49 protein-coding genes are annotated in these 46,950 nt (G+C 72.3%); 26 read left to right on the forward strand and 23 right to left on the reverse strand.

Going from position 1 to position 46,950, the window contains the following annotated elements:
- Positions 1-263: hypothetical protein (locus ABT238_RS33775; RefSeq protein WP_350803338.1), on the forward strand; the 263-nt coding region annotated here is incomplete at its 5' end.
- A 66-nt stretch (positions 264-329) separates the two neighbouring features.
- Here the strand turns inward: ABT238_RS33775 and ABT238_RS33780 are convergent.
- Positions 330-578, reverse strand: coding sequence for a DUF397 domain-containing protein (locus tag ABT238_RS33780; RefSeq protein WP_350803341.1), 249 nt, complete (start codon positions 576-578; stop codon positions 330-332).
- Positions 575-1,441, reverse strand: coding sequence for a helix-turn-helix domain-containing protein (locus tag ABT238_RS33785; protein ID WP_350803347.1), 867 nt, complete (start codon positions 1,439-1,441; stop codon positions 575-577). The genes ABT238_RS33780 and ABT238_RS33785 overlap by 4 nt, the downstream gene beginning before the upstream one ends.
- 244 nt (positions 1,442-1,685) lie before the next feature.
- Here ABT238_RS33785 and ABT238_RS33790 point away from each other — a divergent pair, with 244 nt between their 5' ends.
- The 6 genes from ABT238_RS33790 to ABT238_RS33815 all read left to right on the forward strand — a co-directional run bounded on the left by ABT238_RS33790 (position 1,686) and on the right by ABT238_RS33815 (position 4,823).
- Complete coding sequence (locus tag ABT238_RS33790; RefSeq protein WP_350803351.1) at positions 1,686-2,180, forward strand: ATP-binding protein; 495 nt, start codon at positions 1,686-1,688, stop codon at positions 2,178-2,180.
- Between the two features lie 277 nt (positions 2,181-2,457).
- A complete protein-coding gene (locus ABT238_RS33795; protein ID WP_350803355.1) occupies positions 2,458-2,745 on the forward strand; it encodes a hypothetical protein in 288 nt (95 codons plus the stop codon).
- Positions 2,742-3,140, forward strand: coding sequence for a hypothetical protein (locus ABT238_RS33800; protein ID WP_350803359.1), 399 nt, complete (start codon positions 2,742-2,744; stop codon positions 3,138-3,140). Before ABT238_RS33795 ends, ABT238_RS33800 begins: the two co-directional genes overlap by 4 nt.
- Positions 3,137-4,102: a hypothetical protein gene (locus ABT238_RS33805; RefSeq protein WP_350803363.1), complete on the forward strand. Its 966-nt coding sequence runs from the start codon at positions 3,137-3,139 to the stop codon at positions 4,100-4,102. Before ABT238_RS33800 ends, ABT238_RS33805 begins: the two co-directional genes overlap by 4 nt.
- Positions 4,099-4,377 (forward strand): hypothetical protein, encoded by a 279-nt coding sequence (locus ABT238_RS33810; protein ID WP_350803368.1) that lies wholly within the window; start codon positions 4,099-4,101, stop codon positions 4,375-4,377. Before ABT238_RS33805 ends, ABT238_RS33810 begins: the two co-directional genes overlap by 4 nt.
- 17 nt (positions 4,378-4,394) lie before the next feature.
- A complete protein-coding gene (locus ABT238_RS33815) occupies positions 4,395-4,823 on the forward strand; it encodes a hypothetical protein (protein ID WP_350803374.1) in 429 nt (142 codons plus the stop codon).
- Between the two features lie 63 nt (positions 4,824-4,886).
- Here ABT238_RS33815 and ABT238_RS33820 read toward each other — a convergent pair whose 3' ends face one another.
- From ABT238_RS33820 to ABT238_RS33840, 5 genes are all read right to left on the reverse strand, one after another.
- Complete coding sequence (locus tag ABT238_RS33820) at positions 4,887-5,150, reverse strand: hypothetical protein (RefSeq protein WP_350803379.1); 264 nt, start codon at positions 5,148-5,150, stop codon at positions 4,887-4,889.
- Entirely contained in the window at positions 5,143-5,343 is a 201-nt protein-coding gene (locus ABT238_RS33825; RefSeq protein WP_350803384.1) for a hypothetical protein, read from the reverse strand. The genes ABT238_RS33820 and ABT238_RS33825 overlap by 8 nt, the downstream gene beginning before the upstream one ends.
- Before the next feature lie 305 nt (positions 5,344-5,648).
- On the reverse strand, positions 5,649-5,969 hold the full coding sequence (locus ABT238_RS33830) for a hypothetical protein (RefSeq protein WP_350803387.1): 321 nt from the start codon (positions 5,967-5,969) through the stop codon (positions 5,649-5,651).
- Between the two features lie 2 nt (positions 5,970-5,971).
- Positions 5,972-7,033, reverse strand: coding sequence for an exonuclease domain-containing protein (locus ABT238_RS33835; protein ID WP_350803394.1), 1,062 nt, complete (start codon positions 7,031-7,033; stop codon positions 5,972-5,974).
- Positions 7,034-7,181: 148 nt separating this feature from the next.
- Positions 7,182-7,772 (reverse strand): hypothetical protein, encoded by a 591-nt coding sequence (locus ABT238_RS33840; protein ID WP_350803398.1) that lies wholly within the window; start codon positions 7,770-7,772, stop codon positions 7,182-7,184.
- A 716-nt stretch (positions 7,773-8,488) separates the two neighbouring features.
- Between ABT238_RS33840 and ABT238_RS33845 the strand changes: the two genes are divergently transcribed.
- From ABT238_RS33845 to ABT238_RS33895, 11 genes are all read left to right on the forward strand, one after another.
- Positions 8,489-8,980 (forward strand): hypothetical protein, encoded by a 492-nt coding sequence (locus ABT238_RS33845; RefSeq protein WP_350803403.1) that lies wholly within the window; start codon positions 8,489-8,491, stop codon positions 8,978-8,980.
- Positions 8,981-9,061: 81 nt separating this feature from the next.
- Positions 9,062-9,214 carry a hypothetical protein gene (locus ABT238_RS33850; protein WP_350803410.1) on the forward strand — a complete coding sequence of 51 codons (153 nt, stop codon included), beginning with the start codon at positions 9,062-9,064 and terminating at the stop codon, positions 9,212-9,214.
- Between the two features lie 212 nt (positions 9,215-9,426).
- Positions 9,427-10,731, forward strand: coding sequence for a DUF6884 domain-containing protein (locus ABT238_RS33855; RefSeq protein ID WP_350803417.1), 1,305 nt, complete (start codon positions 9,427-9,429; stop codon positions 10,729-10,731).
- A 216-nt stretch (positions 10,732-10,947) separates the two neighbouring features.
- A complete protein-coding gene (locus tag ABT238_RS33860) occupies positions 10,948-11,604 on the forward strand; it encodes a hypothetical protein (protein WP_350803422.1) in 657 nt (218 codons plus the stop codon).
- 133 nt (positions 11,605-11,737) lie between these two features.
- Positions 11,738-12,211 (forward strand): hypothetical protein, encoded by a 474-nt coding sequence (locus tag ABT238_RS33865; RefSeq protein WP_350803425.1) that lies wholly within the window; start codon positions 11,738-11,740, stop codon positions 12,209-12,211.
- Positions 12,212-12,480: 269 nt separating this feature from the next.
- Positions 12,481-13,080, forward strand: a complete 600-nt coding sequence (locus tag ABT238_RS33870; protein WP_350803428.1) for a DNA-binding protein — start codon at positions 12,481-12,483, stop codon at positions 13,078-13,080.
- Positions 13,077-13,880, forward strand: coding sequence for a hypothetical protein (locus ABT238_RS33875; protein ID WP_350803433.1), 804 nt, complete (start codon positions 13,077-13,079; stop codon positions 13,878-13,880). The genes ABT238_RS33870 and ABT238_RS33875 overlap by 4 nt, the downstream gene beginning before the upstream one ends.
- Positions 13,881-14,023: 143 nt before the next feature.
- The gene (locus ABT238_RS33880) at positions 14,024-14,260 is read left to right on the forward strand and encodes a hypothetical protein (RefSeq protein ID WP_350803437.1); all 237 of its coding nucleotides are present in this window, start codon (positions 14,024-14,026) and stop codon (positions 14,258-14,260) included.
- A gap of 459 nt (positions 14,261-14,719) precedes the next feature.
- On the forward strand, positions 14,720-16,504 hold the full coding sequence (locus tag ABT238_RS33885; RefSeq protein ID WP_350803442.1) for a helix-turn-helix domain-containing protein: 1,785 nt from the start codon (positions 14,720-14,722) through the stop codon (positions 16,502-16,504).
- Positions 16,505-16,991: 487 nt separating this feature from the next.
- Entirely contained in the window at positions 16,992-18,521 is a 1,530-nt protein-coding gene (locus ABT238_RS33890) for a hypothetical protein (RefSeq protein ID WP_350803449.1), read from the forward strand.
- Positions 18,522-18,687: 166 nt separating this feature from the next.
- Positions 18,688-19,662 (forward strand): hypothetical protein, encoded by a 975-nt coding sequence (locus ABT238_RS33895; protein ID WP_350803455.1) that lies wholly within the window; start codon positions 18,688-18,690, stop codon positions 19,660-19,662.
- 74 nt (positions 19,663-19,736) lie between these two features.
- On the opposite strand, the gene ABT238_RS33900 is transcribed toward ABT238_RS33895, so the two are convergent.
- The 5 genes from ABT238_RS33900 to ABT238_RS33920 all read right to left on the reverse strand — a co-directional run bounded on the left by ABT238_RS33900 (position 19,737) and on the right by ABT238_RS33920 (position 22,631).
- Positions 19,737-20,105: a hypothetical protein gene (locus tag ABT238_RS33900; protein WP_350803458.1), complete on the reverse strand. Its 369-nt coding sequence runs from the start codon at positions 20,103-20,105 to the stop codon at positions 19,737-19,739.
- 25 nt (positions 20,106-20,130) lie between these two features.
- Entirely contained in the window at positions 20,131-20,676 is a 546-nt protein-coding gene (locus ABT238_RS33905) for a hypothetical protein (RefSeq protein ID WP_350803462.1), read from the reverse strand.
- A 198-nt stretch (positions 20,677-20,874) separates the two neighbouring features.
- On the reverse strand, positions 20,875-21,447 hold the full coding sequence (locus ABT238_RS33910; RefSeq protein WP_350803466.1) for a hypothetical protein: 573 nt from the start codon (positions 21,445-21,447) through the stop codon (positions 20,875-20,877).
- A 69-nt stretch (positions 21,448-21,516) separates the two neighbouring features.
- A complete protein-coding gene (locus tag ABT238_RS33915; protein WP_350803470.1) occupies positions 21,517-22,050 on the reverse strand; it encodes a hypothetical protein in 534 nt (177 codons plus the stop codon).
- A gap of 98 nt (positions 22,051-22,148) precedes the next feature.
- Complete coding sequence (locus tag ABT238_RS33920; RefSeq protein ID WP_350803472.1) at positions 22,149-22,631, reverse strand: hypothetical protein; 483 nt, start codon at positions 22,629-22,631, stop codon at positions 22,149-22,151.
- A 229-nt stretch (positions 22,632-22,860) separates the two neighbouring features.
- Between ABT238_RS33920 and ABT238_RS33925 the strand changes: the two genes are divergently transcribed.
- From ABT238_RS33925 to ABT238_RS33935, 3 genes are read left to right on the forward strand one after another with little or no spacing between them, the layout of a single operon-like run.
- The gene (locus ABT238_RS33925; protein ID WP_350803478.1) at positions 22,861-23,364 is read left to right on the forward strand and encodes a hypothetical protein; all 504 of its coding nucleotides are present in this window, start codon (positions 22,861-22,863) and stop codon (positions 23,362-23,364) included.
- A 4-nt stretch (positions 23,365-23,368) separates the two neighbouring features.
- Positions 23,369-28,267: a MobF family relaxase gene (gene mobF / locus ABT238_RS33930; protein WP_350803485.1), complete on the forward strand. Its 4,899-nt coding sequence runs from the start codon at positions 23,369-23,371 to the stop codon at positions 28,265-28,267.
- Positions 28,268-28,293: 26 nt separating this feature from the next.
- A complete protein-coding gene (locus ABT238_RS33935) occupies positions 28,294-29,550 on the forward strand; it encodes a hypothetical protein (protein ID WP_350803491.1) in 1,257 nt (418 codons plus the stop codon).
- Between the two features lie 60 nt (positions 29,551-29,610).
- Here the strand turns inward: ABT238_RS33935 and ABT238_RS33940 are convergent, their stop codons facing one another.
- The 9 genes from ABT238_RS33940 to ABT238_RS33980 all read right to left on the reverse strand — a co-directional run bounded on the left by ABT238_RS33940 (position 29,611) and on the right by ABT238_RS33980 (position 39,317).
- Positions 29,611-29,817, reverse strand: a complete 207-nt coding sequence (locus tag ABT238_RS33940; protein WP_350803494.1) for a hypothetical protein — start codon at positions 29,815-29,817, stop codon at positions 29,611-29,613.
- Between the two features lie 41 nt (positions 29,818-29,858).
- Complete coding sequence (locus ABT238_RS33945; protein WP_350803498.1) at positions 29,859-30,692, reverse strand: hypothetical protein; 834 nt, start codon at positions 30,690-30,692, stop codon at positions 29,859-29,861.
- 27 nt (positions 30,693-30,719) lie between these two features.
- The gene (locus tag ABT238_RS33950) at positions 30,720-32,477 is read right to left on the reverse strand and encodes a type IV secretory system conjugative DNA transfer family protein (protein WP_350803507.1); all 1,758 of its coding nucleotides are present in this window, start codon (positions 32,475-32,477) and stop codon (positions 30,720-30,722) included.
- Entirely contained in the window at positions 32,477-34,162 is a 1,686-nt protein-coding gene (locus ABT238_RS33955) for a putative type IV secretion/conjugal transfer ATPase (protein ID WP_350803512.1), read from the reverse strand. Before ABT238_RS33955 ends, ABT238_RS33950 begins: the two co-directional genes overlap by 1 nt.
- An 80-nt stretch (positions 34,163-34,242) precedes the next feature.
- Positions 34,243-35,763, reverse strand: coding sequence for an SCO6880 family protein (locus ABT238_RS33960; RefSeq protein WP_350803519.1), 1,521 nt, complete (start codon positions 35,761-35,763; stop codon positions 34,243-34,245).
- Entirely contained in the window at positions 35,763-37,334 is a 1,572-nt protein-coding gene (locus ABT238_RS33965) for a hypothetical protein (protein WP_350803524.1), read from the reverse strand. The genes ABT238_RS33960 and ABT238_RS33965 overlap by 1 nt, the downstream gene beginning before the upstream one ends.
- A complete protein-coding gene (locus ABT238_RS33970; RefSeq protein WP_350803528.1) occupies positions 37,321-38,079 on the reverse strand; it encodes a DUF8175 domain-containg protein in 759 nt (252 codons plus the stop codon). The genes ABT238_RS33965 and ABT238_RS33970 overlap by 14 nt, the downstream gene beginning before the upstream one ends.
- 36 nt (positions 38,080-38,115) lie before the next feature.
- Complete coding sequence (locus ABT238_RS33975) at positions 38,116-38,499, reverse strand: DUF6112 family protein (RefSeq protein WP_350803533.1); 384 nt, start codon at positions 38,497-38,499, stop codon at positions 38,116-38,118.
- Positions 38,500-38,510: 11 nt separating this feature from the next.
- Complete coding sequence (locus ABT238_RS33980; RefSeq protein WP_350803541.1) at positions 38,511-39,317, reverse strand: MinD/ParA family ATP-binding protein; 807 nt, start codon at positions 39,315-39,317, stop codon at positions 38,511-38,513.
- 898 nt (positions 39,318-40,215) lie between these two features.
- Here ABT238_RS33980 and ABT238_RS33985 point away from each other — a divergent pair.
- The 3 genes from ABT238_RS33985 (at position 40,216) to ABT238_RS33995 (ending at position 42,497) form a co-directional block, all read left to right on the forward strand.
- Positions 40,216-40,701, forward strand: coding sequence for a helix-turn-helix domain-containing protein (locus tag ABT238_RS33985; protein ID WP_350803545.1), 486 nt, complete (start codon positions 40,216-40,218; stop codon positions 40,699-40,701).
- Complete coding sequence (locus ABT238_RS33990) at positions 40,698-41,345, forward strand: hypothetical protein (RefSeq protein ID WP_350803549.1); 648 nt, start codon at positions 40,698-40,700, stop codon at positions 41,343-41,345. Before ABT238_RS33985 ends, ABT238_RS33990 begins: the two co-directional genes overlap by 4 nt.
- A 75-nt stretch (positions 41,346-41,420) precedes the next feature.
- Positions 41,421-42,497 carry a C40 family peptidase gene (locus ABT238_RS33995; protein ID WP_350803554.1) on the forward strand — a complete coding sequence of 359 codons (1,077 nt, stop codon included), beginning with the start codon at positions 41,421-41,423 and terminating at the stop codon, positions 42,495-42,497.
- 72 nt (positions 42,498-42,569) lie between these two features.
- Here the strand turns inward: ABT238_RS33995 and ABT238_RS34000 are convergent, their stop codons facing one another.
- Positions 42,570-42,839, reverse strand: coding sequence for a hypothetical protein (locus tag ABT238_RS34000; RefSeq protein ID WP_350803558.1), 270 nt, complete (start codon positions 42,837-42,839; stop codon positions 42,570-42,572).
- A gap of 399 nt (positions 42,840-43,238) precedes the next feature.
- Here ABT238_RS34000 and ABT238_RS34005 point away from each other — a divergent pair, with 399 nt between their 5' ends.
- Complete coding sequence (locus tag ABT238_RS34005; protein ID WP_350803562.1) at positions 43,239-44,048, forward strand: hypothetical protein; 810 nt, start codon at positions 43,239-43,241, stop codon at positions 44,046-44,048.
- Positions 44,049-44,653: 605 nt separating this feature from the next.
- The gene (locus ABT238_RS34010) at positions 44,654-46,258 is read left to right on the forward strand and encodes a hypothetical protein (RefSeq protein WP_350803568.1); all 1,605 of its coding nucleotides are present in this window, start codon (positions 44,654-44,656) and stop codon (positions 46,256-46,258) included.
- Between the two features lie 171 nt (positions 46,259-46,429).
- On the opposite strand, the gene ABT238_RS34015 is transcribed toward ABT238_RS34010, so the two are convergent.
- The coding region (locus ABT238_RS34015; RefSeq protein ID WP_350803571.1) for a hypothetical protein at positions 46,430-46,950 on the reverse strand (521 nt) is incomplete at its 5' end.

A 46,950-nucleotide genomic window follows, 5' to 3' on the forward strand; every position in this document is an offset into this window, starting at 1 on the left:
CCGAGGTGACCGAGCTCCGCCGGCAGGCCGAGCAGCAGGCCGGCAGGGCCGACGCCGCCGAGGCCGAGGTGACCGAGCTCCGCCGGCAGGCCGAGGCGGGAGTAGCTTCCGTGCTTCGCGCGCGGCTCGCTCAGGTCGAGGCCAAGACCAGCGCCGAGGAGGAAGAAGTGGTGGCCGACCCTGCAGCGGAGGAAGTCACAGCTACCGCGACCAAGGCCAAGCGGACCCAGCCGAAGCGCACCCCGCGGGCCCGTCGCCGGTAAGTAACCGGCTGCAGCAAGGCGGAAGGGCCGACCTGAATCCAGGTCGGCCCTTCCTTTGTGTGGCTTTCAGGCGTTCGAGGCCGGCGGGTCGAATTGCCCCTTCCTGGCGCCGGAGAGGAACGCCGCCCACTCCCGATTGTCGAAGTAGTAGAAGCTGCTTCGTTCCTTGGAGTGCCGAAGGAACACGCCGCCGACGTCGGAGGGAAGGTGCGCGACTTCCACGCAGGCCCCTTGATCGCCGCTGTCTTCCGAGATGAACCATTCGAGGCTTTCGGGGTCCACGTTGGGGACGTTGTAGCCGTTTTCGTTGCTCATGATCCGTACTCCTTGGCGGCCTCACGCAGGCGATCCATGGTTTCCTGTGGGTCCATGGCGCCTGCCGTCAGGTGGTGGTAATCGTTGCGGAAGTTTCTCACCTGGTGGTCGCGCTCCAGGAATGTATTTCCAGCTGGGGACTCGACATAGACGATTGGCGATTCGTTCGGGGCGAATTCGAGAATTGTGAACGATCCTCGGAGTCCCGGATTCATCCCCTTGGTTCGCGGGAGAATCTGCACCGTCACGTTCGGGCGTTCAGCCATTATCTGCAAGTGCTTGATCTGGTTGGCCATCACTGCCGAGTCGCCGATGGGTCGCATCAGCACTGATTCGTCCATGATTGCCCACAGTTCCAGCGGATCATCATCGGCGAGGAGGCGACTCTGCCGCCGTCCGCGTACCTCAAGCAGCCTGCGGGCGGTCGAAGCGGGCACGGGGCGGCCGCCGGCGAGGATGGCGGCCGCGTAATCCTCATGCTGCAAGAGGCCGTTGACCCACCCGAGTTCCCATGCGCGAACAGTGCGGGCGTCGCTCTCCAGCCCGACGTACACGCCCAAGCCGGCGGGCATGATCGACTCGTATTCGGCCTGTTCCCACCAGCCGGTTTCGGCGGCCCGCCGCGCGAGGTCAAGCAGGCCGGCGCGGGTGTGTTCGTCGGTGACCCCGTACAGGTCGAGCAGTGTGCGGAGCTCCATCGGTTTGATGAGGCCCTTGCCCTGTTCAATCCTGCTGACCTTCGAGGTTGAGCAGGAGAGCGCGGCCGCGGCGTCCTTCTGTTGGAGTTTGGCGCCCTCCCGCAGCTCTGTCAGGGCGGTGCCCAGTGTGCGACGACGCACGGTCGGTCCACCTGTCTCGGTCACACGGCCCTCCCTGCCCCTGCGCGTGTTTGCGTTCTGCAAGTCTGCCCTACGGGCGCGGCGAGCTGGGGGCACGGTACCTCTCCAACGTCTGTGAGCACGGGCGGAGCGGGTGAAAGGTTGGTCAGTTCCAGTCTTGCACTTGCGCCATGGGATTGCATGGAGCAATCTAAGTACGCTCCCGCTACCGCGTGTAGTGCTCTGGTGGCGGGGGGTCCGCTCTGCCCGTGCAGCGAGAGGGGGGTACGTGCGTACGCACTACCCGGCCGAAGGCGTCCTAGCTGACCAGCCGAAACCAGTTCCGGCCCTGCCGCGGCCGCGCTCCGCGCTCGCTGCCCGGCCCACGCTGTCCGTGCTGTGCGCGATGGCTGCCGAGCCCCGGACGGTACGAGAGATACGAGCCCTGGCCCGCACTCTCGGCGAGTTCCGCGAGATGCCGGACCCGGTGCTGGACGACCTGTTGTTGGTCGTCTCCGAGTTCGTCAGCAACGCAGTGCAGCACAGCGGAAGTTCCACCGTGACAGTGAAGCTGGTGTTCGGGGTCGGGAGTCTGTCCGTCGCCGTCCGCGACACCGGCCGGTGGGTGCCGCCGAGGCCGGTTGACGAAGCTGCCGAGAGCGGGCGTGGAACGCGACTCTGCCGTGGTCTGCCGTGCGTGCTGGCGGCAGGCCGGCACCACCCCGCCCGTGGCGGGACCGTGGCGTGGGCCCAGCTCAGCACCAGTTCGCCGACGGCCGCCTAGACCGCCGGCCCGGTGTGGTCGTCCCCCGCGACCCCGGGCCGGCTCAGCGGCACGCATCCCCCCGCGTGCCGCGGCCGCCCCCGACCGCCCGTGTCCACAACACGCGGTCGGGGGCGGTTCCACGACCACAAGCACCACCAGGAGCACCACCACCGCGAGGAGCCCCCCTGTGCTGGACGAGTTAGAGCGCCTTGACTCGGCACCGCAACCGCCGTCCGTGGTTGACGGCCCGTACGAGTGCACGACCTATGCGCGGTTCGCCCCCCGATCCGAGTTCGTGGAGATCGCACGGGCAGCTCCACCGCGGACCAACGTCCTGGCCCTCTGGTGGCTGCAGCTCCGGGCCGAGCAGTTGGTGGCCCAGTTCCCGCGGTTCGCGGCGCCGGTCCTGGCCTGGCTGGACGACGAGAGCGAGCAGGAGCACGTCCGGCGCCGGCTTGCGGTCGGCGAGCCCTACACCCTGGCCGTACACGGCGGAGATGCCGAGTACCTGCTGACCGTGAAACTCCAGCGGTCCTCAGTTCGGCCGGACCTCCCGATGACGCCGGACCGGGCGGAGCCGTGACGGCCGCCGCGGCGTTGCTGCCGATCCTCCCGGCGGTGCCCGGCGGGATCGTGCTCCGGGTAACCCGGACGAAGCCCGACGGGACCGAGTACGAGCGGGTGGAGTCCCCGCCCGTGGCCACCCCGGACCAGGCCATGCGGTCGATGCGCCGGACCGCGCGGGCGTACACGGTGCTGATGACCCCGCTCAGCAGGACGGCCGCCCACCTCTGGGCCGCGGACGTCGAGGAGCTACGGGTGGCCCTTCACGGGATCGCCAACGGCATTCCGTGCCAAAGGAGTTGGACGCTGCGGAACCGCGACGTCCTCACGTTGACGGCGGTACCCGCCGCCGAGCTTCCCCAGCCGGCACACGGGGCCGGACCGGTCCCCTTGCGCAGAGAAGAGGCACGATGACCCCCCACCCCCTGCCCGCCGTGCGCGGCGGCGCCGTCACCGCCAGTGGCGCGGGACAGCCGCCGCGGTCGCTCGCCGAGTTCATCCGCCCGGGGGACCACGTGCTGCACGTCGGCCCCGGGACGGCCGCCCTGCAGCTCGCCGAGTGGACCGGCCACCCGGTCACCAGCGTTCACGCGACCCTGGCCGACGTCGAGGAGGTGCGGGCCGCCCTCGGCCCCGCCGGCCGCACCGCGGGCACCGTAGACGCTGTGGTGGGCGAGCTGTTCGACGGCCGCCCCGACCGCGGCCCGTACGACGTCCTGTTGGTGACCGCCGCCGTCCCGGGCCTCTCCCCGCGGTGGCTGGACCAGCTCGCCCCCGGCGGGGTGATCGTGGCGCCCCTCACCCTCGGGGGACTGCACCCGTGGGTGGTGTGCGGGCACGACAAGTACGACGGCCTGTTGTACGGGTCCGTGCTGGCGGCGGACCTTCCCGACGCCGGGCCGCGGCCCGCCCCGGGCGTGCTGTTCGCCACCAAGGCCGGCCCGGCGGCCGAGCCGCTGCCGTGCCCGAGGTGGGCACCGCAGTGGGCCGGGGTGACGCCGCCCAGGATCACCCCGCAGGGGTACGTGGACCTGTGGGCGTGGCTCGCCGCACGGGACGACCGGATCACCGCGGCCCGCGCGGAGGGCACCGATTGGGGGCCGGGGTGCGCGCTTGTCGTCGGCAACAGCGCCGTGCACGTCCGCCCTGACGGACTGTGGCTCAGCGACACCAACCCGGCCACGCTCGCGCTCGCCCAGGTCGTCGGCGAGGACGTCCAGGCATGGGGATTCCAGCGCCGCCCCCCGGCCACCGGACTGACATGCCGTCTCAGCCGCCAGCCGGACGCCGCCCCGGACGATTTGGTGGCGGCCGCCGGGTGGTCCACCAGCCGGCCGGTGACCGTGACGCGCCGGAAGAAGGAGACGCCCCAGTGATCCCCCGCCGGCTCGCCGGCCCGTGGGCGTGGTGGCTGTTCACCGCATGGTGGCCGATCCGGCGGAGTCCGGCCGGGCGGTTGGTGCTGGACCCGCTCCGGCTCGCCTACTGGCGGTGGCAGCAGCGGCGCGACCCCGACGCGTTCGCCGCCCGGGTCGAGGCGCGGGCCACCCGCCGGCTGGACGGACTCCAGCGACTGCAGCAGCTCACCGCCGAAGCCCCACACACCGACCTGTGCCGCAACTGCAGCGACCCGCGGAACAACACCAACTAGCAGAAAGAGAAGGCAAGATGAGCAACAACCTCCCCGCCCAGGCCAGCACCGGCGGAACCGTCGTCGCCGACGTGGCCGGCCCGCACCCCGTTGCCAAGGCCCTGCAGCACGACGTCATCCGGGCCGCCGGCGCTGTCCGGTCGATGCCTGACCGCGGGTCGATGGTCGAGGCGGACGTGTCGGTGGTGGCGTACACCGCCGTGGTGGCCGCCGGCAACACCCCCGCGGACGCCCTGCAGACCGCCGCGGAGTGGGCCCGCCAGGCCCCTACAGCCGAGATCCACAGCATGCAGATTGCCCGGGTGCCGGGCCCGCGGGTGGACCTGACGGAGTTCCGGGTGACCCTGGCCGTCAGCTTCCCCGACGCCGAGACCGGCGAGCACCGCGGCGACACCCACCAGCCCGGGGCGTTCCCCCATGTCCTGTACCGCAAGCCCACGAGCTGACCAGCACGCGCACCGACAACGGCCGGCCCCGGAACTCCGGGGCCGGCCGTCGAGCTGTGCGGGTCACGCCTCCAGGTAGGCGACCACCACGACCGTGCCCAGCACGGTGGCGTAGTAGATCACCCGCGAGCCGTCGCCGCCGCGGAACTCCCGCAGCACCGGCGCGGCCGCCATCGGCGGGGCGGCGCCCAGCGGGTCGGCGGCGATGATCGTTAGCGCGGCATCGAGCCGTACGGCTTCCTTGCGCTCCAGGGCCCGCACCTGTTGGGCCGCCTCGGCGGAGAAGGTGACGACGGCGCGACGGCCGCCGGCAGCGTGCTTAGGCAACGCGGGCGCCCCCGTCGTCCGTCAGCCCGGCCTCGGCCTGCAGCGTCTCCCACGGCACGCAGCCGTCCAGGTCGATGCCCTCGGCGGCCAGCCGCTCCAGGACGTAGGCCAGCGCGGGCGCGGTGGTGAACTCCGCGGCGGCCGCGCGGCGAAGGCCGGCCGCTTCTTCCGGGTCGAATGCGATGCGCGCCATGGTGGGCCCCTTCCGGCGGTGGCTGCACCAGCAGGCTAGCGCAGGGCCGCCCGCGGTCGGGAGGAGTCGAGGGTGCGCGGGCGCCGAAGACCACCGGCGCGGCCCGCGGGCGGCCGGCCGCCGTGACGGAACGGCAGTGACATGGCTGGTGGGGGTGGGGGGCGAAGGTGGCACCTTAGCGATGTGTCCGCGGCCGGCCCTCCCGGGCGGCGCGCATTCGGTGGTGCAGCTCACCGATTCCCCAGGATGCTGCCGCCGACGGAGGGGGGAAGCGGCGCCCGCCGCCGGGGCGGGCGCCGCACCGTTCACCGCGAGCCACCGGGCGGGAGCGCGCGGCGGCGGCCGCCGAGGCCCTGGCGGGCGGGCCGGGCCGCCCGGTCCGCCCGCTCCGAGCGGACCCAGACCGACCCGGGCGGGTCGTCGGCCGGCGAGCCGGCCGTGGTCGAGCCGGCCGCCGACCGGGGCAACGACAGGTCGAAGACGACCCGCCCGCCACCGCCGCGGTGGCCCAGTTCGGTGGTGTCGCCCAGCACCAGGTCCGGGCACCTCTCCAGGTAGGGCAGCAGCACGGCCAGGACGTCGCGCACCCTGGCGGCGTCGTCGCCCATCACTCGTACCTGCACCATGATCAGATCACCTCTCCGTCGGTTCCGTCGTCGTTGGCCATGAGTCGCAGCTGGTGGAGCACCGCATGGCAGTCCGCGGCCGCGCGGTGCGTGCGCTGCCCCCGCGGACCGGTGAGCTTCTGCCAGGTGTAGGAGCGGTGCCAGCTGTCCCAGGCGCCCCACCACTCGGCGTGGCGGGTCATGGCGCACTCCACCAGGGCGTCCGGCAGGTGCAGGCCCAGCCAGCCGTCCACCCCCTGCCGGCTCAGCGCCAGCCCGCCGTCCGCGCGGTGCAGCCGGCCCAGCTCGCGCCGGATCACCGACACGTCGAAGGCGGCGTTCCAGATGAGCACCTGCCTGTCCTGCAGCACCGCGGCCAGCCGGAGGAGCAGCTGCCCGAAGGTCAGCGCCCCCGCCACCATGCTGTCCGTGATGCCGTGAATGCCCGTCGAGTCGGGCGGGATCGGGATTTGCGGGTGCACGAGTTCTTCCAGCAGCACCACGCCGTCCAGCCGGACCACCGCCACTTCCACCAGGTAGCCGTCCAGGCCGGTGGTTTCGGTGTCCAGGACGACCGGCAGCAGCCCGGCCGGCCCGTCGAGCGGCAGCCGCGGCACGTCCACCAGGTCCAGCAGCTGCCGAGCCCAGCGAGAGGCCAGCCGCTTGTCCTCGGCGACCCGGGCGGCGTGCGCCCGTCGAGCGGCGGCCGCCTCGGCGTCCAGGCGCAGGCGCCGGGGCAGCTCGCAGCCGTCGCACACCGGCGTGTCGTCCCAGTCCTCCCGCCAGCGGACGCGGGCCGTCGAGCACTCCGCGCAGGGCACCGTCCCGGCCAGCAGCCGGCCCCGGGCCAGGGCCTCCCGCTGCCGGTCGGTCAGCGACCGGATCGGCCGGGCGCCGGCCGGGTCGTACAGGGGGCACACGGTGTGGAACACGTTCACGTGCAGCCAGCCGGCCGGTTTCAGGCCCGCCTCGGACAGCCCCGTGGCGCGGAGCTGACTGCGGGTCAGCAGGTGGTCCGGCGCGAGCTCTGACCGGTACGTGTGCCGGCCGTCGGGGGCGGCGTGCAGAATCGGGTCAGTGGCCATGCAAGAACCCCTTTCCATGGGAATTACGACCACGCTATACAAATACACGAGCAACGACGGGTCAGCAACACGAACGGGAAGTTTCCCGACGTTTACCAGGTGGCCCAAAAATGTGTCCGGGCAAGCCGGAACAATCAAAGGATATCCTTTAATTTTCGGCATCTTCGGGCGCCGCCGGCACCGGGCCGTACCGGCGCAGGCCCTCCCGCACGATCCGCCCCGGGGAGTAGACCGCCGCCCCCAGCCGCTGCCGGTCCCCTTCCTGCTGCTCGGACAGGTCATCGGCGAACCGGCCCACCAGCTTGCGCCGTTCCAGCTCCGCGAGGGCGTCCTGACTCACTCGCCACGAGGCCCTACGAAGGCACTGCACCAGGGGAGTTGGCAGAAGGTAGTGGCGCTGCACCAGGTGCCCGTCCATCCCTTGCGGCCCCGGCCAGGCACCCGACAGCGACAGCCGGGCCGCCTCGGCATCAGTCAGCGGAGCCCACGGGCCGGCTAGGTCCGCCTCGGCCAGGCGCAGGGCCACGGCCTCGGCGACGACGGCGCCCATCGAGGGCCACCGCTCGGCCCGCTCGGCCACCCCGGCAATTCGAGCGGCCCTCTTGTCAGCGCCTTTACGGATCAGATCCGCGACGAATTCTGCTTCTTCCCTCCGGTGCTGCTGAGACATTTTCGCCAGCAGTGCCGCGGCCGAAAAAGAAATCCAGACCGTGAATCGGGAAGTCTCGTTAGGAATCAAAGGATATCCTTTGTTTGGGCCGGCTCGCCGTGGCGTTCGCCGGTGGTCGGTGGTTCGGCACCGTCGGCGGCCGCGCGGGCCCGCTCGCCGTGCACCCGCCCAGCGTGGCACGGCCGGGTGGTCGAGGACCAGCGGGCCGTCAACTCCGCACCGGGTGAACGCTCTTGGTGCCTACCGGCAGCCGGGTGCGGCGGGCGCGGGTCACCGATTTTGCCCCCGGCGGGCCACCCTGCGGAGGGGGAGGCCCCGGTGATCTTGGGGTGTGCCGGTCGGTGGGTGGTGCGGGTCGGTGCACGGGGGTTCCCTCGTCGGACGCCCTCCGCACCCTGCCACAGGCCGGCGGGGAACCCGGGCAGACCTGGCCAGGACTTTCGTTCGGCACGCTCCGCGCACCGCACGAAACTCCCGTCCAGGCCGGGCGCCCCGGGGGCGCCCGGTCCCGGGCACCCCACCACCCTGCGGCCCCACCGTGAGGCCGCCCAACGAGGGAACCCCCGAAGCCCCACCCCTTGAGTCAAGGACGACGGCCGGCCGAGCGGCCCGACGGCCCGCCCCGTCGGGGTGGAGAAAGGAACGGGAAACAGGCTCTGACCTGCAGAATTGCCACCGGAGAGGCTTGCGGATGAGCCTCTATTGCCGTAAACTAAAAGCCTGCAAGGGAGAGAGGGAACGGCACCCTCCCCCCGCGCAACTCCCACCAACCGAAGGAGCCCCCGATGTACCCCCGATACGCCCCGATCGCCAAGACCATCCGCACCGCCGAGGTGCGCGAGTTCCGCGCCGGCGACCAGCCCGGCCACTTCACCGAGGAGTCGGTTCCCCTCACGCTGGTGCCCATGACCACCGCCGAGTTGGAGGGGTGGGAGTGGGTCACGGACGTTCTGCCGCCCACCGGCCAGGCCCCCCAGGGGACCAAGGTCTACTTTCAGCAGTCCGGCGAGCTGTTGGGCATCCTGCTGACCGTCGGCAGCGGGTGGCACGCCGAACTGTGGGACACGGTGCTGGTCGGCGACTACACCGCCGTGCACTTCCCGGGGCCGCGCGGCACCGCCCGCACCGAGGGCATGGCCCTGCAGCAGGTGTTCCAGGCCCGGGACTCCGCGCTGCGGCAGGCCCAGATCCTCGCGGAGAAGCACCGCCAGGAGATCGCCCGCAAGGAGGCCGAGGAGGCCGCGCGGTGGGAGGGGCTGTACGCGCGAGCGGCGTAACCCGCCGCCGGCCCGGGGGCGGACGCCGCCCCCGGGCCCTGGCCCCCCGCCATCCGCACCCAGCCACCGAAGGGCAACCCCGTGTCCCACGAGTACACCCCCGAGCAGATCGCCTACCTGAACGCCACCGAGCCGGACGAGCCGGACGAGGCCGACCAGGGCGACGACCACGAGTGCTACGGCATCCACCCCGACCCCGAGGGGTACCGCACCTGCGACGGCCGGCCGATCTGACCGGCCGCCGGGCGAGCGCCGAGGCCGGGCCGTGACGACCAGTCACGACCCGGCCTCGGCCGTGCAAGACCCCATTTCACCTGCAGATTTACCGAAATCGAGGGCCCCGCGAGCTTGCGCGATGAGCGTCTATTGCCGTAAACTAAAAGCCTGCAAGGGTGAAGGGAACGGCACTCGACACCCGGCGATCCCACCAAGCGAAGGAGCCCACCGTGACGGAGACCAGGACTTGCGAGACCGCCCCGGGCGTCGTCCGGCCGCTGTGGGATGAGGGGTGGGGCACCGCGCGGGCCGCCCGCCGGGCCCGCCGCCTCGGCGCCTACCTGACGGCCGCTCCGCTGCAGCTGGACGGCCGCGGCGGGGCCGAGACCCGGGTGGAGTTCGCCGCCGCCGGCGGGAAGGGCGCCGCCCGCACCGACGCCGCCCGCGAGTTCGCCAGCGCGTTCGGCGTCGAGGTCCGCACCCTTCTGCGGTGGCACCGCACCTACGCGGGCGAGGACCGGGCCGTGCGGCAGGCCCGGGTGGTCACCGTGCACGGCCCGGCCGAGGCGGTGGCCCGGTTCGTCGCCGCCCTCCCGCGGGTGACCGACTACGCCGAGCAGCTGGCGACGGCCGCCGCCCGCACCTACGGCGCGTGGTCGCGCACCGTGGCCGCCGAGGAGCACATGGAGTGGATGGACGCCAGCGACCGCCGGGCCCGTGCCGCCGCCTTCCGCGCTGCCGCCTTCCGCGTGGTGGTCGAGGTGCTGGCCGCCGAGAGCGACACCGCCCGCACCTACCCCGAGGCCCGCCCCGAGCTCGCCCCGTGGGACCAGGTGGCGGCCATCGCCGGCGGTATCGCCCAGTACGGATGGGTGCAGATCGGCGAGGCGTACGACCCGGCCGAGGCCGAGCAGCTGATGAAGTCCGCGCACGCCGCCGACGCTGCGGCCGCCGAGGAGGCCCGCGAGCTCGCCGCCGCCCAGGCCCGCCGGACGGCGCGGGCCCTGGCCGCCCTCGGTGCCAGCGACGCCGAACAGCTGCCGCTCCCGTTCGAGGCCCCGGCCGTCGAGGCCGAGGAGGAGGCCGAGCTGCAGCCGGCCGCCGCCCGGGTCGTGGTCATCCCCTGCAGTGGGGCGAAGCTCGCCACCGCCGCCGAGGCCGGCCGGATCTACACCGGCAGTCTGCACCGGCTCGCCCGCCGTACCGCGGACGCGCTCACCGCGGCCGGCGGCGTGGTGGTGGTGCTGTCGGCCCGCCACGGGTTCCTCCGGCTGGACGAGGTGGTGCAGCCCTATGACCACACGTGGCGCGACAGCGGCGCCGTCACCGTCCCCGAACTGCAGCGGCAGGCAGCCGAGTTGGGTCTGACGGGCGCCGCCGAGGTGGTCCTGTTGACCCCGGGCGAGTACACCAAGCGCGCCGCCCAGGTGTGGCCGAACGCAGCAACTCCACTTGCCCACTTGGGAATTGGCCACCAGCGCGGACGTCTGGCCGCACTGCGCGAGGACCCGGCCCAGTACGCCACCGCGGCCTAACGCCACCCGCGGGGGCCCGTTCGGACCGCAATCCGAACGGGCCCCCGGTGAGGAGTGCCCGGACGCTCACACGCCGCCCCACCTGCGAAATCTCGCAGCGAAACGGGCGATTCGACTAGCGCGTGAGCGTCAAATGCCGTATTCTAAAAGTCCGCAAGGGAGAGGGAACGGCACCCCTTCCGAGCGTCCCACCAACGGATCGAAGGAGTATCCCCCGTGAAGAAGACCGAGTTCCCCGCGCGGACCCCGCTGCAGCAGGTGGCCATGGAGGAGGCGGTGGGCAACCGCCTCGGCGAGCTGCCCGCCGGCCTCGGCGGCCGCACGCTGGACAGTCTGCTGGAGAAGGGGTACGTGTACGTCGGCGACAACCGCGGCCGCCTGTACCGAACCGCCGTCGCCCGCGGGTACACCGGGTTCCCGCACTACTTCCTGACCCGGCGCGCGTACCGCGCCCTCGGCGTGGAGCTGACGTACGTGGTGTGCGGCGAGTGCGGCACCGGCCGGTACGCCGCCACCGCCGACGGGACCGGCTACCGGTGCACCAACGACGAGTGCGACCACGAGATGACCGACGCCGATTTCGTGGTGGACGAGCCCGGCGAGTACATCGAGCTTCGGCACTGGCGGTTGGTCGTCCTGCAGCGCGAGGCCGCCGACGACCACGACGAGGACCCCGCCGACGACGAGGCCGACCGGTCCGGCGACGAGCACCAGGACGAGGAGGCCGGCCAGCCCGCGGCGGCCGTCGAGGACGAGCCGGGTGTGGAGGCCCCCCGCCTCTCGTACGTTCCCTGCCAGGACGGCGCCCCGCGGTCGAAGCCGGCGGAGGCCGCCGCCCGCCGCCTCCCCTTCCCCCGGCAGCGGCGTTCCTGACACCACCCCCGGGGCCGACGCTCACCAGGACGTCGGCCCCGGGCCCCACGACCCCGGCCAGCACGCGGGAACGGCACCCGCAGCCCGGCCGGCGCACCACCCCCACCAACAGCACCCGATGAAGGGGAAGCCCATGCCCATGTTCGAGACCGTCCCCGGCGAGCGCGCCGCCCTGGCCCTGGCCACCTACAACGACCGGGCGCCGGACGACGTGCTGGCGCTCAGCGTCGGCGAGCGCATCCAGCACGGAACCGCCGCGCTGCAGGCCGCCACCGGCCCCCGCCGGTTCGTCGCCGCCCAGCAGGCCCGCCGCGACTTCTGCGCGCTGGTGGCCGACCTGTTCCACCTCACCGGCGACCGGATCACCAGCACCCAACTGTGGTTCGCCGCACGGGAGATCATGACCACCACCCCGCCCGGCGAGAAGTTCGTTCGGTACAGCCTCGCCATGCTGCAGGCCATGAGGCTGGACCAGTGCGCCGCGCTGCTGGCCGCGCTGGTCGAGGCCGCCCAGGCCCACGGGATCGAGCCGGACGAGCTGTTCGTGGCCGCCCGCGCGCTGTTCACCGCCGAGGTGGAGCTGAGCGAGCACCACGCCGCGGCGTAACCCGCCCGCCCGCCGGCCCAGGCCGCTGCCGCCGCGCGCGGCAGCGGCCGCCGCGCGTCCAGTGCACGGGAAGGGCCGGTGGGACACCCCGCGAGGGGTGACGGCATCCACCGGCCCGGTTGCTCCCACCAACGGCCCGAAGGCCAGGAAGCACCGCCAGTCTAGCCCGGCCGCGGCGGCCGCCGGCGCCGCCGCCCACCCCGTACGCTCACCACCAGCACCAGGCCGACGCCGAGCGCGCCAGCCGCCGACCGAGGAGATTGCCCCCGATGATCCAGCATGGCCGCGACGCCATCGACGTGTCCGGCGTTGCCCAGCTCGCCGGGGTGTCCGTGCCGACGTGGAACCGGAACAAGGAGAGGCGGGCGGCGTTCGCCAAGGCCGTCAAGCCGCTGCCCGGCAGCCAGCGCCCCGTCCTGTACGACGTCGCGCAGGCCCGCGCGTTCCTCGCGGGCGAGCCGGTCCCCGAGCTGCCGGTGGACCCGCCCGAGCACCCCGACGACCTGTTGACGGACGCCGAGGTGGCCGCGGTGGCCGGGGTCAGCGCGAGCACCGTGCGGGACGAGGCCGCGGACGGACGGATGGACAAGGGGACCGAGGTGGCCGGCCGGCGGTTCTGGACCCGGGCCGCCGCCGAGGCCCGCCGCGACCGGAAGGCGGCCCACCGCGGCCGCATCCCCGGCAGCAAGAACAAGCAGCCCAGGCGGCGGCCAGCCGAGGAGCGGGCCGCCGAGGTGGCCGCCGAGCTCGCCGCCGCCGTCCGGGGCGAGCGCGACGAGGTGACCGCCGCCGAGGTGGCCGCCCGGTACGGGATCAGCCCCCGCACCGCGCAGGACGCCATCACACGAGCCCAGGAGCTCGCCCGGTGACCGCCAGCCCCGGCGACGTCGAGCACCAGGCCGCCGAGGACGAGGAGCACCAGGCCGTCCGCGGCCACGGGTCGGCGATCGTCGGCGCCCTTGAAGAGGCATGGGAGGCGATCCGCGAGAAGCACCCGCAGATCCGGCCGGTAGTGATGATCACCGGCACGAAGCGGCAGCACGGCGGGGACCGCCTCGGCCACTTTGGTGCCGGCCGGTGGGTGGCGCCGAGCGAGCCGACCGGCCGGGCCGCCGAGCTGTTCGTGGCCGGCGAGCTGATCCGGTCCGGCGGCCGCGCGGTGCTGGCGGTGCTGCTGCACGAGGGCGCCCACGCGCTCGCCCACGCCCGGGGAATCCGGGACATGTCGAACGACCGCTACCACAGCGGCGTTTTCCGCGAGCTCGCCGAGGAGTTGGGGCTGCAGGCCCCGGAGGCTGGTCTGAGCCGCCGTCACGGGTGGGCTTTCATGGTGCTGCCCGACGCCACCGCCGAGCGGTACCGGGCGACGATCGCCGCGCTGGACGCGGCCGCCCTCCCCTACCTCACCGGCCGCACCGGGGCGGGCGACGACGGCACCGGCACCGGCGAGCGGCCGCCCGTGCTGCCGGGCCAGCAGCGGGCCGGCCGCCGCTTCGCCGTCCGCTGCAGGTGCCCCACGCCGCGGACGCTCCAGGTCACCCCGAAGTCGTGGGAGGACGGCCCGGTGGTGTGCGGTCGGTGCTGGGCACCGTTCGAGCGGGCCGTGGACGAGACGGCCGAGGCCGACGAGGCGAAGGAGACACAGGGGGAGCCGTCAGCCAACGGGTAGGGCACCGGAGTTGACCGCCGCCGGTCGAACAATCGGGCAAATCCCCCAAAGGGGGGCGCGCGTCAATCCGGTACCGAAAAAAAGGTCACGCCACACCGGAAAAGTTGTGCATCACAATCGGCGGAGACACTAGGATCTTGACCATGGCAGCACCACGAGGACGACAGCAGCGGGGAAGGTCCGGTGAGTTCCACCCGGAAAAGCCGATCCTTGCCGCCGTGCGACTCGCCCCCGGTGACCCGCTCCGGTCCGGCTTCGAAAAGCTGGTCGAGACCATGGGGGTGTCGGGTGCGGAAGTCGTGCGTACGGCCCTGCAGACGTTGATAGAGCGTCAGCGGCCGGTGGCCCGCCAGCACGAGGAGGCGGGGAGCATGTCATAGCCGGCCCGGCCTCGGACTCTCTGCCCCTCGGCTCCTAACCGAGGGTGGGTCTCCGAAGCCTTCACGGGGTCTCAGCTTTCCCGGTAGCCACACCACACAGCTGAGTTTTCCCCTACACGACCAAGACGGTTCAGACGGCGGCTGGTTTCCTAGGCCGACCGGCGCCCTTTTACGCCCTGGAGCACTGCAATCGTAGCGCAGACCAGCGGCGGCGGTAGCCCCATCCCTGGCACCGGTGTGTCAAAAGGGGGTCTCTTTGTCGACAATTCCGCCCCGCAATTCGAACATCTGATCAATTCCCAGGAATCGGCCCTAAGACTGGCGTTCGCGCGAGCGCTGGCCGGAGACACGGCCCGACTGAGGGTCGCCCGCCGCACGCGGAACGGTCGGCATGAGAACGAGTACGACGGTCGGGCCTGGCCGAAGAACCTGCCCGAGCGTCAGCCGTACGCCGTCTACGTGCGCGAGCAGCACGGGGACGCGCGGTTCCGCACCATCGCGGTGGACCTTGACGGCAAGGCCGGCCGGTCGGTGCCGCAGGCCCGCGAGCAGGTGCGCGCGGTGCTGCAGGCCGGCGGCGCCCGGTTCGCCGAGACCCGTTCGACGGGCCGGGGCGAGCGCACCCACTTCCTGCTGACGTTCCCCCAGGGCGTCGAGCCGGCCGAGGCCGTGGCCCTCGGCCGGGCGTTGAAGCGGCTCACGGACGGAGTGGTGGACACCGCCCCGCTGTCGCGGTCGAGGCTGTGCGCGATCCGGCCGCCGCTGTCGCCGCACCGCGCCGGCGGCCGCAGCGAGGTGGTGGGGGACGAGCTGCAGGCCCTGGCCACACTGCAGGAGGGCAACAGCGCCGGCGTGTGGCCGCGGCTCGCCGAGGCGGCGGGCGTCACCGAGGCAGATCGGGAGTGGGCCCACCGCCGGCTCGACCAGGAGCAGGCCGCCGCCGAGGACGCCCTGACGATCCGCCGCCCGCTGCCTCGGCGGTGGGAGCGAGGATGGATCGAGGGCACCCGGGCGCCGGTGGCGGCCGACTACGGCAGCACCAAGCGCTCCGAGCTTCTGATGGCTCTGGCGATCGTGTGCATTCGGCACGGCTGGACGTTCCAGCAGTTCGCCGAGCGGTGCCGGGACGCGCGGTACATGGGTGGGGACCGGGCCCGCAGGTCCCACTCCGCGGACTGCCCGTGCCGGGTCGAAGGGCTCGCCGAAGGCCGGCCCCACCGGTTCGAGCGGCGCGACGCCGACAAGGTGACGGACGAGATCCTGACGTTCTGGGATGCCGGCCGACTGCAGGTCGGCGACCAGGAGCCGGCACCCGAGGAGGACGACGCCCTGTCCGCCGCGGTGGTCGAGGACCGGGTGGACGCGGTACTGGCCGCCATGTACCGCCGCGGGTGGCCGGGCCGTCAGGGCGTCCACGCCCGGCAGCTGGTGGCCTACCTGGCCAGTATCGCCCTGGCCACGGGCCGGATCGAGCTCCGGGGCAGCGTGCGTTCGTGGGCAACTGCCGCGGGCATGAGCAAGTCCACGGTGCACCGGGTGATCCCGGTACTGGAGGCCGGGGGGTGGCTCCGGCTCGCCGACGTCAGCACCCAGGGCCGCACCTACGAGCTGACCGCACCCCAGGAGGCCACCGCCTCCCCTTCCACCTCTGAGAACACATCAGTCCCGAATGGGACACTAGTACTTCCCCCCCAGCCACCCACCCACCGGAGTCTGCAGGCTCAGGTCCAGCTCCGGGCCCACGATGTGTTCGACTGGCAGGGCCTCGGCGACACTGCAGGACTGATCATCTCTGAAATCCCGCTGGGAGGCGCCACGACGCGCGAGCTCTGCACCGTCACCGGCCTGTCGCCCCAGGCCGTCCGCAAGCACCTATACAGGGGTGTGGCGGCCCGGTTGGTCACCCGGGACCGGGCCGGGCGCTGGACCCGCCTCCCGGCCGATCTGGACGCCGTGGCGCGGCGGTTGGGCACCCTCGGCCGCGGCGCGTGGCGGGCCGGCCTGTACGAGGCCGAGCGCATCACCTTCGGGTGGCTCACCAGTGACCGGCAGGCGAGGGCCGGGTGGGCGGTGGAGCGGGGCCTGTACGACCCGGACGCCACCATGCTGCCGAACCCTGCCCTCGGCGGCCTGGCCCTGCCCGGGTACCCGCGCCGGCAGCGGGGCGGGCAGTCCATGGCGGCGTGGACCGAGGCCCGCGAGCACGTCCACCAGGAGCTCGCCGCGGCCCGCACGGCGGCGTGACACGCAGGGGTGAATCCTGCAGCTGATCCCGGGTCAGGTGCGGTACGCTCAGCGCAGCGAGCTGTCAGGGCAGCCCGGACCCGCGAGGGATAAGGACAGCCCAGGTTCGCCGGCGAAGCCGCCCCGAGCGCCAGCCCCGGCCACCCAGGCCGACGGGAACAGGTCGAGGGGGCAGGACAGCCCGGAGCAGTGCCCCGAGAATCCCAGGGCCGAGTACCGTGCACACGGTACAAACTGTGGATCTTGTGCAGGCCCCCGGGGTGAGGCCGGCGGATGAAAGACAGCCCCACACCCCACCGCAGTGATCACCGGGGTTTCCGCCTTATTGGAGTTTCTGGATTACTAGAAACAGTAATCCAGAAACGCTAGAATCGAGGGGTTCGGCAGTGATTTCGCACAGGAGGGTGGGGCGCGGGACGATCGGTGCCCCGCACCCGGAGGTGGTCCGGCCCGGTACCGGGCGGCGCGAGCAGGAAGAGGCAGGCGCATGACCGAGCAGCAGCAGCCCGAGGACGACGCGGGCGAGACGGGGCCGGACGGCACCGTGCTGGTGGACGAGGAGGCCCCGTACGGCTACTACCGCGAGCCGTGCGGGTGGTGCGGGCGGTCGATCCCGAAGGACCGGCCGAACCCGACCGGGCGGCCGCCGGAGTACTGCACCGACAACAACAAGGCGTGCCAGAACGAGGCGAAGGCGGAGCGGCAGCGGCTCGCCAACTCCCCCGGTCTGCCCGGCCAGTTGATCCGGGCGGAGGACTTGGGCAAGCGCATGGCCCAGGTGGTCGGCGACCTGCAGACCACGATCCAGGCCGCGACGAACCCGCAGGGCATCGAGGCCAAGGTGTCGGCGGCCCGCGCCGAGTCCGCGAACGCCGTTGCGGCCGCGAACGCCGCGGCCGCCGCTGCCCAGGCGGCACAGGCCAGCGCGGAGGCCCAGGCCGCGGCCGCGCGGGAGCGGGCCGCCGCCGCGACCGCTGCCCAGGCCAGCGCGGAGGAGTTGCAGCGGGCCGCCGAGGCCGAGGCCCGCAGGGCGCGCGAGCTGCAGGAGCAGGCGGAGGCGACGGCCCGTCAGGCGGTGGCGGACAGGGACGAGGCGGTGGAGAAGGCCGGCGCCGCCGAGCGGGCCCGGGTCGAGGCCGAGGCCGCCCGCGGTCGAGCCGACGAGGCCCGCACCGCCGCCGAGGCCGCCGCCGCGCAGGCCCGCACAGAGGCCACCGAGGCGAAGCAGGCCGCGGCCGCCGCGACCTCCCTGCGCGAGATCGCCGAGCGGGAGCGGACTCGCGCGGAGGCGGCCGAGGCGGAGGCCCGGACCGAGCGGCAGAACGCCGAGCGGGACCGGGACGCCGCGCTGCGGGCCCAGGCGGGTGCCGAGCAGCGGGCGACCATGGCGGAGGCCAGGCAGCAGACCGCCGAGGAAGGGCACCGGCAGGAGGCGGCCGCCCGGTCCGCAGCCGAGATCACTGCCGCGACCGCCACCGCGACCGCCGCCGCGGCGACCCAGGCACAGGCCGCCGCCGAGAAGCGTGCGGAGGAAGCGGACCGGCGCCGGCGGGCCGCCGAGCTCGCCCAGGGCGAGGCCGAGCACCAGGCGGAGGCCGAGAAGGCCAACGCACAGCGGGCCGAGGCGGCCCGGCTCGCTGCCGTCGAGGAGGCCGAGGCCGCGCGGCTCGCTGCCGTCGAGGAGGCCAAGGCCGCGACGGCAGCTCAGCAGCAGCTCGCCGCCCAGCTCGCCGAGAAGGAGCAGGCCCTGACCGAGGCCCGGCAGGCCGTCCGGCTCGCCGAGGAGAAGGCCGCCGCCGCCGAGCGGCTGGTGACCGCCGCCGATGCCCGCGAGAAGCGGCTGACCGCTGCCCTGGCGGCCGCTGTCGCGCCGGCCGCCGAGCCGGACACCGACAGGCCCGGAACGAAGCCGGCCCAGCGGCGCCAGCCGGCGAAGCCGAAGGGGGCCGAGGGCCTGCCCCCCGTCGAGCCGGTACACGGACAGGTCCCGCTCCCTGACGAGCCCGACGAGGAGTGACCGGTGCCGGTCGATCCCCGCCAGCGGGCGGGCGCACCGGCGCAAACCGCAGGCGTGTGACGGCGGCCCCGCGCTACCGTCACACCCCCGAGCACCAACCGCGCCGAGGAGTACGGCACCCCTCGGCGCGGGACGACCCCACCAGAACCCGACCAGGGAGCAGACCATGACCAGCAACCAGCCCGACCGGCAGCAGGCTGCCGTGGTGGCGATCGACCCGGAGGCCGGCGCCGACGTTCGGGCGTTCATCGGCGACCGAATCGCCACCGGCCTGTACCTCCCGCCGAGGCCCACCGACGCGCGGCCGTCCGTCGTCCCCTCGGCGGCCGCCACCGTCCTTTCGGGCGCGGCCGCGGCCATCACGATTCCGATTGTGCGCGGGCAGGAGCACGTGGACGCCCGCCCCGGCAGCATCACCGAGAAGGCCCAGGACGGCGCAGCGTTCGTCACCGACTTGCTGTGCTTCGCGTTGGTGCTGCTGTTCCTCGCCTCGGCGGGGTGGTTGGCGTGGCAGTGGCTCCAAGTGCAGCAGGCCCGCCGGGCGGACGCGGAGGACCACCGGCTGTTCGAGGAGGCCGCCGGCCACTACGTGCTGCCCGAGCAGCTGACGGAGGCGGACCGGGCGATGCTGGGCCGGGCCCAGGCCGCGGCGGCCGCCGTCCTGGCGAGCGCCGTGCATGCCGCCGACGTGATCGACCGCCAGCGCAACACCGTGTCCCTGCCGGCCCAGGTGTGGGCGGTGGCCGAGGCCCTGGCCGAGCACAGCCGGCTAGTCCAGGCCGTCCCCGCCGAGGAGGCCGCCGGCCCGCGGCTCGCCGACGCGAAGGACGCCCGCGCCGCCGCCCTGGCGACCGCGCTGCAGGGGATCGAGCGGCGGGTGGTCGGGCTGGAGACCTACGCCGAGCAGGTGGCCGAGGCGGACGCGAAGTTCAACGAGTGGCGCCAGGCCCAGCAGCTGACCGCCGACAGCGACGACGTGTTGACGCTGGTTGCCCGGACGGCTTCCGACGAGCTGTCGGCCGCCGAAGTCGCGTCCCTGGTTGGCCAGGCCGCCGGGGCCGCCGCCCAGTTCGAGCGGGCCGCCGAGTCCGCCCGCGAGGCCGGAGCCCGCGCGCTGCCGAGCGGAGAGCAAGCGGCGTAGCGTTCCGCACCACGGCAGAGGGCCGGCCACCGCACAGTGCGGTGGCCGGCCCTCTCGCCTTCCCGGGCGCGGATCTAACGGAAGCTGACCGGCTCGCGGGAGCGGCGAAGGCCCCACACGGTGAGCACGGCGGCGACCAGCCCGCCGACCACGCAGGCCGACACTGCACACTGCCACCAGAGGCTGACGACCAGCGGGCCACCGAGAAGCAGCCGACCGGCGAGCGGCACCAGCAGCATGACCGGGCCGGCAGCGGCGGGGACCAGCCAGGCCCGTGGGCCGCTCCAACCGGTGCGACTGTCCCTGACGATCAGCATGCTGACCGTCAAAATCAGCAGGACGGCGACCGGGTACCACCAGCCAGTTGAAGCCGAGTCCACCACGGCGTCCATGTCCGGAGTTCTGGTCACCCATTCGTCAGTGCGCGGGAACGTGTCGGCCATCGGGGGCGCCCCTTTCATGTCTTGGTCAGCCGTACATCGAGTGGCAGAGCTGCAGCAGACTCGGGGGCAACTGCCCAGCCTGTTGCGCGGCGGTGCACAGCCCGCCCGAGCCACCGCCCGGCAGCGGCACCACCGGGCCGCCGGCAGGCGGAGCCGGAGCCGGCTGTGCGGGGCGTGCCGGCGGCCTGGCGGCGCCGGTGGACGGACGGGTGGGCCGAGGCCGCTTGGACGAGGTGCCCGCCGTCGAGGGCACCGCCTCGGCGTCCGGCTCGCTCCGGTCCCCCTCGGCGGCCGCCGGGTCGGCTGCAGGGGGCGCGGTCGGCGCCGCGGGCACCGGCACAGCGGTTGCCGTCGAGGCCGGGGTGGCCGACGGCGCGGCCGCAGACGTCGGGGTGACCGTCAGGGGTTGCCACAGCCCCGCCGCCGACTGCAGCACCGGCACGTCCGGCCGGTTGAGCTCGCCCGCCTCGGCGGCCACCAGGAGCACCAGCGGGAAGGCCAGCACGGGGGCGAAGGAGAGCAGGCCGGCCCGCCGTCGAATAGGCCCAGCCGCGGCCGGTGGTCGAGGCACCGGCGGAGCAGCTGCAGGCGCCGGCGGTCGGTGCGGTCGAGGCGGCGTCGGCACCCCCACCGGGACCGTGCCGAACGGGGCACCGTCGGGGGCTCCGACCAGCGCCGCGGTGCCAACAGGGACGCCGCCGAAGACCGGGGCGGCGGGGGTGATCTGGTCGCTGTTCACGGGTGCCTCACTGGTGGTGCGGACGGGCCGTCAGAGGCCCTGCAGAGTCGGGCGGATCAGCTCCGCCGGTATCCGCCGGCCGACGTCCACCAGCAGCTCGCCGGGCACCCCGGTTTGCAGCCACTCCCGGCAGACGGCGCCGTACGCCAGCAGCGGTTCCCCGTGCTTGCCCATCAGCGCCGAGGCGGCGTCGGGCCGCACCGGCACCCCGAGGTAGGCGGCCCCCGGGTCGGGCCAGGTGGGATCGAGCACCAGGCCGTCCGTGCTGCCGCACCAGGCGTGTTCGAGCGGGTAGAAGCCGGTCCAGGTGACCCCTTCCACATACGCCAACCCGTCGGGTGAACCCCAGGCCCAGGAGGCCGATTCGACGTAGCAGCGGCCCGGTTCCCCGGGCGGCGGTCCGCCCGGCCACGGCCGCGGGGTGAACAGCCGGCCGACGTCCAGGAGGAGCGCGAAGACGTTCACGTACCGGCGCCCCGGCGGCGGGTCGCCGAGCATCGACACCGCGTTGTGCAGGTCGGTGACCAGGAGCCGTTCAGCATCCGTTAGACCGCCCGGATTCAGCGGCTGTGTGGTCGCCGTCGGCGGTGCGGTTTCATCCATCGTTCCCCCTCTGGTGGGCGGCCGGCCGAGGGCAGGCCGCGGTGTGTGAGGACCGCGGGGGCGGTCGGCTCAGAACAGTGGAAGTTGCGCGGCGAACGGGTCGCCTTTGGCGATGACCGCGGCGAGGACTTCCGCCAGGCGGTCCGGGTCGGTGATGCCCTCGGCGACGGCCGCGAGCATCGCGGCCCGAATGGCGAGGGACTGTTGGTGCTGCCCCCTCAGATCCGCCCGGCCGAGGCGCGAGCCGTTGGTGATCCGGTCGCGGGCCGCAGCCATCTGCAGGTTGGCCGATTGAGTGTCAACCGTCAGGTGTTGTGCCCCCGGTTCGTAGCGCACACACAGCGGGGTATCACACTCGTGGAGGACGACGCGCGTTGCGTGCATCTGCCCGTTGTACGCCTCCCAGAGGAAGCGGGACACGCGGACCGTCGGCGACTTCCTACCAAGCAGCTGATTCGCGGCGTTGTGGAACATGCCGTACCCGTCCGAGACGGCGCCGATCCAGATCCAGCAGCCGGACGTCCGGACGACCTTTTCGGTGAACCGCCGCCACGTCTCGGCGTCGGTGAACGGCGGGCACAGCCACGGCCCCAGAGCGGCCATCAGCAACCACCGCCGCGGCCACCAAGCACGGCGCAGCCGGGGCCGATCCGCAGTTGTGCGGAGCAGCCCCGGCGGGGGTTCACCTGCCCGGCCACGGGTCAGCTAACGGAAGCTGCCGCGGCCGCCTCGGCGGCGCCGTCCGGGCCGGTGGAGTCCTGGCCCGGCAGGTCGGCCGACGACGAGTCGTCGCCGCCCTCGGCCTCGGCGCCGGCGGCGGCCGCGGGGGTGCCGCGGCGGCGGGTGCCGGCCACCTTGGTTTCCGCCTTGGCGCGCAGTTCCTCGCGCAGTTCCTTGACCCGAGCAGCGGTGACCGACTTCACCGCGCGTTCCACCTCTGCCAGGGGAATGTCTGTCAGCTCTGCCACGTCGTCCGCGGAGCCGTGGAGTCGGACCGCGAGGGCCAGCGCCTCGGCGGCGGCAGTGTCGGCCGCAGCCTTGGCGGCGGCGGCGTCGGCGGCCGCGGACCGAGTGTTGACCACCAGGGCGTCCGTCAGGTCCTTGACGCGGTTCTCCACCGCATCCCGCTCCCGACGGCGGCGGCGCATCTCAGCGACCGTCAGTGTTCCATTCGTGTCTGCCATGGGCTGATGGTAGCCCGCAGCCGGCACCCGAGGCGGCACATTCTTGGCCGCCCGTCCAGGCCGAGGTACATCGGCTCCTTACCGGCGTGCGACTTCCGCACGTGACGGCCGACCAGCCGGACGTCACCGCCCAGGTTCCACCTGCCCGTCCGTGCCGAGTTCGACGGTACGGCGTGGTGGTCAGCCCACCGTTTCTAACGGTTCCTACAGGACGGACAGACCCTCAGCGATGGCTGAGGCCAGGACAAAGGCCAAAAGATACAAGATCGTTTACAGTGCTAAGGTATCGTCACTTCGTGACGATACGCTCCGCTTGTTGATCATGGATTGGGAAGGGGACACAGACGTGGCAACCGCAACCAGGATCGGGGCCCTGTTGGGGCCGGAGAAGATCCGCGAGTGCGCGGACCCGGTGAAGGCCGATCTGTACGCCCGCGCTGTGATCAGCGACGGCTCCCAGTCGGCCGAATCGGCGTTCTTTGAGGAGAACGCGCGCTTCGTGCTCCGGGCCTACCTGTTGGCCGCTGGCCTCTCCGGTTCCAGCGCCGAGACCGTGGCCGAGTGGGTGGCCGCGCTGTACGACGAGACCGCGTTGCGCGTGCTCCAGGAGCACGCCGAGCAGGTGCCCGCGGGATGGCTCGGCGCCTTTGAGGAGTACGTCAAGGGCGCCCCGACGGACACCCACGAGACGATCCGGTACATCGTGCGAACTGCAGTGATGGCAGCGGAGTAGACCCGTGGCGTACGTGACGGCGATCGGACCCAGCGAGGCCCAGGTGGAATACCGCCTGACGGGCCTGCATGGGTGCGCGACGTCCGACGCCTCTTTGGTCCCGGCCGGCCCCACGGTCGAGGCGATCCGGGCGCACGCCCAGGCCCTCGGCGTGGAGCCGGCCGAGCTGTTCGGCAGCGACCGGCAGCGACAGATTTGGGGTCGAGTCGCCGCCCAGGCCGACGTCCGGGGCGAGTCGTACCGCATCAAGCCGAGCACGATTCAGGGTCTGATGAAGTCGGCCGGCGCGGGTGACCCTGCCGAGGTCTACGGCGAGGAGTTGCAGGCCGCCGCCGAGGCGGAGGCCGATCCCCGGATCGCCTACCGGATGGATCTCAACGAACGCCCGCTGATGTGGATTGGCAGCGGGTTGCGCGAGTTCGGCATCACCCCAGGCAGCGAGCTGACCCACGAGCAGTTCGACATGGCCCGCGCCATGATGAAGGGCGTACACCCGCTCACCGGCGAGACGCTGGTGGAGCCGAAAATGGCCGTGGACGCCCGCGGGAAGTTGGCCGCCCGGCCGCTGGTCGAGGCCATCCAGCAGGTTGCCGCCGAGCGCGGCGTGGAGCCCGCCGAGCTGTTCGACAGCGAGCGCAAGCGCGCCGCGTATGGCCGGATGGAGCGCGGGGTGCACCGCCTCGGCGACGCCCACCGGGTCCGCCTCGGCGACGTTGCCAAGCTCGCCGATGCCCTGGCACTCGACACCATCGAGCTGTACGGGCAGGCCGCCATGGACAAGGCCCTGCAGCACGAGAACACGCGCGTGCAGGTCGGCAACCAGGGCTTTGACTTGACCATCACCATGCCCAAGTCGTTCAGCGTCGCCCTGGCGTTCGCAGAGGGCGAGTTCGCCGCCGAACTGGAAGGCGTGTTCACCAGCTCGCTGGTGGAGTCGGTGAGCGCTGCCGAGGAGTGGACGGCGTACGGGATGCGCGGCCACCACGGAGACGGCGAGGCCGCCGAGCGCGTCCAGAACAGCGGACTCATGGGGTGGGTGAACTTCCACAGGGCCGCCCGTCCAGTCGGCGACGCACCTTACGGTGACCCGCACCTGCACGGCCACGTGACGCTCGCCAACCTCGGCCACGGCGAAGACGGGAAGTGGAGCACGATTGCGGCCGGCGGCCGCGACTTGTACCGCCACGCGCGAGCGATCGACAGTCTCATGCAGGCCCGAGTCCGGGCCGTGACCCATGAGCGTTGGGGGTTCGAGTGGCACCGCAACGCCGACACGGACGTCTGGCAGATCACCGGTATCCCGGACGAGACCGTGACGCTTTTCAGCAAGCGCTCCGCCGAGGTTCGGAAGCTTTTTGAAGCCCTCGGCATCCCGTTCGAGGAGACCACCAGTGCCCAGCAGAAGGCGGCCGCCGCGGCCGTCGCCGGGCGCAAGGACGAGCAGGCCGTGGCCGCCTCGGATTCGACGCTGCGGAGCTACTGGCAGGCCGAGGCCAGGGCCGCCGACCACGACCCCGCCGCCATCATCGGCGCCGTCCTGGCCCCGCCGACGCCGCCGACCGGCGAGCCCGAGTTGGTGCAGCTGCCCCGCGATCCTTCGGACGTCGATGCCGTCGCCCGATGGGTGTTCCGCACCGACGAGGGACTGACCAGCCACCGGAAGGATTTCACCCGCGCCGAGGCCCTGGCCGCTGTCGCCGACGCCGTGTCCCACGGCGTGCACAGCCTCGCCCAGGTCGAGGAGCTGACGGACCGCGTGCTGGCCCACCGGGGCCTGACGATTCGCCTAGACGAGAAGCTGCCCGGCCACCTCAGCAACACCGCGAGGTACACCACGGCGGACATTGTGACCGCCGAACGGACGATCCTCGGGGAGGCCCGGAACCGGTTCAACAGCAACACCGCCGTGGTGGATGAACCCACTTTCGCCATGGCTGTGTCCACCTACCAGACCATTCAGCGGGCCGACAATCCCGAGTTCGCACTGTCCGGCGAACAGCTCGCTGTACTGCGGCGCATCCTGGTAGACGGGCACGGCGTGGACGCCGTGGTGGGCGTCGCCGGCGCGGGCAAGACCACCATCATGGAGGTGGCCCGCATGGCGTGGGAGGCTCAGGGCCGCGTGGTCCTCGGCGCTTCCACGGCGGCAGTTGCAGTCGCGAACCTGCGGGCGGAAGCGGGCATCCAGTCCAGCACCGTCGCGCTGTTGCTGCAGCGCATCCGGCAGAGCGGCGGCACCCGCGGACTGGTCGGGGTGGACGTGCTTGTGCTGGACGAGGCCGCCATGGTCGATGACCGGCAGCTGGCCGAACTTCTCACCCACGCGGCCGCGACCGGGACCAAGGTTGTTGGCATTGGTGACCCGCTGCAGCTGCAGTCACCGGGCGTCGGCGGCGCGTTCGCGGCAGTTCACCAGGTGGTCGGCGGGCACACCCTGTCCACCAACTACCGGCAGCGCGATGCCGTCGAGCGGGCCGCGCTGCAGATGTGGCGCGACGGCGAGCGGCGCGAGGCTCTGCGCGCCTACGCGGACCGCGGCCGCATCACCGTCACGGACACCCGGCAGGAGGCCATGGCGGCCATGCTGGTGTCCTGGCAGGAGCTCCGGAACCCGCAAGAAGGCGTGCACGACCAGATCGCCAACACCCTGATGCTGGCTGCGACGAACGCCACCGTGGACGAGCTCAACACCGCCGCCCGCGCGATCCGGCGCGAGCTTGGCGAGCTCACCGGCCAGGACGTCGAGTACAAGTTGGCCGGCGGCGGAACGCTCGCCCTGACCACCGGCGATATCGTCATGATCCGCCGCAACGACTACCGGTCGTGGCGCGGTTCCGAGAGCGCCGACGTCCTTAACGGCTTCCGCGGCGTGGTGGTCGAGCTGGACGACCAGCGGCGCGCACTGGTCGAGTGGCGCGAGAAGACGAACGACGGCGGCCACCGTCTTGTCCGCGAGTGGCTGGAGTCCTCGTACATCGCCGGCGGTGGCCTCTCCCACGGGCTCGCCATGACCGTGCACAAGGCCCAGGGTCTGACCGTCGCGGACGCTTTGGTGTACGGGCCGGGTCTGGCAGCGAACGGCGCCTACACCGCCATGTCGCGTGACAAGGTGTCCACCCGACTGTTCCTCCCGCGGGCCGACATGGAGGACGAACAGACCCGTATCACCCTCGGCGACCCGGAGACCGACGCCGCAGCGATGGACCGCGCCGTGGCAGCGTTCGCCGCCCAGCTGGACGCCAACGACGGCCAAGAGCCCCTGATCATCACGGAGCTTGGCGAGACGCTGGAACCGCTCACCGCGCCGCCCGCCGTCGGCGAGCCGGCCGCCGCGGCCGCCACCGCCACGGTGCCCGCCACGGTGCCGACGCCGCCTCAGCCGGCGTTCGCCGAGGCCGTGCGCGAGGCCCTGGCCGAGCACGCCGTGGACGCGGACGACGTGCTGGACCACCCGGCGTACGCGGTGCTGGACGAGGCCCTGGCCGCCGCCGCCGAGGCCGGGGTGGACCCCGCCGAAGCGCTGGACCGTGCGATGGCCAGCCGGCCCCTGACGGACGTTGAGAACCTGCCGGCGGTGCTTGCGTGGCGGGTCGAGCGCGAGGTGGAGGCGGCCGAGCAGGAGGCCGCGCGGCTCGCCGCCGAGGAGGCCGCCGAGCTCGCCGAGCCGGACGCCGCGGTGGCCGTCGAGGCGGTTGCCGACGCCGAGGCCGAGGCCGAGGCGGACCGGTTCGAGCGCCGCCCGGTGCGCGTCGAGCGCGAGGTGGACACCGAGCAGGAGGCGGCCGAGCAGGAGGCCGCGCGGCTCGCCGCCGAGGAGGCCGCCGAGCTCGCCGAGCCGGACGCCGCGGTGGCCGTCGAGGCGGTCGCCGACGTCGAGGCCGAGGCCGAGGCGGACGGGTTCGAGCGCCGCCCGGTGCGCGTCGAGCGGCCTCCCGTCGAGCTGACGGACGAGGAGCTGGAGACGGCGCACGACTTGGCCCAGGCCGCCGCCGAGGACCAGGAGCAGGCCGCCGAGCTCGCCGAGCCGGACGCCGTGGCGAGCGCCGACGGCGCCGACGTCGAGCCGCAGCAGGACCAGGCCGAGCGCCGCCCGACGTGGCGGGAGCGACTGCACGGTGACCTCACGGACGAGGAGCTGGAGAGTGCGCACACCATGGCGATGAATCAGGCTCAGCAGGCCGCCGCGGCCGCCGAGGCCGCGGCCGTCCTGGCCGAGGCGAAGGAGGCCGCGGCAGCCGCCGGCACCGGCCCCGCGGTGCAGGCCGTCCAGACCCAGGCCGATGCCCTGCAGCAGCGTGCCGCGGCAGTGGAGGCCCTGGCCGAGCTCGCCCCGATCTACGAGGACGCCGGCGCCGCCACGGTCGAGCTCCGGGCCCGACTCGCGGCCGCCGAGGCCGGTATGGACGCGCGCCGGCGAGGCCCGCGCGAGCGCGCCGCCGCCGAGGCCGCGGAGATCCGCAGCCAGTTGGAGCAGGCCAACCGGCGTATGGTCGAGCTGGACATTCAGCGGGAGAAGTTGAACCGGCTCGCCGGCCCGATCGGCAGCCGGCCGGGCGCCGCCCAGCAGTGGCAGACCACCGCCCAGGCACTGCCGCAGATGCTCGCCCAGGCCCGTACCAGCGATCAGCAGGACGCCGCCCTGGCCACCGCCACCGCGCGCTCCCTGCAGCAGCGAGCCGCCCAGGCACAGGGTCAGGCCGGCACGCTCACCGAGGAACAGCGCATCCGGGCCGGGCTGCCCGCCGCCGACTCGCTCACCGAGCAGGTGCAGCGGACGGCCGCCCGCCTCAGCGTGGCCAACCCGGCCCGCACCAGCAGCGAGCACGACGCCGCGGCGTACGGCTACGACCAGGCCCCCGAGTGGGACCGGGAAGCCGACGAGGACCGCGGCCGCAGCATCTGACGACCACCCGTTGAAGGGGGCAGCACGTGGCAGGAGTCGAGCAGTACGAGCAGTACGAACAGGTGGTCCGGGCAGTGTTCGGCACCCGAGCTGACGGCGTGCTGGCCGATCCGGCGTGGGCCGCCCTCGGCGCCACGCTCGCCCGCGTCGAGCGAGCCGGCTACGACCCGGTGTCGGCCCTCGGCCGGGCACTCGACCAGGGTCCGCCGACGTCCAGCGTCCGGTCCGTGCCCGCGCTGATGACGTGGCGCATCAATCAGGAGTTGCCCCCCCGGACCACCGCGGAGACCACCCCGTCAACCGTCGCCACCCCCGCGGCCGACGTCGCCGCCGTCGTGTCCGCGGCCGCCGCGGCGGCCGCGCGGGAGCGGGTCACCCCACGGGACGACGGGGTACCGCGGTGGCAGAACCGGCCGCACGGCGCGGTGCCGGAGGCGGACCTGCAGCGGCGGACCGCCGAGGCCCGCGCCGAGGCCACCCGCGCCGCGGTGGTCGCCCGCAGCGCGCGGGAGTCCGCCACCGTCGCGCTGGAGGTGGCCCGCTCCCGCCGGGGCCCCGGCGTCACCGCCGTGCAGGAGCGGTACGAGACCGTGCGCACCCGTGCCGCAGCGATCGACGGCCTGGCCGCACTGGACCAGGAGTACCGGCAGGTGCGGCAGACGGGCGGATTCGGCGACCAGACGCCGGACGTGCTGCGGGGCCGGCTCGCCGTCGCCGAGGCCCGGCTACGGGAACGGGCGTGGTTCGGGTTGGTGCCGGCGGTGCGCGGTGAAGCGCGGCGCGAGCTGCAGGAGCGCGTCACCCAGCTGAGCGACTACATCGAGAACACCGGCCCTCGGCTCGCCGAACTCGACTCGCGGCGCATCGAGCTAGAGCGCGCGGCCGGACCCGGAGCCACCAGGGAGTCCGCGTACCGCGATTGGCTGGTGATGGACCGCGAGCTGCCGCAGATGCTGGACACCGCCCGAGCGAGCGATGTGCAGGACGCCCACAAGAAGCACGGCGAGGCGGACCGCCTCACCCAGTGGGCCGAGGACCGGGCCGAGGAGTACGACCAGCTGGAGACCGAGGCCGGCACCCGCCGGGGCCTGTCTCCCGAGCGGGGCAAGGCCGAGGACGAGGAGCGGACCACTGCCGCCTCGGACGTCGTGGCCACCGCGGCCACCGTGGCGGTGGCGGCCGCCGCGGTGGCGAGCGTCGCCGCCGGCCGGGCCGCCGAGGCGTCGATTCCCGAACCCAGCACGGGCGCCGAGGTGGAGGCAGGCCAGGGCATCAGCAGGTGACGGACGCGAAGCGGCCCCCCTCGGCATCGAGGGGGGCCGCTTCGTGCGGTCGAGCGCCGGTCACCACCGCCGGTGGTTGCTGCTACTGGACGCCCGCAGGATGGGGACGAAGGCGCGGACGGCCACCACGACCATGAGCACCAGGACGCAGACGGCGGCCAGCAGCAGCCAGCCCAGCACCTTGACGGCGAAGGCGAGCGCGGCCACCACCGGGTGCACGGTCGGCGTGGAGTGCTGGACGGGGAACGCGGGGACGAAGCCGTTCACGTCTACCTACTTCCTGCCGACCGCGGCGGGCCGGCACTCGACTACACCAGGGAGGCCCTGGCGGCGTCCAACTGCCGGATGGTGTCCACGTGCTGCGGGTTGCTCGGGTCGAGCCGGACGAACTGTGCACCGTCGCCGGCGGCCAGCCACCAGGAACCGGAGAACAGCACCGCGCCGGGAACCCCTTCCACCGGCCGGGCCGAGCCGTCGGCGAGCCGCTGTTGCATCTCGGCGACCGGCAGCGCGCTCGGGAGGTACGGGGCGAGCGGCGAGGCCGCGGCCGACGGAGCCGGCGGCGCCTCGGCCGGCGCCGAGGTGGACGGCGGCGCGGCCGGCAGCCTCGGCGCCCGCGGCGGCGGGGCCGACGGCAGGCCACCGGGCCCCGCCTTGGGCCGGGTCTGGTAGTACGGGGCCGGGTGGTCCGCCTCGGCGGTGGCCATCGGGTCGGTGGCGAGCCACACCCGGAACCCGTCGTCCACCTTCCACGGCTCCCGCGTGGTGTGCGGCTCCACGTGCTCCCCGTTCTCCAGGCACTCCACCGCGAATTTCAGGCGGCCGGCCACCCGGTTGAGGGCGTCGTCCCACTCGATCAGGGCGTTCTCCCTCTGACTGTCCGTCGGCTCCACGTAGGTGCGGACCCACCCGACGTAGAGCGCGAGGAGGACGTTCCGCCCGCCGCGGTGCCGGTACCAGCACGGCGGAATCCGGGTGCCGAGCTCCAGGTGGTCGTACTCCACCACCAGCCACTGCAGCCACTCCCCCATCCGCTCCAGGAGCTGCCGGCGTTCGGCCGGCGCCATCGCGGAGAGGACCCACCGGTGATCGGCCCGGCTGTCCAGCAGCTCCACCGCCGCGGCGTCGAATTCTCCACTCACAGGACGTGCTCCAATTCGTTCGGTCTGTCAGTTGGCCAGGGCAAGCAGTCGCCGGTCCGCCTCGGCATTGCGGAGAATGACCCGCATGGGCGGCAAGTTGTCGTACTGGACCAGAGCCTGGCCCTTTTCCAGCTCGCGGATTTGATACGGGGCGATTAGCGGCGTTTCGTGGTCGCTGGTGGTCGCCGAACCGCGGCCGTCCGATCCGGTGGTGTACGAGGTTCGCTGAGTCACCGTCGGGCCGTAGCCCTCGGAAAAGTAGTTCAACGTCATGTCGTCGGCGAGACCCGGCAGCAGAATTCGGAGCTTTGCCTGAGAGACGATCGTTCGGGCGTCGTGCTCCCCGTACATCGAAACCAGCTGTGAGAAGTCGTGGAAGATGGCCAGCAGCTGAATACCCATACCGCGGGCCGTGGACGAAACCTTGGCCAGGTCCGGGTACTTGAAAACATTTCCCGCTTCGTCCAGGTCGAGGAGAAGCCGGTTTTCCAGAGGCTTGGGTGCCGCCTTGGTCCGCCGCCAGAAGAAGAACCGGTGACGCTTGCCGCCGTTCGCCCGCCAGTTGGCGTTCCCGCGTTCGTACTCACGCTCCGCGGCGTGCAGGATGCTCGCCAGGAGGGCCGTGCAGACGGGCGCCAGGGCCTTGGACTCCGACGGCGGGGACACGATGAAGACCGTGCCATTCTTCGACAGGATGTCCTCGGCGGTGAAATCGCTTTTGCTGGCCGAATTCCGGATCACTGGATTCAAGTACGGGTCAATGATCAGGTTCGCGGTGAAGAGAACCGACCCGATGCCGTCCGCGTGGAGGTTGCTCCAAATGCCGGTGTACTGGCGGAGGAATTCCTTATAACCGTGCTGCTGTAGGATCTGGCGAACGTCCGCCTCGGCAGACTTGCCGCGCTGGACGAATTCCACCAGGGCGTCCACTCCCCGCCCCGACTTGTGGGCGGCCAGCAGGAGCGGGCCGACGAATTGCCTGGCTTGCATCATCCAGGGCTTAGACGACGGATCGTCCATTCCGGCCGACTCGCACAGCCACCGGGCCATGAGAGCGGCGGTCGTCTCATCCGTGGAATAGTCCACCGGTGACCAGTTGCTGGTCACGTATCCGGGCATTCCGGCGGGGGCGAAAATGTGGACGTCGCCGAGGGCTCGGCGGGCCGCCAGCATGTATTCCACGTCCGGGCCCTTGGCCGTCGAGATGATGGCCGGTCCCTGCCATTCCAGAGCATTGGGAACGGCGAGAGAGACAGTCTTTCCGGAGCCGTTGGGGCCGAATGCGATTGCCGACATGCAGTCATGTCCAGCGAGCAGGCGGCGGGAACGCTTCGACCAGCCGGCCGTCAGCCGCCACGGCCGCTTCGCCGGATCGACCGGAACGACCATCGGCCGTTCCTGGTCACGCCGGGCCCACTGTGCACCGCGGGTGCGGCGCCGGTTGCGGCGGTTGGCCAGCTTGACGAGCGGCACCGCGACGACGACGAGGAGGACCAGGACCAGGACCCAGAACAGCCAGAGCGGGCCCAGCTCGCCGGCCCTGGCCCCCTCGGCCCAGGCGCCCGAGACGTCGCCGCGGCTGATGAAGAGGTGACCGGCGAAGGGGAGCCCGCGGGCCGCGCTGTCCATGTGCCAGCCGTGGCCGGACAGGCCGGCCGTCAGCGCGGCGGCCAGCCACAGCATCCACACGAACGCGGCGACGACGACCGCAGCGCCGAGGACGAAGTAGACCGGCTCACCGCCGGGGCCGCCGGTCGGTTGCTGCGGGTTGGTGTCGGAGGCCATCAGGCGTACACCCCGTCCGAGTCGGCACCGGCGCCCGCCGACGGGGCCGGCGCCGGAGCCGGGACGGCGGCCGCGGCGGCCCAGGCGCCCGGGGTTTCGTAGGCGGCGGCGTCGTCCAGGCCCTCGGCGTCGGCCGGCTCGCCGTCGCCCTTGTCGAGGTCCACCCCGTCGTGCTGGTCGGCGTCGTCGGCGTCGTCGGTGAGCGAGCGCGGGTCGGTGTTGGTGAAGTTCGCTTCCACGCTGGACCGGACGTGCTGGACCAGGAACGAGCGGTCCGCACCCATCTGCCACAGGGCCTGTCCGGGGTGCAGGCGGGTCAGCCACTCCGCCTCAGCGTCGGTGACGCCGAACATCTCGCGGCAGAGGCTGAGCTGTTGGGGCTTCTGCCTGTAGAAGATCACCACGCCGGCGTCCGCGATCAGGCTGGACGCCACGCGGTCCACCTCCGAGCCGGCGCCGCCCGCGGTGAGGAGGTCACCAGGCTTGTGGAACACCAGGCCGTTGGAGAGTTCGTACTGCCGGGCGAGCTTGAACATGCTCTGGTACCACCGCAGGGTGCCGGCGTTCATGTCCGCCCACGCTTCATCGCTGATGTGATAGCGCGGCATCCGGTGCGACGTCATGGCGGACTGCAGCCACGCGGACGCGCAGATCCGCACCAGCGGCAGGGCGTCCCGCCGCTCGGCCAGCACGCTGGAGAGGTTGACCACCAGGAATTTCGTCCGGGGGTCAACGTCCACGGTGGTCTCGCCGTCGAACATGCCGGCCAGGTCACCGTCCACCAGCCGCTGAAACGCCATGATCAGGTCTGCCGTCCGGGCGCGGAACTCGCCGTGGTCCAGCGGCAGTTCACTCAGCGAGCGCTCCGAAGGGTGCTGCATCGCTTCCACGACTTCCGGCAGCACCGGCACCCGGGGCCGGTCGCCGGCCCTGGCCGCCACCGTCTCGGTGCCGTCGGTCGTCTTGACCCGCTCCAGGAAGCCCCCGGTGAGCTCCGCAACCGCGATCCGGCACAGCGTCCGCTCCGCCTCGGTCAGGTCCCGCCGCAGCACACCGGCCGCGAGGGCCTGCAGCATGTTCAGCTGCCGGGCCTGTGCCTCGCTTGGGTTCTCATTGCCCCCAGGGCCCATGTCGAAGGGGTTCAACCGGTCGGTGCGGCCGGGCCCGATGAAGATCGGTTCGTGCCCCAAGAAGCTCGCCAGGTCGTTGTACTCCGACTTGACGTCGGTGGCGAAGGTGCCCCGCCCGAACTCATAGGACCGGGCAATGCGCGTCTTGACCTCGGTGGACTTCCGCGAGCCGATCTCACCGAATGTGATCCAGTTCGGGTTCGTGATCAGCCCGGCGTCGTACCACTCCCACGGGTCGAAGCAGAAGGAGCCGCCGCCGAGCAGATTTTGGCCGACCAGCGGGCCGAGGGCGCCCACGCCGGCGTCCGCCTGCCACGGGTACAGGGCCTGCACCAGGCTGGTGGACTCCCGGTGCGGGGGCAGGGACAGCCGCCGCATGGTGCGGCCGCCGGCCGGGCGGGCCCAGCCGTCGCCCATCAGCGACAGCCCGCGCGGCGCCTTGCGCTCCGGTGCGGCAGCGGCCCGTCCGGTGCGGGTGCGCTTGCGCTTGGGGGTGGCGGCGGTGGCCGCCACGGTGATCTGTTCGTCCGGGTTCCCCCGGCTACGTCCGAACACGTCTGTCTCCTGTGGTTGGTGATCCGGCCGAGTACGGCACCGTCCCCACGCTGGTGGGGCCGGCACCGTACGCGGCCGGGTCAGCCGACGTCGGCGACCAGGCCGTGACGCAGGCCGCGGGCCAGCGGCAGGGTGGCGGGGAACGCCACGTCCTGTTCGCCGTACAGCCGGCGGAGCACGAGCGAGTGGGCCCGGGTCTCCACCTCTCCGCACGCTTGGTCCAACAGTTCCTCGGACGGCGCCGAGATCCGCAGCAGGCCCATGAACCGGAAGAGGGTGTGGCCGTCGGCCAGCGCTTGGTCCTGTGCGGCGATGGCGTCGGCCTCCCGGACGTCCCGGGCCGACATGCGGAACCCGCCCCGACGCTTGACGTCGAGGTTGGCGGACTTGCCGGTTTCGGCCCGCGCCACTTCGTCCGCCGCACGCCGCGGGTTGAGCGGCTGCAGGGTGATGGACAGCGTTCGCTCGCAGTTCGTCCGCAGGATCAGGTCTTCCAGGAACGTGCCGGCGACCGGCTTGCGGGGCCACTCGGAGACCCAGTACACGGCGTGGTACGTGTCATCCGTGCGGTAGTGGCTCCAGTGAGCTTCCGCGGCCATCGGGCCGGCCTCGGAGGGGGCGGCGCCGCCGGAGTCGTCGGTGACCGGGCCGCGGGCGTCGAGCTTCCAGCGGCTCCCGGGTTCGTAGGCGGTGCGGATCACCTGCCCGATGGCCCGCGGGGGCAGGGCCCCCTCCACCACGACGCCGGCGGCCGACAGCTGGTCCTCAATCTGCGCGCACCGCTGCAGCAGGTAGGCGCACGCGCCGGCGTCGCCGCCGCCGAGGTTCTTGACCTGTCGGCGGGCCCGCCTCGGGTCGAGCATCACCACCAGGTAGTTCTCATGGGTCTGCGTCACCGGGCGTGCTTCGTCCAGCAGCAGTTCGTAGGCGCCGGCGGTGGTCGAGTTGCCTTTCAGCCCCTTGGTGGCCCACTCCCGGGTGAGGGAGTCGCCGCTGTCCGGCACGGTGATGTCCAGCAGCTGCAGGCGCACGATGCCGTCCGCGGCGTAGGCAATGGAGTTGAGGGTGTCGGCCCACATCGCCAGCCGGCCGTCCTGTTCGGCCAGGGTCAAGAGCTTGAAGGCCACGCCCCGGGTGCGGATGATCGCCACGTAGGTCCGGCGTTTCGTGTCCTTGACGATGCCGATGTTCCCGACGGCCGTAGGCACGGTGAGAACTTCGGTGCCGGCCAGTTCGCCGGGCAGGTACATGGGTTCCACCCCTTCCTCGCGGGGGGCGGCGGGGGTGAGCTCCACCGCGGGGCCGCCCCGGTACTTGGTCCAGCCGAGTGCGGTCCGGACGAAAAACGTGATGGCGATCGGGGCCCACTGTGCGGCCGTGCGGTCCGCGATCGGGAACCACACGGCCGCCACGGTGACGAGCAGGACCGCCAGGCCCAGCAGGACGCCGCCGACGCCGTACGTCAGCATGCGGACCAGGAAGAAGGCGGCGCCGCCGAGAACGACGATCGCGCCCATGTTGAGGCCCAGCACGATTCCGTCCGTCTCGCGCGGACCGAACTCGTACATGCGCCGGGTGGGGGTGTTGTTCTGTGCGGACACTACGACCTCCGGGCGGGCAGGGAGTGGACGGCGGGGTTCGGCCGTTGCGGCGGCCCCACCGGTGCGTACCGGCCCGCGCCGCCGGCCGGAGACGATCCGCCGCCGCGGCCGCCACCGCCGCCGGTCGGAGTTCCGCCGCCCGAGCCGCCACCGGGACGGCCGCCGTTGCCGCCGCCCGAGCCGCCGTTGCCGCCACCCGAGCCGCCGTTGCCGCCACCCGAGCCACCGGGCGGAAGCGCCCGCCGGTTGGGGCTGCCGCCGAGCTGACCGGGGATCACGCCGCCTTCCAGGGCGCCGCCGTTGCCGCCCCCGCCGCCGGCCTGCAACTCCGGGTTGCCGCCGCCCATGTTGCGGCCGGCGTTCAGCATGGGGCGCGCGGCGGTCTGCAGGGCAGCCATGCCCGCGGAGAACGCCGCACCAGCAGGACCGCCGGCCGCCGCGGCCTGGCCGGCCGCCGAGGGCTTGGCCGTCTTGCCGCCGCCGCCGCCGATCATGCCGCCCATCTTCGACGCGCCGCCGGCAATGGCGCTGATGCCGGCGGCCATCCCGGCGACGCCGCCGAAGCCGGCCGCCCGCATCCCGTCCGTGGTGCCGCCCGGGTTCGCCGCACCGCCGATGACGCCGATCATGCCCATCACGACGTACGGCGCGGCGGCCGCGACGACGTACAGGCCACCGGCCAGGAGCAGACCGGACGCCGAGTTGGCGCCCTTGAGGGCGTTGCTCGCCATCTTGAGGATGATCACGATCACGGGTTTGGCGAGTTCGACCGTCAGCAGCGTGTCCAGGAGCCGCCGCTGCCACTGCTTCGACCCCTTCCAGACGCTGCCAGAGACAGCCAGCGGCCAGAAGACCACGCAGAGATCCACGGCCATGCGGCGGATCAGCATTTCGCACCAGACGATCCCGAGAGCAAGGATCATCAGCAGGCCGAGAAGAATGGTGATCATCGCGGGCAGCTGCAACATGTTCGGGTCGTTGCTGTGCTTCGCTGCCTGATTCATCTTGTCGGCGACCGACCGCAGGGCGTCCGTGATACCCGCCCAGCCGTCGGTCCCCAACGTCACGTCGCACACGTAGTCCATGAAGGAATTCGCCATCATGACCAGGGTGGCGATCAGGCCAGTGCTGACACCTGCGGTGATCACCTGCACGACCGTGCGGCCGATCTCCCGACCGTCCCGGTGCAGGGCGGCGTAGATGATCGAGCAGAACAGCGCGATCAGCGCGAACATCGCGCCGATTCCCCGGGTCGTGGCAAACGTCTCGTTGAACCAGGCCGCCCCCATGTCGGGCTTTCCGCTACTGGTGATGGCGTCGCCGACGGCGCCGCTAATCCAGTTCACCGCGTCAACGATTGCATCCGTGATTCCGTCGAGGACGGACTGTTTGGCGTCGTCAACCGCACCGGAGACGACGGCTTTTCCCGCGCACAGCGCAGGCGTTCCCACGACCTCCCACCAGTCTTCGCACCAGGCGAAGGCGGGGGCGGTGCTGAGGGCGACCAGGCCGCCCGTCAGCACCGTCAGCGTGGCACCGCGCCGCACCCAGGGGCGGCTACGGAATGACATAGGTGGGCACCGTCCCGTCCGTCATCGTGCGCCGGAACTGCGAGGAGAGGTCGTACAGCGACGACCCGTCAGCCGGCTGCCAGCCCGTCGAAGGCGCGTAGTAGCCGACCGGCACCGGTCCCGGCATCGAGGTGGTGGTGAAGGCGGCCAGCTTCCAGTCCCCGTTCGTCCAGCTCAGCCGGACCGTGGCCTGGCCGTAGCCGCCGGCCGCCGTCGCCGTGGACGACGCCATGAAGTTGATGGCGTACACGTTCACCGTCGCGCTGGTGGCGCCCTCGGGGAGCTCGCCGCCTTCCAGCTTGACCGCGATCGGCACGCTGGCGAAGCCGTACGGCACCTTGCTGGACTGGTCACTGCGCAACTGGTCGAGCGACGTCGAGTCGGCGCGGTCGAGTTGCTTGCGGATCTGGTCGGCCGCGTCCGGAGACGCGATGGCGGACACGATCCCGGCCCGGCCCTCGGGGGTGAGGATGGCCCGCGAGCCCATGGCCGAGCTGTAGTTGGCGGCCGCGGACAGGGCCCCGGACCGGGTGTGCTGGTAGCCGACCGGGACGCCGGAGACGACGCGGGCCGGGCCGATCCCGCCGCCGGACGTGCTCCCGGAAGAGGTGGCCGGCGGCGGGGCGGGCGTGGCGGTGGTGGACGTCGAGTTGCTGGCGTGGCCGAGCAGGACGCCGCCGCCGAACAGGCCGAAGGCCAGGACGACGCCAACGGCCGTCCGCGCGCGCTTCTGGTCGATCTGCATGTTCAAGTCCCCCTAGGGATAAGGAAGTTCAGACCGTCAGGTGATCGACGCGCCCAAGTTGAAGGCCCAGTTCACGAGCGCGGACCCGCCGCCGATGACGACCACGCAGGCGAGCGCGGCGAGCATGCCGACGCGGCCGCCGGTGGTGGCGCCGTGGTGAGAGAAGTACTTGCCGAGCGAGAACGACATGGCGCCGAGCACCAGGCCGGCGAGGCCCGCGAGCAGGCCGTAGAACATGAGCGCACCCACGATCGTGGTGAATGCGTTGCCGCCCGGGGCGTTGGCGTCCGGCGCGATGTTCGGCACGACACCACCCCCCGGCTTGGGCGTCGGCGTCGGGCCCGCGAGGATCAGGTGGCCCGGGTCGGCGCCGGCCGCCAGGGTGTGAGCGTGGCTCAGCAGGTCGAGCGTGAACGACACGGTGTGTCTCCCTACTTCGTGCGAGTGAGCGCGGCCATGGTGGCGGCGCCGAGGGTCATGTAGGCGGTGCGAGTTGCCGGGTCGAGCGCGGCCGAGTCGATCGGCCCGCCGCTCGCCAGGTGTCGGTCCCACGGCACGGTGACGACCGCGCCCACCTTGGGACCGAAGTACGAGGAGAGGGTGGGCACGGGCACGCCCGGGTCACCCTCCCGTACGGCGTTGACGACGAGGACGGCCCGGCGGGACAGCCGCCCGAAGCCGTTGCGGATCATCCACAGCAGGGCATCGTGGGCCGCCGACGCCGAGTCGGCCGTGGCGGTGGTGGTGACCACCACCAGGTCCGCGAGCGACAGCACCGAGGCCGTCAGCGGGTCGGCCAGCCCGGCCGCCGTGTCGGTCACCGTGATGGCGAAGTGCTGCGGCAGCAGCTGTTCGGCGAGCCACCGGTAGCCGTCGGCGCCCAGGATGTACCGGGCGTCCGGCCGGGACTCCGAGGGCAGCACCGAGAGCCCGGAGGCCCGCCGGAAGGCCGGCGGCGTCGGTGCCCCGTGGACGGCGTACGCCCCGTGGTTGGCCAGCAGGTCCATGACGTTGACCGGTGCCCGGCCGCCGGCGAACCCGGCGAGGCTGCCGCGGAAGGGCACGGCGTCCAGCGCCACCACCGGCTCGCGCCGTTCGGCGGCCAGGACGTCGCCCAGGCCCAGGGCCACGGTGGTCCGGCCGCTGCCGCCGTTGAGGCTCACCACCGCGATGCGCTGGTGTCCCGGCAGCTGACCGGTGATCCGGTGCCGCAGCACGCCGTCCCGGACCCGATCCACCAGCGGGGGCATGATCGCCCGCCGCGGCGGGGCGGCCGGGACGGGTTCGGGCCGAGAGCGACGACGGCCGAACAGGCCCCGTCGAGAGGAGGGTTCGGGCACCGGCTCAGGTGCCGGCGGGGCGATCGGCACCGGCACCACCGCGGGCGCCGGAGCGGCAGCCGCCACCGGGGCAACGGGTGCCGGCGCCGCCTCGGCCGCCACCGGGGCGGCGGTCGGGGCGACCGGACCAAAGGTGAGGCCAGCCCGGGACGGGCCCACGGGCGCCGGAGCGACCGGTGCAGCTGCCGGAGCGGCAGCCGCCACCGGGGCAACGGGTGCCGGCGCCGCCTCGGCCGCCGGGCCGAAGTCGAGTCCGGCCACGACCGGAGCCGCGGGTGCCGGAGTAGCGGCGGGCGGCACCGGGTTGGCGAGTACATGCGATTCGGCCACCACGGCGGGCGCCGCCACTGCCGCCGGAAGCGCCGGAGCCGCAGGTGACGGGCCGTCAGGCGCCGAGAGATCCGGGCCGCTGGCCGGAAATTGCTTGTGCGAGGGAGCGTCCGGGTGTGAAGGTGCGTCTACAGATGTGCGCCCCTTGCGCGCCGGGCGGTTCCGCCCCCGCGCCCTCCCTTGCCCCGTGCCGCTATCCGCATCCGCTGTCAGCAGACCTCGCAGGCTCACCGGACGATCCCGGTCAATCTCCTCAGCCTCGGTCATCGCGTCACCCCCCGTGCGCTAGCTCCGTACATAAGTACCCTACCCTTTTTCTCGGTACTGGGGGCGGTTTTAGAGTAGCGTACCGACTACCCTTGGTGCATCCGTGATCAACGCACGGTCGCAGGTTAGGACACCCGTGGTGTGCCAGGGCATGTCAAGGAGGGAGGCCCGGTGACGCTCTGTGCGGTACAAACAGGCAGTGGACACGGACGACAAGACGCGGGCCCGGCAGGGCCGCCCCCGACGGGGCGGTTCCTGTTCGGACCGCCTGGACCCGGCGGGGCCCGTGCTGACCAGCACGCAGGCCGCCGCCCGCCTCTCTCTCAATCCCCGGACCGTCATGGAGCGCGCCCGCGCCGGCGAGCTGCCCGGCGTGAAGTTGGGCGGGGATTGGAGATTCGCCACCGCAGCGCTGGACGCCGCGGTGCGCGGGAAGAGATGGGCGGAACTCGACTTCCGGGACGAGATCCTGACAACGGCTCAGGTTGCCGAGCTGTTGGGGATAGGGCCGGACAAGGTGGGCCGGCTCGCCCGTCAGTCCGTGCTCCCACACTGGGGCGAGGCCCGCCGGCGCCGCTTCTCTCGCGCGGCGATTCTCCGCAAGCTGTGCGGAGAGGCCGACACCCAGCAGCAGGCAGACGAGCACAGCGAACCATCCCCTATCAAGGAGGACAGGACAGCATGAGGTACCGACACAACCGCCTCGGCCTCGGCGCCGTCCTGGCCGCCGTCGCCGTCGCCGCGCTCACCGGCTGTAGCAGCGACCCCGCGCCGTCGAGTTCGACGCGCGCCGCCGACGCCGCCACCGCGAGCCCGGCCGCCCCCTCGGTGGCCACCACCGGCTCGCCCAGCGGCACCGGCTCGCCGACCGCGCCGGCCACCACCAGCTCGCCGACGGCCGCGGCCACCGCCGGCTCGCCGAGCACGCCCCCGGCGCCCGGGGCGGCTCGCCTCGGCCCCGTGGACGTCGCCTCGGCGTTCACCATCGCGTCGTACTCGTACGACTGGCAGCAGCCCAAGACACTCGATCCGGTTGAGCGCGTCCGCCCGTACGCCACGGACACCTACCTGACGACGCTCCGACCGACCCAGCAAGCATTCCCGGCCCGCATGACCGCAGCTCAGGAGACGTCGGTTACCACGATCCGCACCGCGGCCGTGGACGCCGACGCCCCGCCCACTACCCAGGACGAGGCGTTCGTCTCGGTGTCCTACGACCAGCACCTGACGGACCACGGCACGCCGGCGGACAACCGGAAGTCGTGGAGTCTGCACCTTGTCCAGGTGGCTGGCGAGTGGAGGGTGGACGCGGTGGTGGCGGCGGGCTGACACCTACCGAAGGGGGACGAAGCGTTGAATAAGGGTTGGGTGGCGGCCGTTGCCGCTGTGGTCGCCGTGCCCGTTGTGCTGATCGTAGGAGGGAGTAGCAACGCCCAGGGCGGGGCGTACTGTTCGGTGGCCGTCAGCGTCGGCGACAGCGGCGGCGGCGCCCCGGGTGCCGTCACCGCGGCCGGCACCCAGCTGGACGCCGAGCAGACCGGGAACGCCAGGACCATCGTCAAGGTGGCCAAGGAACACGGTCTGCCCGAGCGCGCGGCCGCCATCGCGCTGATGACGGCCATGCAGGAGTCATCCATGCGGGTGGTGAAGCCCTACGCCGGGCACGACGCCGCCGGCCTGTTCCAGCAGCGTTCGGTGGTCGGGTGGGGCACCCCCGAGCAGGTGTTGGACCCGATCTATGCCACCGGCGCGTTCCTGTACGGCGTGCCGTCCAAGGGCATCCCCGGGTTGACCACCATCCAGGGGTGGGAGCGGATGGACATGGCCGACGCCGCCGAGGCCGTCCAGGTGTCCGGCGTCGGCTTCCAGTACAAGAAGTGGGCGACGTTCGGGGAGACCCTGGCCAAAGCCCTGTACGGGGGCGAGACCGGAACCACCGTCACCTGCACCGACAAGACGCCCACCACGCTGTCCGGGCCGGCCGTCACCAACGTGGTGAACAGAGGCATGGGGCAGCTGGGCCTCCCCTACGTCTGGGGAGGTGGCTCACCGAGCGGGCCCACCACCGGGTTCTGCAGCAAGGACGCGGGTTGGCTCAACGGGCAGTGCTTCGCCGCGACCCACGCCGGTTTCGACTGCAGCAGCTTGGTGCAGTACGCATGGTGGCCATACGTCCACCTCCCGCGGGTGACCACCGACCAGTACGAGGCCGGAACGCACATCAAGCTCAGCGAGGTGACCACCGGCGATCTGGTGTTCTGGTTCAACGGGCCGTCGGGGATCTACCACGTGGCGATGGTGCTGGAGGGCGGCCCCAAAATGAAGATCCTTGAGGCGCCGCACACCGGGCTCAACGTGCGAATCCGCGACCTGTCGCCGGACGAGTCAAGCCTGATGAGCACGGCGGTTCGCCTATCCGTCCCTGACGCGCAGGCGCCCGGGGGGAAGGGCACCATTCCGGCGCCGAAGGGTCCGAACTGACCAGCACGAGCAGCACAAGGGGGCGGGCCCCGGAGAGTACTCCGGGGCCCGCCCCCTTGTCCGTGCCCGCTGTCAGAGCGAAGCCACCCGGGCGGCCGTCCAGTAGTCGCGGAAGAAGACGCCGGAGGAGCCGGCCCCCAGGTCGTTCAGCCCGGCGACCACCGCCGTCAGCTCATCCGTGGCGGTCGAGGCCACCCGGGCGACGTTGACCGGATCGGCCGTCAGCCACCGCGGCACCCGTTCCCGCTCGGCCGCCGCCCGCTCCCGCTCGGCCACCGCCGCCGGCAGCAGACCCCGCAGGCTGACCGGTTGGGTGTCGTTGTCCACGAGTCCGTGAGTCATCGGCCCAGCACCCCCACCGCAGCGGCCACGGCCACCAGGTCCTCGGACGACGAGCGCGGAGCCGGCGGCCGCGGGGACGACCAGCGGCCGCCGAGTACCCGCACCGGCCCGGACGTCCCGGCCGGCACGGCCACCACGTCCACCACCCGCCGCCGATCAGCGCCGGCGTCACCATCTACTACCCTTGCCATGATCCCTCCCACAGGATCAAGCCCAGCCACCAGCCGCACGCGGCCAGGAGCAGGGCAACCACGAGGGGCCGGTAGCCGTAGGAAGCCCGGCCCCTCTCTTGTTGCCTAACAGTAGTTGCTTTCTTTCTACCACGCTAGCATCCTAGGGAGCGCGCTAGAGTGCGCGTCAGAAAGCAAGCGATCTTGCACGGTGGCTAGGATGCGGGGCATGACAGAGCTGGAGCGGTGCACCGCCTACTCCGAGAGCGGGGGCGTCACGAAGTCGATGGCGCTGCTGTCGCTCGCCGTCGCGGCTGCCGAGGAAAATCCGGAAGACGACGTGATCGTGGGTGACTGCGACCCTCGCGGGGCCGTCACCAAGTGGACCGGCGTGCAGCCGGTGGAGGCCGGCCTGCACATTGGGGCGATCTTCGGGCAGGACGACGTGGAGGGATGGGCGGGGGAACTCGCCGTCAGGCCGGACCCGGCCGGTGGCTGGCCCGCCAACCTCCGAGTCATCCCGTCCGATCGGAAGCTGTCCAACCAGGAAAAGACGGCCGACGACCACGCAAACGTCCGTCTGCTGAATTCGATTCAAGGGGTGCGGGCGCGGTTCTTCTTCGACTCGCCCAACCGCCAAGGCGGTCTGATCATTCAGAACATCTTGACCGCCATCAACGGAATCGTCTACGCGGCCAAGCCGAATGAGGACGGTTTGGACGGTGTGGACGGCGCTAAAGAGACCGTGCAGAAGTACCTCAAGCACCGCAGGAGCCTCGGCCTGCCGGACAACTTCCGGGAGATCGGCATTATCCTCGGCGCGGCGTATAAAGGCGCGGTATGGACCCGGGACGCCCTTCGGGCCGTCGAAGAGTTCGACCGCACATCTCCAGGCATGTTGATTCGCCCGTTCATTCCCGACCGCGTGATTGTCCCCGAATCGCGCTCAGCTGGTGTTTGGTACGGGCAGTATGAAGCCGGAAAGCCCGTTTACGAGGCTTACCGAGAAATCTACAACGAAAAGGTGCGTACCCAGTAATGAGCGCTTCCGCCCGTTCGGACCGTCCCGACCCTCGCCCCCGTGCAGGTGCGGGCGGCGGGCCGAGGCCGGCCCCCGACGAGGACCGCGACCCGATCGAGCCCCCCGCCGCCCCGCCCGCGGCGGCGCCGCGAGGGCGTCCCCGGACCGCGCAGAGCTTCGCGCAGCTGAACACCCGGGTTGACCCGCTGCTGAGCCAGCTCATTGACCAGGTGAGCGGCGAGCGCGGGTGGAGCAAGAGGCAGGCCGTGGAGTGGGCCCTGCAGCAGACCTACGCCGCCGAGTTCCGGGCGCTGGGCGGAGACCCGGACAAGCTCCAGGGCATCTAGAAAGCGAGCGTGCAACCTTTCTAGCTCGCTACCAAGAAAGCCCACTCGGGTGCACGCACGAGCGGCAGCACCCTCGGCCTACAAAACGACAGGGCCCCAGCAGCGCGACGCTTGGAGGCAGCGCTACCAGGGCCCTCATCACTCGACACCCCAGGACGGTACCTGAGTTGTGCCCCAACCACAGTAATGCCCCGCAGGACCCCGCGGTGACCGCGGCGGACAGGACGGCCGGAATCCGTCGCAGTGGCCGGACGACCGAGCGGCAGGTGTGACCAAATGTCCCAGGTGACCCAGTGGGCACAGGAGCACGCCGTGATGATTGGAGCGGCGGCGGCACTGTGTGTCTCCATTGCCGCTATTACGATCATCGGAATTCGGTCCAGCCGAAAGGATAGGCAGCGGAGGAAGCTCAGCGCCGGCACCATCTCGGCGGCAATTGCTTTCATCATCTGCACGTCCGTAAGCCTTCACACCAATTACGGATTCGCGGGCGACCCGGACGGCCTGAAAATGGCCACCGAGTTTGAGCGGATCTTTTCCTGCGCGGCATTCGAAAGCCTTCTCGCCATGATGGTGTTCGGGGCCCGCGAACGGCTCGCAAACCCCGTCAACCCCTCCCCCGGGTGGTTCGGCACCGGCGTGTGGGTATTCGCCGCGCTCAGCGGAGTGCCCGCATGGCACGAGGGCGGCGGATTCACCGTCAGTACCATTGTGCGGATCATCATCGGTTCTTTCGGTACCGCGCTTGCCGCCCACTCCGCCCTCGGCCTTGAGCTCCGGCACCGCACCGGCGAGGAGAGCCAGGCCGCCGGCGCGCAGATCGCCCGCGAGATCCGCGAGCGCATGATGGCCTACCTCGGCCTGGCCCAGCGCGGACAGACCGCCCAGGAGATCGCCCGGGACCGCGCGATGGACCGCGCGGTGGAACTCGCCGACCGCGAGGCCCGACTGACGGACAAGCAGCGCGAGGGCCGCAAGGGGCGTGCTGTGGCCCGCCGCCTCGGCCAGGCACTCGAAGCGGCCGGCACTGCGGACCCGCTCCGCCGTGACCAGTTCGAGGGCCGGTTGGCGCTCCGCCGCCACGCAACCGAGCTCCGGCACGCCAACCTCCACCGCCCGTGGAAGACCGCGGAGGAGGAGGCCGCGGAGGCCACCGAGGCGGAGAAGCTGCGGGCGAAGCTCGCCGAGGCGGAAGCAGCGGCCGAGCAGGAAGCCGCCAAGGCCGCGGCTGCCGAGGCGGAGGCCACCGAGGCGAAGAGGCAGGCCGAGGAGACCGTGGCGGCCGCCGCGGCAGAGACCGCCGAGGCACGGCAGGCGGCCGAGGGTGCGTTGGCATTGCTGACGCGCCAGGTCGAGGCGTTCGAGGCCCTGGCCCGCAATGCCGAGGCCAGCGCGGTGGACCGGATCGGCAATGCCGAGGCATACTGCCTGCCCGTCGAACTGCCCCACCCGAGGCCCGAGCAGGACCAGCACCACCACCAGGACGCCGACGAGGCCGGCGCCGATTGCCTCGGCGACGAGGGCGGGAACGAGCCGGCCGCACCCGGCAATGCCGAGCGTCCGGCCGCCGCCGGAACGGACAGCAACCCCCGGGTGCAGGCTCGCCTCCCGCTGATTGACGACGAGGGCGACGACGACGAGGCCGACGAAGCCGACAGCGAGGGCGTGGTGAACCTGTCCCGCGGGAGCAAGAAGGCCGCGATTCAGGCGCTCTACCACCGAGACATTGCCCCGGACGACAAGCGGACCACCAACGCGATTGCCGAGCAGCTGCGGACCACGCTCGAACGCGAGACGGGCAGGACGTACGACCAGGCCGCCGCTCACCGGGCGATTTCGGAGCTCCGCACTGCCGAGCAGAACGGCCAGCAGACTGCCTAACTCGCAGGTCAAGCGCTGTAGCAAGAAGGCAAGCGAGGCAGCGAGCGAGCGCGGGAACGAGAAAGCGCGCTCGCTTGCTACCAAGCTCGCTACCACGCTCGCAAGCAACAATCATCCCGACCCAAGGGGGACGCGATGGATCAGCAGACTGTCCAGGCCCTGCCTGAGACGTTAGAGGCCCACCCTCAGCCCGCCGTGGCATTGCCAGCGGCAGAGCTCAGCGGCCGAGTAGCAGCAGCACAAGCGCGGTTTCAGCGGGCGCAGACCGTCCACGAAACGCTCACCGTCGCGGCCGCCGCGGTGACAGCCGCCGAACGTACTGCCCAGGCCGAGGCGGAGGGCCGGCGGCAGGCCGAGGCGAAGGTGGCCGAGCTCCGCGGCGGTGCGGCCGCGGCCCTGCAGCTCGCCGAGCAGGCCCAGCAGGAGGCCCGAGGCAATGCCGCCGAGCTGCAGGTGGCCCGGCAGCAGCTCGCCGACCGCCAGCACCAGGCCGAGCAGGAGGCCGGCAGGGCCGACGCCGCCGAGGCCGAGGTGGCCGAGCTCCGCCGACAGCTCGCCGACGCCCGGCGGCAGGCCGAAGCAGAGGTGGCCGAGGCCCGCGGCGGTGCGGCCGCGGCCCTGCAGCTCGCCGAGCAGGCCCAGCAGGAGGCCCGAGGCAATGCCGCCGAGCTGCAGGTGGCCCGGCAGCAGCT

Origin of the sequence: Kitasatospora sp. NPDC001527 (genome assembly GCF_040298605.1) — a bacterium.
In the GTDB taxonomy this organism is placed as follows: domain Bacteria; phylum Actinomycetota; class Actinomycetes; order Streptomycetales; family Streptomycetaceae; genus Kitasatospora.

Bases quoted from the DNA above. Each gene is read 5' to 3' on its own strand.
- ABT238_RS34010 (WP_350803568.1), top strand. From the start codon at position 44,654: ATGTCCCAGGTGACCCAGTGGGCACAGGAGCACGCCGTGATGATTGGA.
- ABT238_RS33865 (WP_350803425.1), top strand. From the start codon at position 11,738: ATGCCCATGTTCGAGACCGTCCCCGGCGAGCGCGCCGCCCTGGCCCTG.
- ABT238_RS33805 (WP_350803363.1), top strand. From the start codon at position 3,137: ATGACCCCCCACCCCCTGCCCGCCGTGCGCGGCGGCGCCGTCACCGCC.
- ABT238_RS33925 (WP_350803478.1), top strand. From the start codon at position 22,861: ATGGCTGAGGCCAGGACAAAGGCCAAAAGATACAAGATCGTTTACAGT.
- ABT238_RS33880 (WP_350803437.1), top strand. From the start codon at position 14,024: ATGGCAGCACCACGAGGACGACAGCAGCGGGGAAGGTCCGGTGAGTTC.
- ABT238_RS34000 (WP_350803558.1), bottom strand. From the start codon at position 42,839: ATGACTCACGGACTCGTGGACAACGACACCCAACCGGTCAGCCTGCGG.
- ABT238_RS34005 (WP_350803562.1), top strand. From the start codon at position 43,239: ATGACAGAGCTGGAGCGGTGCACCGCCTACTCCGAGAGCGGGGGCGTC.
- ABT238_RS33890 (WP_350803449.1), top strand. From the start codon at position 16,992: ATGACCGAGCAGCAGCAGCCCGAGGACGACGCGGGCGAGACGGGGCCG.
- ABT238_RS33910 (WP_350803466.1), bottom strand. From the start codon at position 21,447: ATGGATGAAACCGCACCGCCGACGGCGACCACACAGCCGCTGAATCCG.
- ABT238_RS33870 (WP_350803428.1), top strand. From the start codon at position 12,481: ATGATCCAGCATGGCCGCGACGCCATCGACGTGTCCGGCGTTGCCCAG.
- ABT238_RS33900 (WP_350803458.1), bottom strand. From the start codon at position 20,105: ATGGCCGACACGTTCCCGCGCACTGACGAATGGGTGACCAGAACTCCG.
- ABT238_RS33965 (WP_350803524.1), bottom strand. From the start codon at position 37,334: ATGTCATTCCGTAGCCGCCCCTGGGTGCGGCGCGGTGCCACGCTGACG.
- ABT238_RS33815 (WP_350803374.1), top strand. From the start codon at position 4,395: ATGAGCAACAACCTCCCCGCCCAGGCCAGCACCGGCGGAACCGTCGTC.
- ABT238_RS33915 (WP_350803470.1), bottom strand. From the start codon at position 22,050: ATGGCCGCTCTGGGGCCGTGGCTGTGCCCGCCGTTCACCGACGCCGAG.
- ABT238_RS33950 (WP_350803507.1), bottom strand. From the start codon at position 32,477: ATGGCCTCCGACACCAACCCGCAGCAACCGACCGGCGGCCCCGGCGGT.
- ABT238_RS33825 (WP_350803384.1), bottom strand. From the start codon at position 5,343: ATGGCGCGCATCGCATTCGACCCGGAAGAAGCGGCCGGCCTTCGCCGC.
- ABT238_RS33835 (WP_350803394.1), bottom strand. From the start codon at position 7,033: ATGGCCACTGACCCGATTCTGCACGCCGCCCCCGACGGCCGGCACACG.
- ABT238_RS33970 (WP_350803528.1), bottom strand. From the start codon at position 38,079: ATGCAGATCGACCAGAAGCGCGCGCGGACGGCCGTTGGCGTCGTCCTG.
- ABT238_RS33895 (WP_350803455.1), top strand. From the start codon at position 18,688: ATGACCAGCAACCAGCCCGACCGGCAGCAGGCTGCCGTGGTGGCGATC.
- ABT238_RS33845 (WP_350803403.1), top strand. From the start codon at position 8,489: ATGTACCCCCGATACGCCCCGATCGCCAAGACCATCCGCACCGCCGAG.
- ABT238_RS33830 (WP_350803387.1), bottom strand. From the start codon at position 5,969: ATGGTGCAGGTACGAGTGATGGGCGACGACGCCGCCAGGGTGCGCGAC.
- ABT238_RS33990 (WP_350803549.1), top strand. From the start codon at position 40,698: ATGAGGTACCGACACAACCGCCTCGGCCTCGGCGCCGTCCTGGCCGCC.
- ABT238_RS33920 (WP_350803472.1), bottom strand. From the start codon at position 22,631: ATGGCAGACACGAATGGAACACTGACGGTCGCTGAGATGCGCCGCCGC.
- ABT238_RS33780 (WP_350803341.1), bottom strand. From the start codon at position 578: ATGAGCAACGAAAACGGCTACAACGTCCCCAACGTGGACCCCGAAAGC.